Below are 56827 nucleotides of genomic sequence, written 5' to 3' on the forward strand. Positions count from 1 at the left end.
GCGACGCCGCCGGCGTTGCCAGCGAATCGGTCGAGGCCGACGCGGCCGATCTGCGCGCGCTGTACGACTCGCTGCGCCAGCGGCATGGGTTCGCCCTGCCGGTCGAGCGCCTGCGTGTCGCCGTCGACGGCGCTTTCGCGCGCTGGGACGAAGCGCCGCGCGCCGGCAGCGAGGTCGCCTTCATCCCACCGGTCTCGGGAGGCTGAGATGGCACGATTCGCCTTGTCCGAGCATTCCTTCGAGATCGCACCCTTGCGCGCGCAACTGCTCAGCGATCGCGCCGGCGCCTTTGCCAGCTTCGAGGGTTGGGTGCGCGACCACCACGGCGGCCGCGCCGTCGCCGGCCTGCGTTACGAAAGCTATGCCGCACTCGCCCTGGCCGAAGGCGAGCGTGTGCTGGAAGAAGCCATCGAGCGCTTCGCCATCGTCGATGCGCGCTGCGTCCATCGCGTCGGCGACCTGGCGATCGGCGAGCTCGCGGTCTGGGTCGGGGTCAGCGCCCCCCATCGCGAAGCCGCGTTCGCCGCCTGCCGCTACATCATCGACGAGACCAAGTCGCGGGTGCCGATCTGGAAGCATGAGCGTTATGCGGATGGGGATGCGGATTGGCTGCATCCGGAGTCGCCGGCGGCTTAAGGACCGAACCATGCAGAGGACGGAGCAATCCTTGCACAAGACGCTCGTCATCTTCGTCGGGATGGCGGCCGCTGCGCTTGTGCCTGCGATCGGCCTGAATCTGCCTCCGACACTGATCGACGGCACTTCCCTGTCGATGACGAACATCTTATTCATCCCGCTGGCTTACATGTTCGTCTTGCCCATCGCGTTGGTATTCGGGGTTCCGATGGTGGTGCTGTTCGACCGTCTCAATCTGGTCAACGTGTGGACTGCGATGGGATCGGGAGCCTGTGTCGGCGCTATCGCGACGATCGTCATCAGATTGCCCGCTCCACCGTTGCCGAGGGACTTGCTGGTGGATTGCCCGTTGGGGTTGTTGTCGGGAATCGTGTTCTGGCTGGTTTGGCGTTGGAACTACCCGGACAGACTCCCTTCTGGTGATCTCGGCAGCCGATAAAGCCTGCTGTTTCCGGAGCCTAGGACGATGCGATATCGCTCGCTGTGCCTGATTCTCCTGCTCGCCGCCGTCAGGCCGGCGTTTTCGGGCGAGCTGTTGGTCGGCAACAAATCCGCGGATACCGTCTGGCGTCTGTCGCTCGACGATGGCCGTAAGCTCGGCCAATTCGCCACCCGTCAGGCGCCGCACGAAATCGCAGTCAGCCACGACGGCGCCACCGCGCTGGTGGCGAACTACGGCAGCCGCGAAACCCCGGGCCATACCTTGAGCGTGCTCGACCTGCGAAGCGGCAAGCCGCCGCGCATCATCGACCTCGGCCGCCACGGCCGCCCGCATGGCTTGCGTTTCCTGCCCGGCGACCGCGAAGCCTTGGCGACGACCGAGGCCTCGGGTCATCTGCTGCGCATCGATCTGGCCGGGGGCCAGATCGTCGCCGAGATCGCGATGGGCGAGGGGCGCGGCCACATGGTCGCGGTATCCGCCGACGGCAAGGCTGCCTACGTCAGCAAGATCGACCGGGGCACGGTCAGTCGCGTCGATCTGAACCGCAATGCCAAGAGCGCGGAAGTCGAGGCGGGCAAGGGCGCCGAAGGCATCGCGGTACGCCCCGGCAGCGGCGAAGTCTGGGTCGGCAACCGCGAGGCGGGCACCGTGACCGTGCACGACGCGCGCACGCTCGCGATCCGCAAAACCTTGCCGAGCCCGGGCTTTCCGATTCGCGTCGCCTTCACCGCCGACGGCCGCCACGCCCTGGTCAGCAACGCACGCGCGGCGACGGTGTCGGTGTTCGATGCGCGTCGCAAGAAAGCGCTGGCGACGATCGCGCTGTCGCGCGAAGGCGCCGAGTACCGCGACACCTTGCTCGGTCGCGCTGCCTTGCCGATCGGCGTGGTGGCCGACCCGAAGCGGCCGCGGGTCTATGTCGCGATCAGCGGCGGCGACGAGGTCGCGGTGATCGACCGCAAGACCTGGAAGCCGATCGCCTACTGGAAGACCGGGCGCGAGCCCGATGCGCTGGCCTTGTCGCTGCCGGGCGATTGAGCCGATCCGTTGGGCGGCCTCGTTCGGGATAATCCCAGGGCCCGAAAAGGCGGCGGCCCCGCAAGCGTGACTCCGGCGCCCGAATCGGTCGATACCGTTGCTGCCTTCCGGCCCTGGCGGGATTTTCAACTTATCGTCGCGGAGGCGCCAACGGGGCCACCATAGAGAACGAAGGCGCCGCAGCGCTTTCGCGGCTCCGATGGACAGCTGCGGTCGCCGGTGGGGCGGCCCGGTTGTCGACCGGAGAGCCCAGTATTCTGCCTGAAGCCGCCATCGCGGCGCAATCTCGGCCGCCGTGTCCCCCTGACATCGGCCCGGAGAGCCGCATGGCGCCTGGCCCGCGGCTCCGCGTAGGCCGAGCGGACCCGGCGCTAGAATCGACCGATGCGCATAGCCGTCATTTCCGATGTCCATGGCAACCTGGGGGCGCTCGATGCGGTCCTGGCCGATATCGAGCGGCGCGGCGTCGATCTCGCGATCAATCTGGGCGACCTGTTGTCCGGCCCGCTGCGGCCGCGCGAAACTGCCGACCGTCTGATCGCGTTGGGCTGGCCGACCATCGCCGGCAATCACGAACGCCAGGTGCTGACCGATCCGCCCGAACGCATGAGCGCGTCCGACCGTCATGCCGTCGCCGAGATCCGTCCCGACCAGCGCGAGTGGCTGCGCAGCCTGCCGCCGACCTGGCGCTTGAACGAGGAGGTGCTGCTGGTCCATGGCACGCCGCGCAGCGACCTGGAGTGTTTCATCGAGACCGTCGACGAGCACGGCATGCGCCCGGCTCATCACGACGAAGCGGCGCAGCGTGCCGGCGGCACCGATGCGCGTGTGATCCTGTGCGGACACACCCACGTGCCGCGCAGCCTGCGCTTGGCCGATGGGCGTTTGATCGTCAATCCCGGCAGCGTAGGTTTGCAGGCTTACGCAGGCGAGCATCCGCATCCGCACCGGGTCGAGACCGGTTCGCCGCAGGCGCGCTATGCCATCGTCGAGCGGGCCAACGACGAATGGAGCGCGCAGCTGCTCACGGTGGACTACGACTGGGATGCGGAAGCCGAACGGGCTTTGCGCAACGGCCGGCCCGATTGGGCGCGCGCATTGGCGACGGGTTACGTGTAGGCGGATGCGGGCCTGGTTCGGCTCGCAGCGAACGATCCATCCGCCAGCTTCGAGACCGGCGCGGGGCGAATCCGCCCCGCGCCGCGTCGCTTACTTCTGCACCAGGAACTGCGCCATGGGGTAGTTGAAGGTGTGGCACTGTTCGAAGACCAGCCGTTCGCGATTGACCGTGGCGAAAGACTCATGGCGCCCCATGAGCTGGCACGACTGCCATTTCACGTAGGGCATGTCGCCGCCGCGCGGCCGATAGGTGACCGGGATCGACGGCGGGCCGATGTGGCTCTGGAACGAACGCGCCGCATCGGTGCAAGAGATGAAGGTCAGGTTCGCGTTCGCCGCATCCCATCCGCAATTCATCAGCTTGCTCTTGGCATGGCGCAACTCGAAGCGCACGCCCATCACGATCAGCGTCTTGACCGTGTTGTTGTGCGGGCCCGGCGGCAGGTCGAAGAACACCGACGGGATGTCCTGGGTTTCGTTGCACTGGATCCAGGAGCCGCCGTACACGTTGATGTAGCCGCCGCGCGCGAAGCGCAGCAAGGTGCCGCTCTGGTACTCGAACTTGCAGTCGCGGAACCAGAAATTCAGGAACTGATCCTGCTGGCTGTGGGTCGGCGTCATGCCCGAATGCAGGAAGGCGTCGCCCAACACGACATCGTTGGCCAGGTGGCAGCGATTGAAAGCCCACTCGGAGTTGAGGTTGGAATCGGCCGGGCCGTCCAGGCCGATCACCCGGTTCCAGGGGCCGCGCCATTCGACGTCGTCGAAGGCGAAGTCCTGGTTGGTTCCGCCGGCCACCGAGGCCCAGCAATAGATCCAGTTGAGCCCCGGACGCGCGGCGCGGAAGCTGATCTCGCGCACGCGCAACTGGCGCAGGCGGCCGTAGGCGGTCAGCAGATTGTTGGCGAACGCGTCGCCACCGCTCGGGGCGGCGTCGAACAGGATCTCGGAGCTGCGCTTGCCCTGGCCTTCGATGACATAGCCGTTGATCTTGGTCTTGGCGGTGTCCGGGCCCTTGGGCAGCAGCACGTCGGCCTTGGTCACTCGGTAGATGCCGGCCGGGAAATACAGGTGATGGGTCAGCCAGCCGTTGCCGTTCCTGGATGCGAACACCGCATCGCGCGCGCGTTCGATCGCGGCGGTGTCGTCGGTGCTGCCGTTGCCGACCGCGCCGTAGTCCTTGACGTTGATACGGCCCGGGTCGGTCCCGACCAGCGCGGTGGACGCCAACGCGCCATCGCGACGCGGCGCCGGGGCGCCGCCGATGGGTTCGTTCTGGTACATCGAACCGCCGATCGAGGCGGCGGTGGTGGCCGCGGCGGCCGCGCCGGCGCCGGCGATCATGCCGGCCGCGCCGATCAGCTTGCGGCGCGCACGCGAATGGGGGCCGGTATCGGCACTTGCATCGGAACTCGTGGTCTTCTTGCTCATTAGGCATCCTAGGTAAGTGCCCGGATCGGGCATGACGTGACGGTCGCGACCGGCGGTGGGGGCCACACCGGGCACGTACGGTCGCGAACGTCGCGCGCAATCTAGGCGTCGCCTGTCATGGCCGATGCGATGCACGGCGCAGTTTTCCCGGACAACGGCCACAAGGTTTGTAACGATCCGTCTTAGTGAGTCCGCGGTCGCGCTCTGGTGGTGGTCGCCATGACCCTTGCAGCCTTGCTGCGGCAGTGGTGCAGTGATGTTGCGACAGCGGCGTGGATGCGCGGGGACGTCGGGCGAGGGCGGGCCTTGGCGTGGTGTTCGAGCCGCATCGAATGGATGCCGGTCATCCGGTATTTAGCTTGCGTCGAGGCGGCCTGCGAAAGCCGCTCGATAGATCGCGGCGATTGCGCCGCAGCCGCGATATTTTGTGCGCGGCGTCTCTGTTTGTAATTTTGCGCAAAGGCCTCGCCTTGTACTGGCTTTCGCGAACCCGTTACGCCTACAGTGAGCGCCGAACACGCCCTTGCATGCATCCGTTGCCGACGCTCAGCACGCGTCGCTGCCGTTGAGATGCGCGGGCGTAGTATCGACCTGCCGACCTAAGGAAAGGGAGCAACGCAGATGGATTTGCCCGCACGCACAGCGGCCGCTACGGCCGTGCTTCGGCCAGCCGCCGAGATCGAAACCGCCCTGACTTTCGTTGCCGCAAACGCGGCGGCACCGCCATGCCTCGGCTCGAACCGGCGGCCACGCGTCGCCGCCCAGACATAAGTACCGATCAAGCTGCACACGATGCCCGACGGTTCGCTTTCGGATATCGAATCCCCCATGCCGGCGCCGGCGGTCCTCCCTCACCGACCGTGCGTACGGCCTCTCCAAGCTCCATAGAAGGAATGACCATGACAGTTGTCGCAACGGATGCCGACAATGAGGCCGAACGCCGGCCGGCTCGAACCCGTATCGGCTGGAACCTGACTCTGGCCTCGCTGGGCTTGCTGCTCGCCTCGGGCGCGCAGGCGCAGGAAACGGTAAAGCTGTGGCGCACCAACAGCCTCGCGCTGGCGCCGCAGACCACCGAAGCCGCGATGCAGCAGGGCATCAGGAATTATTTCGCCCAGTTCGGCGGTCCGCCGATGAGCATGTACGTCAAAAGCCAGGTCGCACTGAACAGCAAGACCGTCTACAAGTACGCCATCGAGCCCAAGCCGCCGACCCTGACCGATTGGGCCTACAAGGAGCTCAACGACCCGTCGGGCACGCCGACGCAGACTTCGATGGAGGCGATCGTCGCCCGCATCAAGCAGGACTACGACGCCCAGAGCGTCGCTCAGGGCTGCGCGGCGGCCAGCACGGTTACGCCGACGGTCTGGACAACGGATCTCACCTGGTCGACCAGCCCGATCGCGATTCGCGAATCCACGCCTACCGACGTCAAATACATGGTGGCGCCCGGAGGCGGCGGTGCCTGTTATCTCACCAACACCCAGGTCAAGATCGTCAAGGATCGGGCGGCCAGTTGCCCCGGCCGGCTCATGACCTGGAACACCGATCTCAATGCCTGTGGCGCCGGGTCGAGCTTCGACATGGCCTATTACAGTGATCCGCTGCCGAGCAACGAGTGCCCGGTTGGCAATCCCTGTGACCCGACAACCGGGGACAAGTCCGAGCCGGCGCACGATTTCGATCTGGGCTGGATTGCATTCGATCGCCATTACCACTCGCTAACGTCGACTGCCGCTGGCGGATTCGGTTATGGCTGGACGCATTCGCATAATCTGCGGCTGTCGGTCGGCCCCGATCCGACCACGCCTTCCGACCCGACGGTCCGTATCGGTTTCATTGAAGCCGATGGTTCGCAGGTCGCGTTCACACTGGTGGGCGCCGCGTACGAGGCGAACGACCAAAGCGGCGACCGGGTCGTCGCCGACGGCGCGCAGTGGCTGATGCATCGCAGCGACCGGATGCTGCGCTTCGACGCCGCCGGCCGTCTGCTGGAACAGCGTTTCGAGAACGGCTCGGTCCTGAGTTATAGCTACGATGGAATGCGCCGTCTGGCCGCGATCGCCCACAACAGCGGCCGCGGCCTCGTGTTCGAGTACACCGCGGGCGGCGACGACGCGCCCATCACGGCGATTCGTTTGGCCGGCGTTGCGCTCGCGTCTTATGCCTATAACGCCAATGGACAGGTCGAAACCGTGACCTATCCTGGCGGCGAGTCGCGGACCTATCACTATGAAGATACGAGGTTTCCTCTCAATCTGACGGGCGTAACCGTGGAGGGCGGCCAGCGCTACAGTACGTTCAATTACGATGCCAAGAATCGGGTGACCTTGAGCGTCCATTCCGGCAATGCCGACCGCGTGACCCTGACCTATCCTTCGACGGGCGGTTCCATCGTCACCGATCCTCTCGATCGGCAGACCACCTATGGTTTGACCGCGTCGCCGGCGAGCGGTGCGCCGCGCAAGGTCAGCGGCCTGACCGACACCCGCGGCACCATCGGCAGGACTTATTACGACGAGACCACCGACTTCCGCCGCCGCCTCGACACCGTCACCGACCGCAACGGCACCCAGACCAAGCACACGTATGCCGAAGCCAACGACCCGGTCACCGGGCAGCCGGCGCGCACGCATACGGTGAAGGAAGCGGTCGGCCTCGCGCAGGAGCGCACCAGCGCGGAACGCCGCGACCTTGCCAGCAACCGCACGTTGCTGACCCAAGTCGGCAATCGCGAGACCCGTATCGTCCGCAACGCGCGCCTGCAACCGATCACGGTCACCGTGCGCGACACGGTCAGCAACCAGACCCGCACGACCGCGTATGCCTACTGCGAAGCGGCCGACGTAGCCGCGAGCAACAGCACCTGCCCGACCCTGGGGCTGGTCAAGTCGGTCGACGGCCCGCGCACCGACGTCAACGACGTCACGACGTTCCAGTACTACGGCAGCGACGACAGCACCTGCGCAACCCAGCCGGCGCTGTGCACCTACCGCAAGGGCGACCTGCGCAAGGTCGTCGACGCATTGGGTCGCAGCACCGAGACCTTCGGCTACGATCCGCAGGGCCGCCCGCTATCGGTCGTCAACGCCAACGGAATCGTCACGGACTACGAGTACCACCCGCGCGGCTGGCTCACCGCGACCAAGGTGCGCGGCGCCGACAACAGCGTCGAGACCGACGACCGCATCACCCGGGTCGAGTACTGGCCGACCGGCCTGGTCAAGCGCATCACCCCGCCGGGCGGCGCCTACATCACCTACACCTACGACACCGCCCAGCGCCTGACCAGCGTGGCCGACAAGGCCGGCAACAAGATCCAGTACACCCTCGACCTGGCCGGCAACCGCAAGCAGGAAGACACGAAGACCGCCTCCGGCACCTTGAAGCGCACCCTGTCGCGCGTGTTCAACACCCTGGGGCAGTTGCAGACCGCCAAGGACTCGCTGGCCCACGCGACGAGCTTCAGCTACGACAACGACGGCAACCCGGACCTGACCACCGATGCCTTGAGCCGCGTCACCAAACAGGACCACGACCCGCTCAATCGCCTGATCCGCACTCTGCAGGACGTCGGTGGCCTCGCGGTCGAGACCAAGCTCGAGTACAACGCGCTCGACCAGGTCACCAAGGTCACCGACCCCAAGGGCCTGGACACGACCTACGGCTACAACGGCTTCGGCGATCAGGTCCAGTTGACGAGCCCGGACACCGGCATCACCACCTACGGCTACAACAGCGCCGGCCTGCTCGCGAGCAAGCAGGACGCCAACGACGCCAGCCCGCATACCTACACCTACGACGCCCTGAACCGGCCGAAGACGGTGTCGTACAGCGGCGGCGCCGCCGACGTCGAATACGACTACGACACGGTCAATTCGGTCTGCGCCGCCGGCGAGAACTTCGCCCTCGGGCGTGTCACTGCGATGCGCAGCGACGGCACCGAGCTGAAGTATTGCTACGACCGTTGGGGCCAGCTCGTGCGCAAGGTGCAGACCGTCGGCACCCGCAGCTTCACCCTGCGCTACGCCTACACCAGCTCGGGCCAGGTGCGCACCATCACCTACCCGGACAACGCCATCGTCGACTACGTCCGCAACACCCTGGACCAGGTCACCGAAGTCGGCATCAAGCCGGCCGGCGGCGTGCGCACGGTGCTGCTCAACAATGCGGCTTATGAACCGTTCGGCCCGGCCACCGGCTGGACCTACGGCAACGGCCGCAGCCTGGCGCGCACCTACGACCAGGACTACCGCGCCAAGACCATCCTCGACAGCGCCGCCGGCGGCCTGTCGCTGTCGTACGGCTACAACGAAGTCGGCGAACTGACCGAGCTCAAGGACGGCCTGCAAAGCGCGTTCCTGGCCAAGTACGACTACGACACCCTGGGGCGGCTGAAGATCACCCGCGACGGTCCGACCGGCACACCGCTGGAGACCTACGGCTACGACGCCACCGGCAACCGCAGCAGCCTGCTGCACGGCGGCATCACCACCAGCTACACCTATCCGGGCACCAGCCATCGCTTGAGCAACGTCGGCGGCGTTAGCCGCGGCTACGACGCGGTCGGCAACACCACCAGCATCGGCGGCACGGCGAGGGAGTTCGTCTACAACGCCAACGACCGCATGAGCCAGGTCAAACAAGCCGGCGTGGTCAAAGCCAGCTACCGTTACAACGCCAAAGGCGAGCGAGTCTCGCGCGCCGACAACGCGACCGGTGCGATCACCGGTTACACGCTGTACGACGAAGCCGGCCATTGGCTCGGCGACTACGACGCCAACGGCGCGACCAAGCAACAAGCCATCTGGCTGGGAGACGCACCCGTCGGCTTGGTCGTCGGCGCCGGCGTGGCGCAGACCCTGCGTTACGTGCAGCCCGACCACCTGGGCACCCCGCGCGCAGTGATCGACCCGAGCCGCAACCTGGCGGTCTGGAGCTGGGACGCCAAGGGCGAAGCCTTCGGCAACAACCCGCCGAACCAGGACCCCGATCTGGACGGCACCGCGTTCGTGTTCGATATGCGCTTCCCGGGGCAGCGGTATGACGCGACTACAGGGCTGAACTACAACTACTTCCGGGATTACGATGCGGCTACTGGTCGGTATGTGCAGAGTGATCCGATTGGGTTGGAAGGCGGCATAAGCGGCTACTCTTATGTGAACTCCCGCCCATTTGATTTATCAGATCCTTTGGGATTGAGGCCGAAAGATTGTTACATCAGTGCAGATATCGCTGCTGCAAACGCAGTCGCGGAAACGCTTCCGAACTCCATCAGAAATAATTGGGAATATGGCGGCTGGGTATATAAAACTGCAAAAGGCTATTATTCTTATACCGAACCTAAAACAAGCTGGGATAGCGAATACGTCAAAATAGGGGAGCCACCTAAAGGTGTCATTTCGCTTGGAAAATACCACACTCATGCCAGAGAGCCATATCCCGCCAAGCCTATTCGAGAGACATTCTCAGCGGGCGATATAAGAATTCCATATGGCCAATTGGCTTGGGTCGGTACGCCCGCAGGAAAAATATTGAGGTATAGCAGCATGGGGAGGGGCGACACTATAAGGCTGCCCCAGCCGACTCCGAATAACGGCGATGCGTGTGACTGCAGCGCGCCTATAAAGAGTGCTTGGGACGTTGCAATGGAATTCCTGGGTTTTGACTAAAGGAGGGTTTATGAAGAATTTTATTGCATTAATTTTTGCGCTGCTGATTGCGCTTGCCTCATTGCAACCTGCCATGGCTCAGTCGCCGGACAATCTAGTTAAGGCGTCTGGGATGGCTATAGCAGCGTATTCGAAGAATATCGCTGAGCGCCATACGACGCCCGGCGCCGATGGGGATTACATGCGAAATATTAATAACTATGATATAGGGATTAGTCAAAATTCAAACTATATAATATTTATTTTTTTGCCTAGCGATAAGAATATTGCTGGCGGCGGCGGTGAGATTTGGATTTCAAAAAAAAATATGAGAATAGAAAAGACTTCAAATTATTTTTAATCTCGGGTGGCTATCGCATTACTCGCGAGTGTTGCGAAGGCGATGGGCTAGCGAGCCGTCATTAGTTTATGTCGCAAAAAGGCAGGCTCCGAAGTCGGGGTCTTTCTTTTGATCCATAGGCACGGCTGCCCCTGAAGGTGCGTTGGCAAATACCACCAGCACAGCGCTTAGATGGTTGCGGTTGAGGTCAGGGCGCATCCAAGACAACACAAGGCGCGGGCAAACTGACCAAGGGAAAATACACCTACGACATAAGCCAAAACCGGGTCAGAGCACCTTTCCAGCTGGCCCCGGCCGGAAGCCACTCTGACCCGGTTCGCAGAAACATGAGTTCCCAAGCCAGCGGTTTGACCATGTTGTGGTTAGACACAACGGCAGAATCCTGGGGCCTGATGGCAAGCCAATTTCGGGAAACCTGCAGGAAAATCCTCATGCCCATATACCCGTTGAGGATTGGATCAAATGGACCGAATGGAACCGCCCGTAGGCCATATCCGCTTCCCGGAGGCTCGTGAGAATGTTATCAGCGCGCTTCGATCGCTTGCCGACAAAACCTACCAAGAGCAGGAGCGGGGCGTATATCGCAAAGAAGTAAGTCGTTATGACGACCTATCGTTGACGGTAAACTTGCTTTACGACCACCAAGTGCTTCCGAATCCAGCTGACTGCATAGGAGATGTATTGTTTCCGTCTGAGGTGGAGCCATTACTATGTCTCAGTAAGGTTCTTGAGCCGCTTATCGAGGAGCTCGGGGATAGGCCCGATCTGGACTATATGAAGGACCCGCGCTGGACACTGGTTGTTGAGGCCGCGGTAGTTGCTCTAACTGTGTTTGATCAGAACGATACTTCTGTCTAGTAGAAAAACCGGGTCGAAAAACGGGGTCAGAGCACCTTTCCGTCTAGCCCTGCCGGAAGCCACTCTGACCCGGTTCGCAGGATCACCCGCGACGACCCCAGCAACACGCAGATCGAGATCTACGGACACGACAAGACCGGCAACCGCAACAGCCTGCTGCACGGCGGCATCACCACCAGCTACACCTATCCGGGCACCAGCCATCGCTTGAGCAACGTCGGCGGCATCAGCCGCGGCTACGACGCAGTCGGGAACACCACCAGCATCGGCGGCACGGCCCGGGAGTTCGTCTACAACGCCAACGACCGCATGAGCCAGGTCAAGCAAGCCGGCGTGGTGAAGGTCAGCTACCGCTACAACGCCGAGGGCGAGCGAGTCTCGCGCGCCGACAACGCGACCGGTGCGATCACCGGTTACACGCTGTACGACGAAGCCGGCCATTGGCTCGGCGACTACGACGCCAACGGCGCGACCAAGCAGCAGGCGATCTGGCTGGGCGATGCCCCGGTCGGCCTGGTCGTCGGCGCCGGCGTCGCGCAGACCCTACGTTATGTACAACCCGACCATCTAGGCACCCCGCGTGCGGTGATCGACCCGAGCCGCAACCTCGCGGTCTGGACCTGGGACGCCAAGGGAGAAGCCTTCGGCAACAACCCGCCGAACCAGGACCCGGATCAGGACGGCACCGCGTTCGTGTTCGATATGCGGTTCCCGGGGCAGCGCTACGATGTCGCAAGCGGACTGGTGTATAACTACTTCCGCGATTACGACTCAATTTCAGGACGCTACATTCAAAGCGATCCCATTGGCATACGAGGCGGACTGAGCACATTCGCGTATGCGGGCAATGCCCCAATGAGCAACGTAGATCTGTTTGGCTTGGACGCAACAACAGTCCCCACATCAGTCTATCCCGTGCGCGGATTCGTGCCACCATCAAGAACGGAGCTGACACTAGCGCTACAGGCTCTGGTTGCCGGCGGCGCTACGGTTTCGGCCTACACTACGGGCGCTGCACTATTGCTGTACTCCCCTTCGTTGGGGGTCGCCCCATGTGAGGCGATGGGAGCCGGTGCTTGCGCTCGCATGTACAGCGAGAAGAAGGAGCGGGGAGAGGAGTATCAAGCTTATAAGGATATCCAGCGAGCCGGTGTTGCCTACGACCCAGACCCGTGCAGGCATTTAAAGAACCGTATCGAGCACCATAAGACGCTGAATCGATTGCGCTCAGCCTGGGACTCCAAGTGGCCCAGTAGCAAGTTTCCTGGCGGTCGACATATTGGCGACATTGCACGGAGCAATGCGACGATCACCAAACTCGAAAAAGAGTTTAAGGAACTCTGCCCTGAGGAATGTGATGAATGAATAATGAACTCGCCAACCTGCTCGATAAATATCGAATGCACGAGATGTTCGTTGACTTCAATATTAGAAATTTTGATGATCGGGGAGCCGACGGAGAGACGCCACTGCATTTGGCCGCACTTAGTGGTGACATCGACGACCTGAAACTCATGCTTCCGGTAATATCAAATATCGACATCCCGGGCGGTATCGGCCATACGGCGCTTCACTACGCAATCATGTTCGGATATGCGCCAGTCGTTGATGCTCTATTGAAAAACGGAGCCAGCTTGCTCGTGGAGAACGAATACGGCGATCGCCCACTTGATCTGCTGAAGAAAAATCGAGAAGAGGTGGTCGCAGCAATACTTAAGTATCAGCCAGATGCCATCTCTCGTTGAGCCGGTCAACGATGCAAAATCTATGTCCACACGGATGAATTTGGCGCCAAGTACCCTTCATGATAAAGAGGGTGGTTCATTCTCAGAAATTTAAAAACCGGGTCAGAGCACCTTCCGCCTAGCCCCTGTCGGAAGCCACTCTGACCCGGTTCGCAGGTGCTGTGCTTGGGCGTGAAAAACAAGGCTGAAGTGCATGCGGGAACAGCGAAAGGCTAATGCCATTATGGGAACTGCCGTGCGAAATATAAGAAGTGAGGTCATTTCACAAGTATTTCGTAGTTCGGCGCTGGTTCTTATTTTGAGCGCTTCGAGCGGTGCAGCAATGGCTGACAAGGTGGTTGCATCGAGGCCAATGGCAGAGCGCTTAACGAAGGCATCAGCCTATGGTGTGGGCGTAATAAGGTGGGGGGCAATGCCAGAGGCCGTGTCTTTGCCGCGCATTTTTAAGTATCAAGTCGATTTCTCGAAAGGGAAGAAACCCAAGAAGATGCTTATATGCACGGATCAGCCGTACTCGGTCGGCCAGAAGGTCCTGTTTGCATATGGCGACTCGCGTGATGCTCGGTGCGGGAATGGTTACGCTTACATACCTGCAACCAGCTACAACGAGTTTGTTTATCCTGTCTACGATGACGCTATGAACGACAGGTCTTGGGTTCAGCTTAGACCCGCGCATGCAGAGGACCTTGGGTGCGAAAACATTACCTACATCAATCTCTCGCTCAAGGAATCGAAGCAGAAGGGTGATCCCAATATTGATTTCTCTGGAATCCCTGGCGACGGGAAGTACTTTGACCTCAAGGGACTCTCCACTTGCCTCGCCAAAGTCGGAATTAGTCTTAGCTGAACCAGTTGGCGGGCCAGGGCATGAAACAAAAACCTGGTCAGAGCACCTTCCGTCTAGCCCCTGTCGGAAGCCACTCTGACCCGGTTCGCAGATACGCCAAGCGCATGGCACCCGGTGCCCGGAACTGGGGCGGGGAGGTATTGCTTACACGAAGTCCGAAGGCAAGCTCCAGATCGTGGCGCGCTCGAGCACCGACGCGCATGCCTCGCCGAGCGGCATAGCTCCCGCTGGCCGGCGCCGACTCTGCCGGGACCCAAAACAAAACAGCCCCTGACGTCGTCAGGGGCTGTTCGTAATCTGGCGGAGAGAGGGGGATGCGCTGCCTCGCGCCAAAATCCCCTGCTTTCCCCGCAGAACGCAAACCGGACATGTGTCCTGTGTTGTGTCCTTCGATCTTAGACCGGACAGGACGGGGGAGGTGAGTCACCTAGCACGGTCGAGTGGTCCCAGAATGCGCATTGATGTTGGCATTTTAGACTCATGACAGTGGTGCATGTGCCGGGCTGGCGAAGACGACAGCGGAAGAGCGCCGAAGTGGCTTGCTGGGCAGATGGGTCGATGGGCAGATGGGGCGTCTGAGGAAAGAGCCGGCATGCTCACACAGTTGGCCGTCGTACTCGACTTGTTCTCACGCCAGGTCGTAGGCTGAGCCACGCAACACACCGACTTGATGCTGCAAGCGCTGTTGGCTGCGGTGTGGTGTCGCAAACCCGAGCCGGGACTGCTCCTGCACTCGGATCAAGGCAGTCAGTTCACCAGCGAAGACTGGCAAAGTCTCCTGAAGGCCCACGGCATCGTGTGCAGCGTGAGCCGGCGTGGAAACTGTCACGACAATGCGGCCATGGAAAGCTTCTTCCAGTTGCTCAAGCGCGAGCGCATCAATCAACGGATCTACAGCACCCTCGCCGATGCGCGGGGAGATGTGTTCGACTACATCGAGTTGTCCTACACCCCCAAGCGGCGGCACAGTTCCAACGATGGCTTGTCCCCGATAGAGTTTGAAAAAGCGGCATGCACTAAACGGCTGACGAGTGTCTACAAAAATCTGGGTGATTCACTGGCGCGGAGTAGTCGGAGAGTAGGAGCACGGGAGCGACTTTCAGCAGCATGCCAACGGCTCCGTAGACCCAAGATCCCACCGGCATTGTTGATCTACGGAAAGCCAGCCATTAGCCATGGAAGTTGATTACTGGGAGGTCTTGCAGATGTTTGATGCTTTCAACCATTTCTTCTGAAAACTGGAAGAACTTTCCAGGGTCATGGACTCGATAGCAGAGCTCAAAGAACATGCCATAGGCGATCACATAGCAAGGCATGCTGCGCTCCACCATGAAGACATTGAGGATTTTCGCGTATTCCTCGCTCTCTCGCTCAAAGACTTCTTTTATGATCGTGATCGCAAAGAGCTGCTTTTGACTGATATCGATTGACTGCTCTTCGCCGTTAAGGATGTAGCGGAGCGTTCCGTTGCCTGCTTTGATGTAGCTCTGTGCCCCCCGAACCTGTCCCACCGCCTTCTTGAATGCGGTCATCGCAGTTGTTTGCTTGCGGCTGAGCTTCTGCTTTGCGATGCGCTCAATATTGGGACTGTCCTTGGCTTGGATGATGAGCACTCGCTGATCTGTGACGACTAGGACATCACAAATTTCTTCCTTGTCGTTTGTACGTAGCGGTCCGTGATAGATCTGGCTTTGGGGAAAGCACATCGCCAAGCACTTGATGATGTCTTCTTCTTGGAAGTTCCCAGGCTCCTCTCTCTCCAAGGTGGAGATGCTGTATCCCTTACCCCCATGATGTTGGTGGAGCGGATACCGAGCATCTTGGATCGCGAGGCTTTCCCCAAGAGGGTTATGGGCCAGCTTGACTGTCAGCGCTTCTTCGTCGTCCTGTGGGGTTCGCAGGCCGAACCAGCCAGCGACCCCATGCAGCATGCTTTGAGCCTGGACAAAGTTCGAGTCAAGCAGCTTCAACCCATCCAGACGGCTTTTGGTGATTACTGGGACATCAATCTCAGCTTCGTAGATCAGGAATTCTCTTCCATGTTCATCGAAGAAATGGACATTCACAAAGGGGCTTGTCAGTGTGGCTAATAGATGGCGACTCTCTACGTCATCGACCAAGGGCGTGCGGATATTCAAGGGTTCGTCTTCGTCGTCGAAGAACGCGAAGACCAATGCTAGCGTCTCTCGTCCGCCAAGGTCCGCAGGGCACACATAAACCTTGAAGCAGCCACTAACCTTCGCAGCTAGAAGGACTTCCTTCGTCGCTTTGACGATCAAGAAGGGATTACCGCCATCTGGATCAGGAGCTGCCATCATGCCGATGGGGAAGCTCAAGACTTGGTGGTATAGCTGAGGGTGCAGGACGGTTAGCATAGCGCGAGGATAACGCTCTACCCTCTGCTCGTGTAACAGGGGGTTCAGCGATCGAGCCGTGCTGCGAGAGTGGGATGCGCTGCTTGGCGAAGTGCCCAAGGCCATTGAGGTGCTGCAGCGATACGCCAAAGTGCTGTCGGCATTGCAGCGCCGCAAGATCGCCCGGATCATTGGCGAAGTCGTTGAGGGCGCCACCCCCGCCAAGGCCCCTCGTGCCAAAAAGCAGGGCCGCAAGCTCGGTCCAGTGGCCCAGAAATATCAGTTGCCCACTGGCGAGACGTGGCGCGGCCGCGGCCGAACCCCTGTGGCGTTTGCTGCATGGGAGAAGGGCGCTGAAGGCAAGGCTTGGCGCAAAGACAACGCGGGTGAGAAGTTCCCCGCCGCCAATGGTGCAGCCAAGTCCGGCGCCAAGAGCCAGTCGGGCGTGAAGAAAGGGGCTGCCCGGAAGGGCCGTAAGGCCGCAGTTAAGAAGACCCGCCGACCCGCAAAGGGTTGAATGACGGAGCTTCCTTGTAGGCAGGCCCTCTCCATTGTGCACTCATCGAGTGGCTATATCGGCCCTGCCTTGCAGTGGTCCGCGTTCGTGCAGAGAGCGAGTCCAACCCCAATGCGGTGCACGGTTTAGCCCGTGTCTTATCCGCGATGGTTCAATGTGCGTTGAGCACTACTACGAGGGGCGCTATAACCTGTCAACGAAATCGAAGTGTAAAATTATAAATAATTTATTGTGATATTTTCGTAATTTAATAGAAAAAAGTTGTCTCGGATCGCTGCTGGGTGTAGAAAGTGCCTTGAGTAGTATTACTACTAACGAGGTGCTCCGTTGACCGATGACATCGACTTCCTGCACATCCCCCCGAAGCCCAAAAATTGGGGCGAACTCTTCGCGATCACTGGCGGCCTACAGGGCATTCCCATAGAAGAGATTGTCCTAGGTCATCCAATTCATGAGTATGAGTTCGACAGCAAGGACATGCGGCCATGTGGCCGCAAGAACTGCGAGCGTCTCCACGCGCATGGATGGCTCGTTGCGTTGACGAATGGACGTTTCGTCCACATCGGTCAAGACTGCGCGGCGAAGTACACCGATGGCGCCATCGTTTGGAATCAAAAAATCAGTGCTTATCGCGGTAGAGAAGAGGCGCGAATCCGCAAGCTGGCTTTCGTGCAGATCCGGCTTGAGGCGCAGGAAAAGCAATACTGGTTGGACAACACCCCTGCGATCGACCTCGCGGTAGCACTTCACCGCTCCTTTTGTGATCAGGCGAACGGGCCGTTGCTACACGAGATAGAGAAGCGTGCAGAAAGAGGGCAGAGCGCTATTGAGCGCGAAGCTCGACTGAGCGAAGCCGACCGCGAGTTACGTCGTGCTGCCCTTGAGGCAGGACGCACATCAGATGAGCCAAGAGCTTACGTCGCACAGGTCGAAACTCAGACGATCGCGTCTCTCGCCGGTCTGGAATGTTTCCACCCCAAGAACACGCCATCCATCCTCAAGCAAGAACTCCAGCAGCTAGTTACGACGTTGCTGTCATGGCAGCCAGCGGACGACGACAGGGACGCAATTCGCTCCATGCAACGTGCAAAGCGCGATTTGGCCCCCCTCAGCAATCGCTTGAACACATCTTTGGTCGCGGTGGAAAAGTTCTTTACAGAGGCGAACTTCAAAAGCCTTATGAACCTCCCCGTAGTCCGCGCGCAAGGAATCATCTCAATTGAGCGCAGTGGAACAATCGTGACGATTTCCCGGCGGCCACACTGGGGAAGGGCGGCATAATATTTTGAGGGGGTGAACAATGGCGCCAAACGCTCGACCGGGTGGCAAACTGAGTTGGTCCGCACTATTTGAAGTGCAACTGCCATTCTTCGCCGTGGAAAACAATCTTCGTTATCTGTCTCAGCTCTGTCTCCGCCATTTCAAGTGCCTCACCCTTGGTTCGTGATTCGGTGTTTTGGGATATAGCAAACCACGTGTCTTTGTGCTCGATATCTGAGTCAATTTTCCTTATGCAATAGGCGGGCTCGTAAAAATCTGCCCCGTCTTCTTCAGGTTCGGTCGTGGCGCGAACGACGAAGCCATCAATTGTTCGGCTTGTCATGATCTGCCCTCTTTGGAATGTTGTTTTTGCCAGAGTCCGTTGGGTTGTATATCTGATTGAATTTACTTGGATCGATGGTTGATCCTGTTTGGATAAATGCCTCCATTGCATTTTCGGCGCTCTGTAGGTGGCGCAGATATTGATCGTGGTGTTGAGTATTGGGCGCCAAATCCGGGCCGCTTGGGTGCTGCAGATGAAATCGAATTTGCCATTGCAAGGTGGTCATGCCGATATACTGAGATTTAACGGTTTTTCCCCAGGAATCGCACGCTTTTACGATGTCTTCTGTTAGTCCCTCCTTCAAAAACCGGGTCAGAGCACCTTCCGTCTAGCCCCTGTCGGAAGCCACTCTGACCCGGTTCGCAGTGCCCGACATTTGTAAAATTAATGATTGACGATGGTTGGAACTGGGCAACACGAGCCTGTCCGAGTTTTTATCGGCCGGCGATGTCGGCATGCGGCAAACCAAACGCTACGATCGCGACTGCAAAGAGTATTTTTCTTACAAGGACGGCTTGCCGATCAAGTCGGTTTGCCTGGACTAGCTATGGTTTCATGATCCCCATTGCGGACCGGGCGCCCGCGCAAACCTTGAGTGTCTCGACTGGTGTTCAACGCCGTAATTCGGCATCGAGCTCATTCAAGAGTTCGCTGAAGCGTCCGCGACCTTGAGCCGGAGACGGCAGGCGTCGCAGGACGTTACGTACCGCGGGCGATGCGAGGTTCGCCGCCCAGTGCAGTTGTTCTCTACCGACGGTGATGTCGTTCCCGGCTTCGAGTTCGAGGGCGAGTGCTTGATGCGCCGCCGCGCCGAGTACGTGTTTGACCTGGTGCGGGGTGGCGAGAGGGTGCAGATAAGCGGCCGCCGCCGCGTGGCTGGCGGCATGCGCGGCGTTGGCTGCAGCCGCGTCCTTGGCTTCGCGAGCGGCCGCATAGGCGGCCCAGGCGCAGGCGCGCAAGGTTGCTGTGCGCTTGTCGCCAGCAGCAAAGGCGTCCGCTTCCGCTATGGCGTCCCGTGGGCGCTGGTCGTTCGGGCAGGCGGCTTCGAAGATCGGCAGCACGCGCCGGGCGCAGGTCGCTGCGAACAGCGCGACCTGCCTGAGCTCGTCTTCGCCGAGTTGGATTTCGATTTTGCTTTTGCTTTTGCTTTTGTCCTTCACCTAGGAATCCCTCTCCCGTGTGCCTGTATGGGCGAGGCCCGGTCTTGGCTGTCCGAGTCTGGAGTCGGTCGATCAAGAATCTTGATGCATCGAGGCGGATGGAGCGGCAGGGTTCTCTTCATGGCATGGATCCCTCGACGGCGGCCTTGATGCCGCCGCGCGTGCTCCCGCATGGCGCGTAGGCCCACCGAGGTGCCGAGGCCCGGCTTCCCGGCGGCCGGCAACGCGCGTTACCGGCGCCCCAAACGAAACAAGCCCCTGAGGTCGTCAGGGGCTTGTTTCGTAATCTGGCGGAGAGAGGGGGATTCGAACCCCCGAAGCGCGGTTTAGACGCTTACACACTTTCCAGGCGTGCTCCTTCAACCACTCGGACACCTCTCCGGGATCTGTGCGGGCGCTGTCGCGGGCCGTGCAGAGCCGGGAATTCTAGCCGCGGCGGGGCCCGGTAACAAGCCGAGGCTTCGGCCGCCGCCGCACAGGGGGCGCCGAGGCTCGGGCGCGGGGGTGGGGCGTGGCACAATGTGGAGGTTCGTTCACGCTTCGCTCCCGGCTTCCGTCGCGAGCGCCCGGACGGCGTCGTGCGCACCGCGTCCGACCCGTCAGAACGCCTTATCGCAAAGGATCCGATGTCGTATCTCGTCCTCGCCCGCAAGTGGCGCCCGAAGCGTTTCGCCGAGCTGGTCGGGCAGGAACACGTGGTGCGCGCGCTCACCAACGCGCTCGGCACCGGGCGCGTCCATCACGCCTTCTTGTTCACCGGTACCCGCGGCGTCGGCAAGACCACGATCGCGCGCATCTTCGCCAAGTCGCTGAACTGCGAGCGCGGCACCTCGGCCGACCCCTGCGGCGAGTGCAACGCCTGCCTGGACATCGACGCCGGCCGCTACATCGACCTGCTTGAGATCGACGCCGCCAGCAACACCGGCGTCGACGACGTGCGCGAGGTGATCGACAACGCCCAGTACATGCCGAGCCGCGGGCGGGTCAAGGTCTACCTGATCGACGAAGTCCACATGCTGTCGAAGTCGGCGTTCAACGCGCTGCTGAAGACGCTCGAGGAGCCGCCGGGGCACGTCAAGTTCCTGCTCGCCACCACCGACCCGCAGAAATTGCCGGTGACGGTGTTGTCGCGCTGCCTGCAGTTCAACCTCAAGCGCCTGGACGAGCAGCAGATTTCCGGGCAGATGACCCGGATCCTCGCCGCCGAGGGCATCCCGGTCGACGAGGCCGCGATCCGCCAGCTCAGCAAGGCCGCCGACGGCAGCCTGCGCGACGGCCTGTCGCTGCTCGATCAGGCTATCGCCTACAGCGGCGCCGGCACCGATGCGCCCCTGGAAGGGGCGGCGGTCGCGGCGATGCTCGGCACGGTCGACCGGACCCGGGTCGGTGCGGTCCTCGCCGCCCTGGCCGACGGCGACGGTCAGCGCTTGCTCGACGAGGTCGCTACCCTGGCCGAGTTCTCGCCCGACTGGGGCGGGGTGCTGGAAACCCTGGCCGATGCGCTGCACCGGATCCAGGTGCGCCAGCTCGTGCCCGAGGCCGCGGTCGAGGCCGACGGGGTCGATGTCGACACCCTGGCCGAGCAGCTGCGGCCCGAAGTCGTGCAGCTGTGGTACCAGATGAGCGTCAACGGCCGCCGCGATCTGCCGCTGGCGCCGAGCCCGCGGGCGGGTTTCGAGATGAGCGTGCTGCGCATGCTGGCGTTCCGTCCGGCCGGGGCCGGCGGCGATGCCGGCCCGGCACCTTCGTCGGGCGGCCGCAGCGAGCCGGCGCGCAGCGCCAGTGCCAGCGCGGCGGCCCAGGCCGCGGCGGCGATGCGCGAGATGGGCGGTGGGCGCCAAGCGGCGCCGAACCTCGAAGCGAGCAAGGCGCCGGCCTCGGAAGCGCCGGTGCAGGAGACCAAGGCGCGTCCGAATCCGCAGCCGGAGCCCGTCGCGCCACTGATCGCGAAGCCGGAACCCAAGCCGATCATGGCCGCGCCGTCCGAACCGGAGCCGCGCCTGCAGCCAGCCGCGGCAGCGAAGCCTCAAGCGGAAGCCGAGCCACAGGCGCGAGCACCGTTGACCTGGCCGGACGAAGAGCTTTCGCCCAAGCCGAACAATCACCGAGTATCGGACCGAACCGAAGCGCCGGCCCGCGCGGCGGCAGCGGTCGTGGAACGCGCGGCCGCACCCGAACGCGTCGAGCTTCGCCCGGAAGCGCCGGTCGCAGTACCGGCCCAGGCCGCGGCCGAGCCGGTGCGCGACATGGCGCCGCCGACGGCGCCGGTCGATCCGGGCCCAAGCCTGTTCGGCAGCCCCGGCCCCGACAGCGAAACTTCGGTCGTTGCGCCGCGATTGGAGACCGTCTCTGCGCCCGCCGCGCCGCCGGCGCGTCCGTCCGAGCCGATCACGATGCCGGCCCGCGCCGCCTCGTCCTCTGCCTCGGCCGGGGCGATCGCCGACGACGACGCCTGGCATGCGCTGGTCGATGCCAGCGGCCTGCGCGGCCCGGCCCGCATCCTCGCCGAGCACGCCAGCTTTGTGGCTTACGGCGACGGTGTGCTGACCTTGTCCTTGCCTGCCGACGACGATCATCTGCGCGCACCGGCCTTGATCAAGATGGTCGCCGACGCCTTGGCGAGCCGCCTCGGCACGGCGCCGCAGATCCGCTTCGAGGCGGCCAGCGCGGCCGGCGAATCGCTGCATGCGCGCAATCTGCGCGCGCGCGACGAGCGCCAGGCCTCGGCCGAGGAGCGTTTCATGAACGACCCCGACGTGCGCCGTCTGATCGACGTGCACGGCGCCAAGGTGGTGCCGGATTCGATCCGTCCCTACGACGAGGCCTGACCGCAACCCTTGCGCCGCGCGGTTCGCGGCCCAACTACATCACCGACGACATGAGGCTGCGGCAGACTGCGGCCTCGATCCACCGATTACTTTCACGACCAAGAGGCAGGACCATCATGCGCGGCAACATCGCCCAACTCATGCAACAGGCGCAGAAGATGCAGGAAAACGTGCAGCGCGCCCAGGAAGAATTGGCCAAGATCGAAGTCACCGGCAGCGCCGGCGGCGGCATGGTCAGCGTGACCCTGACCGGCCGCATGGATTGCCGCAAGGTGCGCATCGACCCGAGCGTGCTCGCCGATCAGGAAATGGTCGAGGACTTGATCGCCGCGGCGTTCAACGATGCGGTCAACAAGATCAACAGCGAATCGCAGGCGAAGATGTCGGCCGCGACCGCCGGCATGCCGATGCCCCCGGGCATGAAGCTGCCGTTCTGATCGCCGCCGCGGACGCTCATCGATGAACCTGCATATCGGCATCACCACCGCGTTGGTCGCAGCTGCGCTGCTCGGGCTGGATCTGTATGCGACCTGGACGGTCTGGCGCGAGCCCGACCTGACCGGCCTGCAGAAAGGCCTGCAGTCGGCGCTGGTGTGGATGATCCCGCTGCTCGGCGCGATCCTGTGTTTGAACGTCGTGCGCGCGATGAATCGCGAACCGATGGCGCGCAGCAGTTTCCCGACCTCCGAATAGCCCGGCGAGCCGAAGCGACCGCGATGACGACCGTCCGTTCCGTTCCGATGCCGGTGCAGGCATGAGCAGCCGCCTGCTCGAACAACTGATCGACGCCTTCCGGGTGTTGCCGGGCGTCGGTCAGAAGTCGGCCCAGCGCATGGCCTACCACGTGCTCGAACGCGAGCGCAGCGGCGGCCAGCGTTTGTCGGACGCGCTCGCCGAGGCGATCGAGAAGATCGGCCATTGCGTGCGTTGCCGCGATTTCAGCGAGACCGAAGTCTGCGCGACCTGCGCCAGCGGTTCGCGCGATGCGCATCTGCTGTGTGCGGTCGAATCGCCGGCCGACCGCTTGGCGATCGAACAGGCCACCGGTTATCGCGGCCTGTACTTCATCCTGCAGGGCCGCCTGAGCCCACTCGACGGCATCGGCCCGCGCGAGCTCGGCCTGGACACCTTGGCCACGCGCCTGGCCGAGGGCGAGGTGCAGGAACTCATCATCGCCACCAACCCCACCGTCGAAGGCGAGGCCACCGCGCACTACCTCGCCCAGCTTGCGCGTCAGCACCAGGTGCGGCCGAGCCGGCTCGCCCATGGCGTACCGCTCGGCGGCGAACTCGAATACGTCGACCGCGGCACCCTCTCGCATGCCTTCGGCAGCCGCAGCGAAGTGCCGCAGTAGGGCGGGAATTGGGAGTCGGGAATTGGGAATCGGTTGAAGCGAAGCCTGGCGACTTGGTCGATTCGATGGCCTGCGAAGGTGGACGGCGAGAGGCCGGGAAACACGCGACTGCCCAAGTTTCGTCGTCGGCGGCGCGGTACGATTCCCGACTCCCCAATCTTGAATCCCGGCTCTCATGACCGACACCACCATCTTCGGCAAGATCATCCGTCGCGAGATTCCCGCCGACGTCGTCTACGAGGACGACGATCTGATCGCGTTTCGCGACATCGCGCCGCAGGCGCCGGTGCATGTGCTGTTCGTGCCGAAGACACCGATCGCCACGCTCAACGACCTACAGGCCGAGCAGGCCGTGATCGTCGGCCGCCTGGCTCATGCTGCCGCGGCGTTCGCGCAGCGCGAAGGTTTCGCCGAGGACGGCTATCGCCTGGTCATGAACTGCAACGGCGACGGCGGCCAGACCGTGTTCCAGATCCACCTGCACCTGCTCGCCGGCGCCCAACTCGGCCGTTTCGGCACCCCGCGCTGATTCGACGCGGCAGGTACTGCTGCTCACATTAGTGGGTGCCGAGGTCGTTCACCGAGTTTTGCCGGCAGCAAGTCGCCGAGCGCATCGTGTCGCGAACGCCTACGCATTTCCCCCTTTGAAAAAGGGGGGAAGGGGGGATTTGCTTCTGCTTCATCGCGTATGGCACAGCCATCCCATCGCGATCCCAAGTCCCAAAAACCACGTCCCAAAACCAACGAAGGCGCCCACAGGCGCCTTCGTTCGTTACCGCAATCGCGAAACGATTGCGCGGTGCCTTACCACCAGCCCCACCACGGCCACGGCGCCGGGCGTTCGATTACGTCGACGCGCTCGCGCACCGGCCACAGATAGACCACGTCGGCATCGAGCTTCGGGAACCGGTAGTCGTATTCGCCGATGCGGCGCGACTCGTAACCGGAGATGCGGCCGGTGAAGGTCACTTCGCGGTTGCGCTCGAACAGGGCCGGGTCGTAGAAGCCGGCGCGGCAGGCGAGGAAGCGGCCGCCGGTGTCGTCGGTGGCCCAGTACGGCCGGCCGGAATCGCCCAGGCGGGTCGAGATCATCTCGAAACAGGTGCGGTTGGCCTGCGGTTCGACGTTGACGATGCGGCCGCCCCAGCGCACGACGGCGCCGGTGCTGTCCTGGGCCGCGGCGTCGGACGGGGTCAGGGCGGTGAATGCCCCCTGCAACGGTTTGGGCTGCGAGGCGCAGGCGCTGATTAGCGCGACGCCGGCAGCGAGTAAGGCAAGTCGGAGCTTCATCGACGTTCTCCAGTGGGGCCGGGGCGGTGTGCGCGTAGCGCCCGGACCAGTTCATTGCGCAGTTCTCGGGCCTCGCGCCGCCCGGGTTGGCCATCAGCGTACCGCCAATCGCTGAAATGTTGGCTGAGCCGGAGCAGGCTTTCGCCCAAATCCGGGCGGGCCTTGGTCACACGTTCAGCCCAGGCAAGCGCCGGCTCGTGCGCCTCGCGCTCCAGGCCGAGGCGGCGATAGCGGCGCGACAGCCGGTGCCAGGCGCGCAGGACCGGGTCGCGCTCGCGCTCGCCGCGGCTGCTGAGCCAGACCATCCACAGCAGGGTGAGGCTGGCGAACAGCACGAACAGGGCGATCAGTTTGCCGCTATCGAGGTTGTCGACGCCGAACGGCTGCAGCATGCGCTGCTGGCGGGTGGCATCGAAACCGAGCACGAAATCGTTCCAGCCGCGGCGCAGCCAGTCGCTGAGGTTGAACAACGGCGTCGCCCCGGCGATGCCGCCGAACAGCCCGCCGGCGCCGGGGCGGCGGTCGGCGAGGGTGTCGTAGATGCGTTCCGGCGCAACCGCGGCGGTCGGGTCCACCCGCACCCAGCCGCGCCCCTGCAGCCAGACCTCGGCCCAGGCGTGGGCGTCGGAGCGGCGCACCAGCCAGTAGTTGCCGACCGGGTTGAAATAGCCGCCGGCGTAGCCTGTGACCACGCGGGCCGGAATGCCGGCGGCGCGCATCAGGACCACGAACGAAGAACTGAAGTGTTCGCAGAAACCGGCCTTGTGATCGAACAGGAACTCGTCGACCGAGTGCCGGCCGAGCAAGGGCGTGGCCAGGGTGTAGACGAATTCGCGGCGGATCATCGCCAGGGCGCGGTCGACGATGACGGCATCGTTGTTGCCGGCTTCGGCGCGCCAGCGCTGCGCCAGGGCGAGGGTGCGCGGGTTGTAGCCGCTGGGCAGGGACAGAGCGGCGCGGCGCAGGGTTTCGCGCAACTGCGGTTCGTACGACGCCGGCGGCGCCGATTGCAGGCGCCAGCGGCTCAACGAGGTCAGCGCACGGTCGGCGTAGATGCCGTGATCGATCGACAAGCGCGTGCCGGGCGGCGCTTCGCGCGGCAGATCGAGCGAGACGAACTGGCGCGTGTCGGTGGGTTCGACTTCGAGTTCGTAATCCCAACGGGTGCGCCCCGCGCGCATCGGGGCCGCCGGCAGGCCCTGGAACCAGCGCGGCTGGGTCCACTCGCGGCCGTCGAAATTCCACAGCACCGGCCCGCGCCAGTACATCTGCGAGGTCGGCGGCGCCGTGCCGCGAAAGCGTGCGCGCAGCGTCACGGTCTCGTCGTTCATCAGGTCGACCATCTCGCCCGGGCTCATTCGGTCGGACAGGCCGGGGCGGGCGAGGGCGCGCTCGGGCACACCCCATAACGGCGAGCTCAGGCGCGGGAACAACCAGAACACCGCCAGCGCCAGCGGCAATCCGATCGCCACCAGGCGGCCGATCGCGAGCAGGCGTTGCCAATGCGTTTGCGCCGGCTCGACCGCGCGCAGCGGGTCCGGGCGCGATTCGATTTCGGCCAGGCGTTGCAGGGTGGACAAGGCGAACATCGCCGCGGCCAGGCCGAGGGTGAGCGACAGCGGCCCCTGGTCGAGCAGGAAGGTCGCGAACGGACCGAACAGGGCGAAGCCGATCAGGCTGCGCGCGTCGCGCAGGGTATGGGTTTCGGACGGTTTCAGCGCGAACATCGCCGCGAGCAGGGCGCAACCGGTGTCGCGGCCGAGGGCGAAGCCGGTCATGATCAGCACGGTGCCGATCAGCGCCAACAACAGCACCAGGCGCAACGCGCTCGGCAAGGGGCGGCGCCACGACAACACGCCGATGCCGACGCCGGCCGCGGCGATCACCGCGGCGATCTGCAGCGGCAATTGCAGCAGCAACGGCAACAGACAACTGGCGCCGGCCAGCAAGGCCCAACGGCGGGTGACTGGCTCCAGCGCCGGAGCGGCGGGCTTAGCCATGAGGCATCAGCGCCAGTGCGCGCAGGCAGGCGTGGCGATGCGCCGGCCCGGTGCCGGGGCCGAGCGAGGGTTGGTTCGGCAGGCTCAGCCGATAACGGCAGCCGTCGCGTTCGGCCTCGTCGACCCAGCGCGCCAGGCGCGAAATCCTTGCCTCCTGGCCGAGACCGGTCAGACGATGCCATTCCAGTTCGACGTCGGCGCCGAGCGGTTGTTCGTATTCGCGCACCAGCAGGGTGTCGCGCCGTGCCGAATGCTTCCATGCGATGGCGCGCCGGGCATCGCCGAAACGGTAGGCGCGCAAGTGATGGACGTCGTCGCCGCTCGGATGCAATCGCGTCACCGCCTGATCGCCGCCGCCGACCGGCAGCGGCGGGCCATGCGCTTCCGGGGTCGGATAGACCAGCAGCGGCGCTTCCGGCCAGACGTGCGCCCAGGCGCGGGCCAGGCCGAGCGGCCGGGTCGTCGATATGCGCAAGCGCGGCAGGTCGAGCCAACCGCGTCGCTCGGTAGCGATGCGCAGTTCGGCTTCGCCGGCACCCTGCTCGAGATCGAGCACGACCGCGTCGATGCCGAGCGCGCCGTGATCGTCGACGCGCAGGCCGCGGCGCACCCGGTCGGGGGCGGCGCGCGCATGCACACGCACGGCCAGGGGCAGGCCGGCCGGCACCGGTTCGGCGTCGATCGCGACGATGCTCAAACCCGTCAGTTGCAACTGCGCCGCGATCAGGCTGGCGAGCCCGGCGCCGCCGAGCAACAGGGCGAGCAGAAAGGCCGGGTTGTTGTTGTAGTTCAACGCGCCCAGGGTCATGGTCGCGAGCAGGGCGCCGTAGAACAGGCCGAAACCGGTCGGTAGCACGTAGATGCGGCGGCGGTCGAAGCGCGCCGGCAAGGGCTCGGGCCGGCGCGGACGCGTCAGCGACATCATGCGCAGGCGCCATGCGTTCCAGCGCCGTGTCGCGGGCCGGACCGGGCCGTGGTCGAGATCGTCCTGCGCCTGCGTCGCCGCCATCGCTGCGTTCAATCCACCGTCACGGCGTAGAGGATGGACTTGGCGATGTCGGGCGCGGCGTCGGCCTCGGCGACCAGGCGGTGCGAGGCGACCGCGGCGAACAACGCCTGCACGTCCTCGGGCACGACGTGGGCGCGGCCCAGCAGCAGGGCGTAGGCGCGCGAGGCGCGCAGCAGGGCCAGTCCGGCGCGCGGCGACAGGCCTACGCGCACGCCGGGGTGCTTGCGGCTGCGTGCGAGCAGGGCCTGCACATAGTTGATCAGGCTGTCGCTGACGTAGACCGCGTCGACTGCGCGCCGGATCGCCAGCACGTCGTCGGTGCTCAACACCGGCTTGGTCTGGGCGATCAGGTTGCGGCGATCGGCGCCGGCGAGCAGGTCGCGTTCGGCGGCCTCGTCGGGATAGCCGAGTTGCAGGCGCAGCAGGAAGCGATCGAGCTGCGAATCCGGCAAGGGATAGGTGCCCGACAGATCGACCGGGTTCTGGGTGGCGATGACGAAGAACGGGTCGGGCAGCGGATGGGTACGGCCGTCGACGGTGACCTGGTGTTCGGCCATCGCTTCGAGCAATGCGCTCTGGGTGCGCGGCGGTGCGCGATTGATTTCGTCGGCGAGCAGGACCTGGGTGAATACCGGGCCGGGATGGAATTGGAACTGGCGCGATTGCGGGTCGAACACCGACACGCCGACCACGTCGGCCGGCAACAGGTCGGAGGTGAACTGCACGCGCTGGAATTCCAGACCAAGGGTCGCGGCCAGCGCATGGGCGAGCGTGGTCTTGCCGAGTCCGGGCAAATCCTCGATCAGCAGATGGCCGTCGGAGAGCAGGGCGACGAAGGCCAGGCGCACCGCTTGCGCCTTGCCGAGCACGAGGGCATTGACCTGGGCCTGTGCCTGTTCGAGGGCCAGGCGCAGGGCATCGGTTAGGATGGTCGCGTTATGGACAGCCGTCGTGCCTGCTGCTGTGATCTTGCCTGCCGTCATCGTGCGTCTGTCCTGTGTCTGTAGCGTCGTGTCCGCCGTCGACCCTTGCGGTCGCAGGCATCGCACGAGCGCGGATCGCGCCGGAGTGCGGGCGCCGAGCGCGGGTTCGCATCATCGCGTGCGAACCCCGTTTTTGCAGCAGCGGTCTCGAAGGCGTTCGGAGTATCTGGGATCGGCGTCAACAAACCGCGGCGAATAGGATCGGTTCGCCCGTTGCGGCCTCCAGCCCCTTGTTGTGCGAGCGTCGCGAATGAACCGGCGACGCCGCAGCGTGTCCAACCCCATCCAGAGTGTAGCGAGGTCGCGTGCCGATGCGGGATAAGGATGAAGCCCAGCCGATACGGCGCCTGTTCTGGGTGTTGTGGGCGGCGGTGCTGTTGCTCAAGTTCGGCGTGGTCGCCCAATTGCCGCTGTTCGTCGACGAAGCGTTCTACTGGCAGGAAGGCCGACATCCGGCCGCCGCTTATTCCGATCTGCCCGGCCTGACCGCCTGGTTGGCGCGACTCGGCGTCGAACTCGGCGGCGAGCATGCCTGGGCGCTGCGCGCACCGTTCCTGGCGATGTCGGCGCTGGTGCCGTGGTTGTTGGCGCGGATCACCGCGCGCGAATTCGGCGAACGCCAAGGCTGGGTGGCCGGTTGTTTCGGCGTCTTGCTGCCGCTGTCGGGCAGCCTGGGCTTGCTGGCGCTGCCCGACGCGATGATGGCCCTGGCGACCTTGCTGTGCCTGGACGCCGGTGCGCGTCTGCTGCGCGAGGTCGATGCGCGGGCCGCGGTCGAGCTGGCCGCCGGCCTCGCCCTCGGCGCCTTGAGTCACTACCGTTTCATCGCCGTGATCGCGGTCGGGGGCGTGGTCCTGCTGTGCCTGCCCGAAGGCCGCCGCGCCCTGCGCGACGTGCGCGTGGTGATCGCCGCGGCGATCGGCGCTTCGGCCTGGGCGCCTTTGGTCGCCTGGAACATGGACAACGCCGATGCCGGCCTGCGCTTCCAGTTGGTCGACCGGCATCCCTGGTCGTTTCATGCCGAAGGCCTGTGGTTCGTCGCGATCCAGGCCTTGTTGGTCACCCCGCCGTTGCTGATCGCCTTGGCCCTCGCCGGCGCCCGGGGCGCGCGCGCGGCGTCGCCGATCACCCGCTACTTCGCCTTGTTCGGCAGCTTGATCGTGCTCGGCTTCTTCGTCCTGGGTTTCTTCGCCGATACCGAGCGAGTCAGTTTCCACTGGCCGTTGCCGGGCTTCATGGCCTTGTTGCCGTTGCTGCCGGGCGTACTGGCGGGATGGCCGCGATGGGCGCGCCGGCTCACTGCGGCGGTCGCCGGCGTGGCGCTGCTGGCGATACTCGCCTACTACCTGGTCGTTTCGGTGCCCGGCCTGCGCGCGCGCAGCGCCGGCGAGAAGTGGTATCCGTCGAATTTCGCCGGTTGGGGCGAACTCGCCGATGCGGTGCGGCAACGCCAGCGCTCGATGCCGCCGGGCACGCGCATCGTCGCCGACAACTTCAAGGTCGGCGCCGAACTCGGTTTCGCGCTCGGCGATCCGCGCATCGCCGTGCTCGACCACCCGATCAACCACAAGCACGGGCGCGCGCCGCAGCTGAGGTTGTGGGGCTTGCAAAGCGCCGGACGCGCCGAGTGGGGCACCGCGCCGGTGCTGCTCGTGGTCGGCGCCACCGAGGTCGAATACAAGAACCTGTTGCGCCGCTATCACCAACTGTGCGCGATGGTCGGCCCCTTGCCGCCGCCGCAGATGCTCAATGTCGATCACGGCCGCCAGCGTTTCGCCCTGTTCGCGCTCGACGGCGCCAAGCGCGAAGGCGATTGCACGACGCCGGCGATGGCGTGGGTCGATGCACCGTTGCCGGGTCGCAAGGTCGGTCGCGAGTTCGACGTCAGCGGTTGGGCGTTCAAGGACGGCGTCGGCCTGGCGCGCGTGGACATCATGCTCGACGGCCGCGTCGTCGCTCAGGCGAGTTACGGCCGCGAATTGCCCGGCGTGCGCAGTTACTGGCAGGTGTCGAACGATCCGCAGCATCCGCGGGTCGGCTTCGATGCCAAGGTGCGCCTCGACGCCGAACCGCCCGGCCGGCATTGGCTGGGCCTGCGCCTGCACGGGCGCGACGGCAGCGTCGAGGATTGGGCCGAGCAGCCGATCGAGGTGCGCCGCTGAGTCGGCGCCGGTCTTTAGCGGATCCGATGCGCTCGCGAGCCGTGGCCGGCGAGCGCAGCGATCTCAGGGCAGCCGATAGCCCGCTTCGCGCAGCAGGCGCGCGGTGGCGATCAGCGGCAGCCCGATCAGCGCGGTCGGGTCCTGCGATTCGATCGCGTCGAACAGGGCGATGCCGAGGCCTTCGGACTTGAAGCTGCCGGCGCAATCGTAGGGTTGCTCGGCGTCGACGTAGCGCGCGATCTCCTCCGCGCTCAGTTCGCGGAAGCGCACCGTAGTCACGTCGAGCGCGGTCTTCGGTGCCTCGCCGTGGCGCAGCAGGCACAGCCCGGTCAGGAAACGCACCTCGCGGCCGGACATCGCCCCGAGCTGGGCGAGGGCGCCGTCGCGGCCGCCGGGCTTGCCGATCGGACGGCCGTCGAACTCGGCGACCTGGTCCGAGCCGATCACCCAGGCCCCGGGCTGCAGCGCGGCGACCGCGGCGGCCTTGGCCACCGCCAGTCGGCCGGCCAGGGCGAGCGGAGCCTCGCCGGGCTGCGGGGTCTCGTCGGTCTCGGGACGGGCGCTGTCGAAAGGCAGGCCGAGCCGGGTCAGCAGCTCGCGGCGATAGACGGAGGTGGAGGCCAGGATCAGTCGCGCGGACATCGGAGACCCGAAAGAAGGAGAGATTAGGCGGCCCGGATCGAGCCGGGCTGGCGGGCCGGGCAGAGGCGACGGCCGGCCGGTTCAGGCCAGCGGCGCGCGCGCCTGTTCGATCTGGTTCAGCTGCTGATCGATCCGGCTGCGGGCCTCGTCGATCGAGGTCCGCACCTCGGCCAACTGGGCGACGCTGGCCTGGCGGCCGTGGTCGCGCAGCCACAGGCGCTGGCGCAGCATCTCGCGCATGGCATCGGCGACCGGGTCGCGGCCCTCGTCGCCGGCGACCGCTTCGATTTCGGCCCGGGCCAGGCGCAGCCTGGCTTCCAGGGCGTCGGCGGCGTCCAGCAGTTCGCGCACCGCGCGCTCGCGGCGGCTCGGGAAGTAGCGCAGGCCCAGCGAAACCGCCAAGGCCGCCAGTGCGGCCAGGCTCAGCAGCAGGAGGGTCGTCAAGGTCGGGCTCGGTGCACGGGCGGGGCCGGCAGTCTGCACGCCCGGGCCGGCTAACGGCAAATCCCTGCGCCGGCCTGGGGTTACGGTTTGACAGCGGGGGGCTGCGTCTCTAACATTCCGCGGCTTATGTCAGCCGATGTGCCATCTGGGCGGGTGCCCGAAGTTCTGGATGCCTGGCGCCTGGTGGCGGCACGGCGCGGCGTGGAAGGTCGTTTGCCGTTGTCGGCGCTGACCCGGTTGCAGGGCAGTCTGCTCGATACCGAGGGCGAAGTCCGGTTTTCCCTGGATTTCGACACCGACGAACTGCAGGTGCCCTATGTCGAGTTGAAGATCGACACGCAGTTGCCGCTGTTGTGCCAGCGCACCCTGGAGCGTTTCCTGCTGCCGGTGCAGATGGTCCAACGGCTCGGCCTGATCCGCGAAGAGGCGGACGAAGCCGCGCTGCCGCCGGGTTACGAGCCGCTGCTGATGCCCGAAGACGGCATGTTGCGCGCCTCCGAGCTGGTCGAGGACGAACTGATCCTCGCCGTACCGGTGGTGCCGATCGCGCCCGGCAGCGAGTCGGTCGAGCGCGACTGGCCGGCCCCGCAGGAAGAGCTCGACAGCGCGAACCCGTTTTCCTCGCTGTCGGCGCTGAAGAAGAATTGAGCAAGACCCGGTTTTACCCTTAGCACCACCATTCAGATCCACTCCGACCTGCAGGCGAATCGCAAGCCGCTCCTGCTAATCGGGCTTACGCTATCCACCTCAGGTTTCCACCGCTTTTCCGGAGCAAGACCATGGCTGTTCAGAAGTCCCGCGTTTCCCCGTCCCGCCGCGGCCAGCGCCGCGCCCACGACGCGCTGACCAGCAAGCAGCTGGCCACCGACCCGACCACCGGCGAGACCCACATCCGCCACCACGTCACCGCCGACGGTTACTACCGTGGCAAGAAGGTGATCGAGACCAAGACCCGCATCGCCGACGAAGAATAAGCTTCGTCCGCATGCCGCGCCGCGCGCCTGGATGAAGGCGCGCGCTGCCGTCGGCACGCCGACGGTCATCGCGCTATCGTTCTACCGCCAGCCCGTGCTGGCGGTCCTTGCTTCTGAGAAGCCATGCTTCCAAGAGGCCATGCTTCCAAAAAGCACATTAGCTTTTATGAAGCACATTCCGGCGGCCTGCGTTCCATAACGCTATCGCGGCGTTCGGAGCGTCATCGGTCCTCCGGTACGTATACGGCAACGCCGCGGAGTGGTGATGACAGATCGGATTTACGCCCGCATCGCGGGTACCGGCAGCTACCTGCCGGAAAAGGTGCTGACCAATCAGGACCTGGCCAAGCTGGTCGATACCAGCGACGAATGGATCGTCAGCCGCACCGGCATCCGCGAGCGCCATATCGCCGCCGAAGGTGAGACGACCTGCGACCTGGCCTATCACGCTTCCGTGCGCGCGCTCGAAGCTGCCGGCGTATCGGCCCAGGAGATCGACCTGATCGTGGTCGGCACGACCACGCCGGACCTCATCTTCCCGTCCACCGCCTGCCTGTTGCAGCACCGTCTCGGCGCCAACGGCTGCGCGGCGTTCGACGTCAATGCCGCCTGCTCGGGCTTCGTCTATGCGCTGACCATCGCCGACAAGTTCGTGCAGTCGGGCGCGGCCAAGACCGTGCTCGTGGTCGGTTCGGAAACCCTGACCCGGATGCTCGACTGGAACGATCGCGGCACCTGCGTGCTGTTCGGCGACGGCGCCGGCGCGGTGGTGCTGAAGGCCGACAGCGAGACCGGCATCCTCAGCACCCACATGCACGCCGACGGCGGCAAGAAGGAACTGCTGTGGAACCCGGTCGGCGTTTCGGTCGGCTTCAAGCCCGAAGAGCACAACGCCGGCGTCAAGGTGCTGATGACCGGCAACGAAGTGTTCAAGTACGCGGTCAAGGCGCTGGACTCGGTGGTCGAGGAGACCCTCGAAGCCAACGGCCTGGATCGCCACGAGATCGACTGGCTGATTCCGCACCAGGCCAACCTGCGCATCATCGAAGCCACGGCCAAGCGCCTGGACATGCCGATGGATCGCGTGATTGTGACCGTCGACCGTCACGGCAACACTTCCTCGGGTTCGGTGCCGTTGGCGCTGGACGAGGCGGTGCGTTCGGGCAAGGTGCAGCGCGGTCAGCTGCTGCTGCTCGAAGCCTTCGGTGGTGGTTTCACCTGGGGTTCGGCGCTGCTGCGCTACTGAGTCATCGGCGGCGCATTCGCGACCACTGGGCCGGCCACGACTTCGTCGTAGGCCGGCCTTCGTGTTTCCGGGGTTCGGTTTTTTCGTGACCGGCCTGTAGGAGCGGCGTGAGCCGCGACCTCTTTCATGTGGCGACGCAGGCTCATCATTGTCGTGGTCGCGGCTTGCGCCGCTCCTACCCAAGAGCGGCGACGGCGGTTGCCGTAAAGGCTCAGCCGTTGCCGTTGCCCTTGCTGGTGCTGTTGCTGTGCGCGGCTTGACACTCGCGAAGGCAATCGAAGACCCGGAGGGCGGCGCGCAGGGATGCGCGCCGTTTTTCATCGGGACATGGATGTCCCGTATGAAAAATCCCTGCGTATGCACCGCTCGTGCGGGCCTGTGATTCAAAGAAAAGCATTTTTCTTTGGTTAGCTTTCTTTTGTTGCTTTAGACAAAAGAAAGTAACCCGCCGCTTTAGTGGCGGAAGCTCTTATCGTTTGATCTTGCTTCTGAAAATCCCAAGCAAGTTCAGAGCTGTCATACCTGTAGGAGCGACGTGAGTCGCGACCTAGGGACGTGCAGGAGCCGCACCGCCGATACTATTCATCGAAGCGGCGTGCCGTCGCGAGGGTAGGAGCGGCGCGAGCCGCGACCACGTCCTGCCGGCCTACGGCGTTCCCTTGAAGCAAGAGCAGAGCTTCCGTCCGCTAAAGCGGCCGGGTTACTTTCTTTTGCGGAGCCCAAAAGTCCGTCTGGATTCCCTTCGGTCAAAGGTAACCAAAGAAAAGGGCTCTCCTTGCAAGGGCACAGGCCACGAGTGCGATGCGCGCGCCGGGATTTTCCGATAAGACGTCCCTGTCTTATCGGAAAACGCCGCACGTCCTGTGCGGCGCCCTCTGGGTCTCCAGGCGTTCTCGCGAGTTCGCTACTGCGCCAAGCTTTCACGGCAACGGCAACGGCAACGGCAACGGCAACGGCAAAGGCAAAGGCAAAGGCAAAGGCAAAGGCGAAGGCGAAGGCGAAGGCGAAGAACGGTCAAGCCAGGCGTCCCAGGGCGCCCGGTGCGGCCGCGCCGCGTTTCCCTTCGGATCGCGACCTTCTGCGACGCGATGTGACGCCGTACCGCCGAGTACAGACGATCCCGGCGGTTCGCCCGTATCATTCCGCATCCTTACCGATCCGGCAGCACGCGTGACCGATCAGCAGCTTTCTTTCGTCTTCCCGGGCCAGGGCTCGCAATCGCTCGGCATGCTCGCCGAGTTGTCGGAACTGCATGCGCAGGTCCGCGAGACCTTCGCCGAGGCCAGCGAGGGCGCCGGCGTCGATCTTTGGGCCATGAGCCAGGCCGGCCCCGAGGAAATGCTCAACCGCACCGAATACACCCAGCCGGCGCTGTTGGCCGCGGGCGTGGCGGTGTGGCGGGTATGGCAGACGCAGGGCGGAGCGCAGCCGGCGGTGTTGGCCGGGCACAGCCTCGGCGAGTACAGCGCGCTGGTCGCAGCCGGCGCTTTGTCGCTGCACGACGGCGCGCATCTGGTCCGTCTGCGCGGACAATTCATGCAGGACGCCGCACCCGCCGGCACCGGCGCGATGGCGGCCGTGCTCGGCGCCGAAGACGCCTTGGTCGAAGAGATCTGCGCGGCAGTGTCGGGCGCCCAGGTCGTGGTGCCGGCCAATTACAACTCGCCGGGCCAGATCGTCATCGGCGGTCATGCCGACGCGGTCGACAAGGCGCTCACGCGCCTGGCCGAAGCCGGTGTGCGCAAGGCGGTCAAGCTCGCGGTCAGTGTGCCTTCGCATACGCCGCTGATGCGCGAGGCGGCCAACCGTCTCGCCGAGGCGATGACCGGCATCCAGTGGCGGGCGCCGTCGCTGCCGGTGGTGCAGAACGTCGATGCGCAGGTCCACGAAGGCGTCGATGCGATCCGCGACGCCCTGGTGCAGCAGCTGTACCTGCCGGTGCGTTGGACCGGTTGCGTGCAGGCGCTGGCCGCGCGCGGCGTGGTCCGCATCGCCGAATGCGGCCCCGGCAAGGTCCTCGCCGGCCTGGTCAAGCGCATCGACAAGTCCCTCGAGGGTCGCGCCATCGGCACGCCGGCGGATTTCGCGACCGCCCTGGCCGACTGGCGCTGAACCCACGACCGCGTCCCGACTGTCACCGATTCGCGCTACTCAACCTCGACCCCAGCCTGTAGGCTTGGCCGCGCAAAATCGCGGTGCGAGCGCGAGGCGGCGGGGTCGTGCAGCGAGACGGCCGCGGCATCGGATGCGTCGCAACCCACCCGCCAGCACCCCATGAGCCAGCGGCAATACGGAGTGAAGCAAGCATGAGCACGTCCCCGCTTTCGGGCGAGATCGCCCTGGTCACCGGCGCCAGCCGCGGCATCGGTGCGGCCATCGCCGACGAACTGGCCGCCCAGGGCGCCACCGTCGTCGGCACCGCGACCAGCGAAGCCGGCGCCCAGGCCATCGCCGCGCGCCTGGCCGCCAGCGGCGGTCACGGCCGCGTCGTCGATGTCGCCGATGCGGCCTCGATCGAGGCCCTGATCGACGGCGTGTCCAAGGAGGTCGGCGCGATCTCGATCCTGGTCAACAACGCCGGCATCACCCGCGACAACCTGCTGATGCGCATGAAGGACGAGGACTGGCAGGCCATCCTCGACACCAACCTCACCAGCGTGTTCCGCACCAGCAAGGCGGTGATGCGCTCGATGATGAAGGCGCGCAAGGGCCGCATCATCAACATCGCCTCGGTGATCGGCGTGACCGGCAACGCCGGCCAGGCCAACTACGCGGCGGCCAAGGCCGGCATCATCGCGTTCAGCAAGTCGATGGCGCGCGAGATCGGCAGCCGCGGCATCACCGTGAACGTGGTCGCCCCCGGTTTCATCGATACCGACATGACCCGCGAGCTGCCCGAAGAGGCGAAGAAGGGCATGCTCGACCAGATCGCGCTGGGCCGCTTCGGCGAACCGGCCGACATCGCCCGTGCGGTGGCGTTCCTGGCCGGCCCCGGCGCGGCCTACATCACCGGCGAAACACTGCACGTCAATGGCGGCATGTACATGCCCTGAGCCTTTGGCGTAGGCTGTAAGCGATTGAACCCAAAGGAGTTTCGTCGAAAGGCCGGCGGCCCTCGCGAAACCTCCCGATTCCATTAGACTATTCCATCGAAAAACCCCTCACGGGAGGAGCAGCATCCATGAGCAGCATCGAAGAACGCGTCAAGAAAATCGTCGTCGAACAGCTTGGCGTCAAGGAAGAAGAAGTCACCAACAACGCTTCGTTCGTCGACGATCTCGGCGCTGATTCGCTCGACACCGTCGAGCTGGTGATGGCGCTCGAAGAAGAGTTCGAGTGCGAGATTCCGGACGAAGAAGCCGAGAAGATCACCTCGGTGCAGCAGGCGATCGATTACGTCAAGGCGCACGTCAAGTCGTAAGGCGCCTGAGGCATGCCGCCCGTGCTTCGGCGCTTGCGGCATGCGTGCAGTACGCGAATCAGGTGACAACTCGGGGCCGCATTGCGGCCCCGTGCTTTTCAGGCCGGTGGATACGCCGGCGTAGGTCCGAAGACGGATTCCACAGAGGTAGCGTTGCATGTCCAACCGTTCCTTCAACCGCCGTGTGGTCGTCACCGGCCTCGGTCTCGTCTCCCCGCTCGGCAACGACGTCGCCAGCAGCTGGGACGGCATCGTCAACGGCCGCTCGGGCATCGGCCCGATCACTCATTTCGATCCCGCTTTGTTCACCACCCGCATCGCCGGCGAGGTGCGCGACTTCGACATCACCAAATGGGTGGGGCCGAAGGACGCGAAGAAGATGGAAGAGTTCATCCATTACGGGGTCGCCGCGTCGTTCATGGCGCTGGAAGACGCCGGCATCGTCGTCGACGACTCCAACGCCGAGCGCATCGGCGCGCTGATCGGTTCGGGCATCGGCGGCCTGCTCGGCATCGAAGAGCAGACCATCAAGTACCACGAGGGCGGTCCGCGCAAGATCTCGCCGTTCTACGTGCCCAGCACCATCATCAACATGCTGCCCGGCCAGGTCTCGCTGCTGACCGGCATCAAGGGCCCGAATTTCTCTGCCGTGTCGGCCTGCGCGACTTCGAACCATTCGATCGGCATGGCGATGCGCATGATCCAGTACGGCGATGCCGACGTGATTCTCGCCGGCGGCGCCGAGCGCGGTTCCTCGCCGACCTCGGTCGGCGGTTTCTGCTCGATGAAGGCGATGTCGACCCGCAACGACGATCCGATCCATGCCTCGCGGCCGTGGGACAAGGACCGCGACGGCTTCGTCCTCGGCGACGGCGCCGGCATCCTGGTGCTGGAAGAGTACGAACGCGCCAAGGCGCGTGGTGCCCGCATCTATTGCGAACTGGCCGGTTTTGGCGCCAGCTCGGACGCCTTCCACATGACCGCACCGAGCGAGAACGGCGAAGGCCCGGCCCGCTGCATGGCCGCCGCGTTCAAGGACGCCGGCATCAACCCCGACCAGGTCGGTTACCTCAACGCCCACGGCACCTCGACGCCGCTCGGCGACCTGGCCGAGACCTTGGCGATCAAGCGCGCGCTCGGCGACCACGCCTACAAGACCATGGTCAGCTCGACCAAGTCGATGACCGGGCACCTGCTCGGCGCGGCCGGCGGCGCCGAGGCGATCTTCTCGGTGCTCGCCCTGCATCACAACATCATCCCGCCGACGATCAATCTCGACGAGCCGGGCGAGGGGTGCGATCTGGACTACGTGCCGAACACCGCCCGCGACGCCAAGGTCGACATCGCCGTGTCGAACGGTTTCGGCTTCGGCGGCACCAACGGCACCCTGGTGTTCAAGCGCATCTGATTGCGGCGATGCAAGCGAAGGCCCGCGACGACTTCGGTGGTCGCGGGCTTTCTGTTTTTCCGGGAGTCGCGATCGCGATCGCACCGTTCCCATCAGGGCTGCGCCGGACATTCGCCGCGCGTACGATGCCGGCATGACGACCACTGCATCCGCTGCGCCAAATAACGATGCCCGGGTATTCCTCGGCACGCGACGGGTCGATGCGCTCTCGCCGTACGACCGCGGACATGCCTATGGCGACGGCCTGTTCGAAACCCTGCTGGCGCATCGCGGCGAACTGCCGTGGTGGGACGCGCATTGGGCGCGGCTGGCGCGCGGTGCGCAGCGTTTGCGGCTGCCCTTGCCCGATCCGGCGCAGGTCCGTTCGGAAGCCGCGCAACTGCTCGAAGGCCTGGACGCGGTGCTCAAGCTGATCCTGACCCGCGGCGAAGGCGGCCGCGGTTACGCGCCATCGGCGCAGGCCGAGCCGGTCTGGACGATCTCGCGCCATCCGCTGCCGCCCGCGCCGCCGACCGGCGGTTTGACCCTGCGCTGGTGCGATCTGCAACTGTCCGAACAGCCGGCCCTGGCCGGCCTGAAGCACTGCAACCGGCTCGAACAGGTGCTGGCACGCGCCGAATGGGACGATCCGGCGATCGACGAAGGCCTGCTGCGCGATGCCTCCGGCGCGGTGGTCTGCGCTACCGCCGCCAATCTCTTCGTGTTGCAGGGCGATGCCTGGCTGACCCCGCCGGTGGATCGCAGCGGGGTCGCCGGCGTGTGCCGGCAGGCGCTGATGGAACTGGCCGAGGTTCGGGTGCAACGCCTGAACGCCGATGACGTGCTGGGCGCCGACGCGGTTTTCCTGTGCAACGCCGCGCGCGGTATCCTGCCCGTGGCGCGGCTCGGCGAGCGGCATTGGGCGCCGCATCCGGCCGTGGCCGGGCTGCGGCACCGGCTCGGCGCGACGCATCCCGCCTTCGTTCCGTCCCAGGGCTGAGCCGCCGCACCCGCGGCCGCGCGGTCGTGGCGGCGCGCGGCGGGTCGGATCGAACAACGGAGGTTTCGTGGCTGAAAAGAAACGCAAGCGCGGCTGCGGTTGCCTGATCGTGATCCTGCTGCTGTTGGCCTCCCTGGCCGCGGCCGGCGCCTGGCTGTGGCAGCGCTACGACGGCTTCGCCGCCTCGCCGATGAGCGGGCTGGAGAAAGGCGAAAGCCTGGTCGTCGAACGCGGCGATTCCTTGCCCGCGGTGGTGCGCAAGCTGCGCCAGGCCGGTGTCGTCGAGGGCCAGCAACTCGAATGGCGTTTGCTGGCCAAGCAGCTCGGCGCGGCCGGGCGCCTGCAGGTCGGCGAATACGCGCTGGAGCCTGGCACCACGCCGCGCGATCTGTTGATCGCGATGCGCGACGGCAAGGTCATCAGCCATCGTTTCACCATCGTCGAAGGTTGGAACATGCGCGACGTGCGCGCCGCGCTGGCGCGTGCCGCCTTGCTCAAGCAGGACGCCGCGCAACTCGACGATGCCGCCCTGATGAAAGCGATCGGCCACCCCGGCCAGCATCCGGAAGGGCGCTTCCTGCCCGAGACCTACCTCTACACCGGCGGCGACAGCGATCTCGACGTGCTCAAGCGCGCCTACGAGGCGATGGACCGCGCCGTCGCCGCAGCCTGGAAGGGCCGCGACAAGGACAGCGTGCTGAAGACGCCGGCCGAGCTGCTGATCATGGCCTCGATCGTCGAGAAGGAAACCGGGATCGCCTCGGAACGGCCGCAGATCGCCGGGCTGTTCGAGCGCCGGCTCAAGCTCGGCATGAAACTGGAGACCGACCCGACCGTGATCTACGGCATCGGCCCGAGCTACGACGGCAACATCCGCAAGCGCGATCTGCTGACCGACACGCCCTACAACACCTATACCCGCGCCGGTCTGCCGCCGACCCCGATCGCGATGCCGGGCGTCGGCGCGCTCAAGGCCAGCGCGAACCCGGCGCCGGGCAATGCGCTGTTCTTCGTCGCGTCCGGCGACGGCAGCGGCGGCAGCCTGTTCGCGGCGACCTACGCCGAGCACCAGGCCAACGTGCGTCTGTACCTGCAGCGTTATCGCCAGCAACGCCGCAGCGACCAGCCCGAGGAAGGCAAGGCCGTGCTCGAGGAAGCGCGCCAGGAAGAGGCCGGGCAGGCGACGCCGCCGGCCCCGGGGAGCGCGCGATGAGCCTGCCCACGCACGCGCGTTTCGTCACCCTCGAGGGCGGCGAGGGCGCCGGCAAGTCGACCGTGCTCGCGGCCCTGCGCGGCGCCTTCGAGGCCGCCGGCATCGAGGCGGTATACACGCGCGAACCCGGCGGCACCCCGCTGGCCGAACAGATCCGCGGGCTGATGCTCGATACCCATCACGAACCCGCGGCGCCGGCGACCGAGTTGTTGCTCGCCTTCGCCGCGCGCGCCCAGCATGTCGCGACCGCGATCCTGCCGGCGCTCGAACGCGGCGCCTGGGTGGTCAGCGATCGCTTCACCGATGCCAGCTATGCCTACCAGGGCGCCGGACGCGGGCTCGACCCGGCGTTCATCGCCGAGCTGGAGCGGCGCGTGGTCGGCATTCGTCCGGCCCTGACTCTGCTGCTCGACGTGCCGGTCGAGATCGGTCTGCAGCGCGTACGCGGACGCGGCGCGGCCGACCGCATCGAGAGCGAGCGCAACGATTTCTTCGAGCGCGTGCGCCAGGCCTATCGCGAGCGCGCCGCCGCCGAGCCGGAGCGCTTCGGCTTGATCGACGCCAGCCAGCCCGCCGACACGGTCGCCGCACAGGCGGTGGAGCGTCTGCGCCGCACCATCGCGGCGGCGCCGGCGTTCGAGGCGGCACGATGAGCGTCGCCACCTTCGCCCCCTGGCAGCGCCGCATCTACGACCAGGCCAAGGCCTCGATCGACGCCGGGCGCCTGGGGCATGGACTGTTGTTTTGCGGCCCGGCCCAACTCGGCAAGCGCGCCGTCGCCGAACGCCTCGCGCACGGCTTGCTGTGCCGCGAACGCGATGCCGACGGCGAGCCCTGCGGCACCTGCCGCAGTTGCCTGTTGCTGGCGGCCGGCACTCATCCCGACTACCAGTTCGTCAGCTTCATCCCGAACAAGGAAGGCACCCGGCTGCGCACCGAGATCGTCATCGAGCAGATCCGCAATCTGTCCGAGCGCCTCGCGCTGACCCCGCAGTACGGCGGCGCCCAGATCATCCTGCTCGACCCCGCCGACGCCATCAACACCGCTGCCTGCAACGCCTTGCTGAAGACCTTGGAAGAGCCGGTGCCGGGGCGTTATCTGTGGCTGGTCAGTTCGCATCCGGCGCGTTTGCCGGCGACCATCCGCAGTCGCTGCCAGCGCCTGGAGTTCCGCCTGCCGCCGCAGGACGAATCGTTGGCCTGGTTGAAGGCGCAGGGGCACGGCGAGGCGGCCGCACGCGAAGCCTTCGATGCCGCGCGCGGCCATCCCGGCCTGGCCCATGAGTGGCTGACCGGCGACGGGCTCAAGTTGCGCCGCGAAGTCGCCGCCGATCTGGCCAAGCTCGGCCGCGGCGAGACCTCGGCGCAGGAAGTCGCGCAACGCTGGGTCGGCGACGAACAGGCGGTGTTGCGTCTGCGACACGCGTCCGACATCGCGCTTGCCGAGGCCGCCAACGGCTTGACCGACCCCGCCCGCGCGCGCAGTCTTGCGGCTTGGTTCGATCGCGCCAACCGCACCCGCGACCTGTTGCGGACCACGGTCCGCGCCGATCTGGCCGTGATCGAATTGTTGATGGCGTGGCGCAACGACGAAGCCCGTCGCGCCGCAGGAGGAAGCAAGGCATGAATGCAACGGCAGGCGCAGCGCGACAGGGCATCCTGTCGTTGACGATCAAGGACAAGGCGGCGCTGTACAGCGCCTACATGCCGTTCCTGAAGTTCGGCGGCATCTTCGTCGCCACGCCCAAGCGTTATTTCCTCGGCGACGAAGTGTTCCTGTTGTTGACCCTGCCCGAATCCAGCGAACGCATGCCGGTCGCCGGCAAAGTGGTGTGGGTGACCCCGACCGGCGCCCAGGGCCATCGCGCCGCCGGCATCGGCATCCAGTTCGCCGAGACCGCCGAGGGCGATGCGGTCAAGGGCAAGATCGAGGCATTGTTGGCGGGTACGCTCAATTCGGAGCGGCCGACGCATACGATGTAATCGGGGCGATCGTTTTGCATCAGCTTGATGAGTAGCGAGTGCTCGGACTCCACCCCCTGTAGGAGCGGCGTGAGCCGCGACTGCGGGACGCGCCGAGTCCGCAACGCTTTGGTGATCGATCGAAGGAGGGCGCCGTCGCAGGGGTAGGAGCGGCGCGAGCCGCGACCGCGGCGCATCAATCTCGCATCAATGCCGGCCGTGGCCCGTCAGGGTAGGAGTGGCGCAAGCCGGGACCAAGGGGCGCGCGGAGTCCGCAACGCCTTAGTGGTCGATCGAAGGAGTGCACCGTCGCCGGGTAGGAGCGGCGCGAGCCGCGACCGCGCTGCGATGGGCTTGTGACGCATCGGTCAAGCAAGCTCAAGATCAGGATCAAACGCTAAGAGCTTCCGCCACTAAAGCGGCGGGTTACTTTCTTTTGTCATAAGCAACAAAAGAAAGGTAACCAAAGAAAAATGCTTCTCTTTGAATCACAGGCCCGCACGCGCGCCGCAGACGCGGGGATTTTTCATACGGGACATCCCTGTCCCGATGAAAAACGGCCCGCATCCCTGCGGGCCGCCCTCCGGGTCTTCGTTTGCCTTCGCTAGCGCCAAGCTGCGCACAGCCACAGCAAAATCTTGGCAACGGCAACGGCAACGGCAACGGCGGGACGCAGAAACGAAGAAGCCGCGCGGTGCGCGGCTTCTTCGTTTCTAGGATCGCTTGCGCTTACTTGCGCAACAGCGGCGAATCCCAACCGGGGCGGGGCGCGAAACGGTCGCCGTAGCGGGCCTGCAATTGCTTGAGGCGCGCGAGCACGGCGTCGGGGCCGTTTTCGCGAACGTACTGGATCGGGCCGCCGCGGAACGGGGCGAAGCCGGTGCCGAAGATGACGCCGGCGTCGAGCAGGTCGCCGTCGCTGACCACGCCGTCGTGCAGGCAGGCCACGGCTTCGTTGATCAAGGGCAGGATCAGGCGGTCTTCGAGATCGTTCGGCGCTTTGTAGTCTTTCGACAGCTCCGGCTTCTGGGCGCGGCCGTTCTCCCACTTGTACAGGCCCTGGCCGTCCTTCTTGCCGCGCTTGCCCGGCTCGACGTTGCTCAGGGCCGGCGGCACGCTCAGGCCGAGGAAGGGCGCGAGTTCGGCGCCGACGCCGGCGGCGACGTCCAGGCCGACGGTGTCGATCAGTTCGATCGGGCCCATCGGCATGCCGAACTTGACCGCGGCCTTGTCGATCGTCGGGCCCGGGATACCTTCGGCGAAGGCGGTGCCGGCTTCGAGCATGTACGGGAACAGCACGCGGTTGACCAGGAAGCCGGGCGTGCCGGCGACCGGCACCGGCAGTTTGTCGATGGCCTTGCAGAACGCGGCCAGGCGTTGTTCGGTCCCCGGCGCCATGCGGTCGTGGCGGATGATCTCCACCAACGGCATCAAGGCGACCGGGTTGAAGTAGTGCAGGCCGCCGAACTGGGCCGGGCGGCGGATGTGTTCGCGCAGTTCGTCGAGCGGAATCGACGAGGTGTTGGTGGTCAGCAGCGCATCGGGTTTCATGCGCGGTTCGACCTGGTCGTACAACTCGCGCTTGGCTTCGGGCTTCTCGATGATCGCCTCGATCACGAGGTCGGCGAGGTCGGCGCCTTCCCCGCCCAGGTCGCCCTTGAGGCGCGCGGCCACGGCCGGGCGCTTGGCCTCGTCCTTGACCTTCTTGGCGAACAGCTCCTGGGCGCGTTCGAGCGCGCCGTCGATGAAGCGTTGTTCGCGATCGGACAGCGTGACCTCGAAGCCCTTGTAGGCCGACCACGCCGCGATGTCGCCGCCCATCACGCCGGCGCCGACCACGTGCACGTGCTTGATGCCGTGCTCCTTGCCGCCCTGGCCCTTGAGCCGTTCCTGCAGGAAGAACACGCGGATCAGGTTGCGCGCGGTCGGGGTGGAGGACAGCTTGACCACGGACTTGCGTTCGGCGGCGAGCTTGGCCTGTACGCCGCCGCCGGTCCGCTCCCAGGTCGAGATCAGGGCGTAGGGCGCCGGGTAGTGCTCCTTGCGCGCTTTGCGGGCGACCTGCTTGACCAGCATCGGCGCGAGGATCTTGCGCGCCGGCCAGGTGTTGCTGGCCCAGCCCATGAAGCGTTGTTTGAACGGACGTTCGGCGCCGCGCAGGGCGATGCCGGCGGCGGTGTCGACCAGCACCGCGGGCTCGGCGATCTTATCGACCAGGCCGATCGCGCGCGCGGCCGAGGCCGACAGGGTGCGGCCGGTCAGCATCATGTCGAACGCGGCCGGTGCGCCGACCAGCGGCGGCAGGCGCACGCTGCCGCCCCAGCCCGGGTAGATGCCGAGCTTCACTTCGGGCAGGCCGATGCGGGTCGAGGCGTCGCTGCTGGCGACGCGGTAACGGCAAGCCAGGGCGATCTCGGTGCCGCCGCCCATGCAGAAGCCGTGGATGGCCGCGACCGTAGGGCAGGGCAGTTCCGCCAGGCGCTGGAACACCTGCTGGCCGCGACGGATGGCGTCGCCGACCGTGCCTTTCTCGTCGAAGCTCTGGAATTCCTTGATGTCGGCACCGGCGACGAAGCCGCTGCTCTTGGCCGAGCGCAGCACCAGGCCCTTGGGTGGGTCCAGGGCGAGGCGCTCCAGCAGGCCGTCGAGTTCGATCAGCACTTCCTGGGCGAAGGTGTTGACCGGCGATCCTTCGCGGTCGAACGAGAGCACCAGTACGCCGTCCTCGCGCAATTCGGTGTGCCAATGGCGGGCGCGGAGCCCGTCAAAAGCGGGGAGTCCGTCGAGGGCTGCAGTCATGCCGCACCATCCGTTCAGGTATGGGAAGCCGCTATCATCCCGATCTTGTTTCACTGCCGTCAAATCGCCCGTGTCGACAGGCCCCCGGGCCCTCATGTGACACTTGGCGGTTGCGGGCGACCGCCGGCGGCCCCATTAATGCCGCGATTGAACTTTTCCCCCGACAGGGTTGTCCCATTGTTCGGCTATTGCCGAGCTGACAGGAGTGCCGGCGCGGCATGGCCGAGAATGAGTTGGACCAGGAGCTGGTCAGGCGTGTCCAGCGTGGCGACAGCGCAGCGTTCGATGCCTTGGTGCGCAAGTACCAGCATCGGATCACCGCGCTGATCGGGCGCTACATCCCCGACTGGAGCGAATGCCAGGACGTGGCCCAGGAAACCTTCATCCGCGCTTACCGCGCGATGGCGAATTTCCGCGGCGACGCCCAGTTCTATACGTGGTTGCACCGGATCGCCGTGAATACCGCCAAAAACTATCTGGTTGCCCAGAACCGCAGGCCGCCCACCGACGACATCGACGCCGGCGACGCCGAGCAGTTCGATACGGGCATCCGCCTGCGCGACACCGATACCCCGGAGCACGAGCTGCTGCGCCAGGAGATCGAGCGCACGGTAATGCGGGTGGTGGATTCGTTGCCGGAAGAATTGCGGGCCGCCATCACCTTGCGCGAGGTGGACGGTCTGAGCTACGAGGAAATCGCGCAGAAGATGGCTTGCCCGATCGGCACCGTGCGTTCGCGGATTTTCCGCGCCCGCGAGGCCATCGACACCGAGCTTCGGCCTTTGCTGGACAATCAAGACACCCGGGAGCGCGCCCACTGATGACGTCTACTACTCTCCATGGCGATGATCGCGAGAACCTGAGCGCGCTGTTCGACGGCGAGCTCGATGGCGACGCCGCGCGCTTCGCGCTGAAGCGGCTCGGTCACGATGTGCAGTGGCGCGACACCTGCGGCCGCTGGCAGCTGTGCGGCGACGTGCTGCGCGGCAAGGTCAGCGGCGCTGCCGGGCACGATTTCGCCGGGCGCGTGGCCGCGGCGGTCGCCGCCGAAGCGGCGATGCTGCGTTCACAGGAAGCCTCGCTGGCGGGCAAGGCCGAGGTCGGTATCACCCCGCGTCGGGCTGGCGGCTCGCGTCGCGGCTGGATCGGCGGCGCCCTGGCGGCTTCGGTCGCAGTGGCGGCCTTGTTCGTGGCGCGTCCGTTCTCCGACGATTCGACCGGCGTTGCGGCCGACCCGGCCCAGGTCGCGGCGCAGAGCGCTCCGGCCAGCCAGGCACCGACGCCCGTTCCGGCACCGGCCGAGCAGGCACTGGCAGCCCTGGCTGCGGCGCCGGTCCGGTCCGACCCCGCCCAGCCCGAGGCCGCGCTGACCTCCGGCGACGCCTCGGCGCTGGCCGGTGCGGTCGCGGTGGCCGAAATCCCGCGCCGTCTGGCCGAACGCCGTTCGCGCGGCCAAAGCCAGCGTGCCGCCCTGCGCGCCTCCGAGCGTGCGGCCGAGGCACCGGTGCAAGTCGTCGCGGTCGCCAGCGCCTCCCCGCTGCCGGCCGATGCCGTCCACGCCAACCCGTTCCGGCCGCAGCCGAGCGAATCGCCCGCGGCGCGCCCGTGGCCGCGCGCGGTCCTGCCCAATTATTCTGGCGGCAGCAGCTATACCGCCGGTTACGGCAGCGTCGGCAACGGCGGCAGCGCCTCGCAATCGTTCTACCCCTTCGAGCCCGCAACCCAGGCCGAAGAGGCCAGGGCACGGTCGCAAGCCACGCAACGGCCGCAGCCGCAGCCCTGATCCCTCCTTGCCTGCCGCGGCCGCCGGCCGGGCAGTCCCCCTTCGTCGAATGCGCGGCTCCGCCGCGCCAGGCGACCTGTTGTCTTTTTTCCGGAAAATCCACGTCGTTTCGAGGCCGCTCCCCATGATCCGTCCCCTGATGAACAGCCTTCCGAAGAGCACCGCAGCCGGCAGCCGCCCGCTGCATTCCCTGGCCCTGGTCGGCGCGATCATCGCCGCGCTGCCGGTGGCCTGCACGGCGCAGGCGCCGACCACCCCGATCGCGCCGCCGCCGTCGGCGACACCCGCGGCTCCCCTGGTCGCCGGTCTGCCCGATTTCACCAATCTGGTGCAGCGGGTCGGCCCGGCGGTGGTCAACATCAGTGCCGAGGTCACCCCCAAGCGGGTGGCGCGTAATAACGGCATGCCGGACGAGGAGCAGATTCCCGAGTTCTTCCGCCGCTTCTTCGGCCCGGAAGGCATGCCGGGCATGCCCGGGCCGGGCCAGCAGGGCCCGCGCCAGCCGCGCGGCGGCGGTCGTTCGATCGGCAGCGGCTTCCTGATTTCGCAGGACGGCTATGTGCTGACCAACCATCACGTCGTCGACGGCGCCGACACGGTCACGGTCAAGCTGACCGACCGTCGCGAGCTCAAGGCCAAGGTGATCGGCAGCGATGAGCAGTCCGACGTGGCCTTGCTCAAGATCGACGCCAAGGGCCTGCCGTTCCTGCGCGCCGCCGGCGCCGGCCAGACCAAGGCCGGGCAGTGGGTGGTCGCGATCGGTTCGCCGTTCGGCCTGGACCATTCGGTTACCGCCGGCATCGTCAGCGCGGTCGGGCGCAGCAACCCCTATGCCGACCAGCGCTACGTGCCCTTCATCCAGACCGACGTCGCGATCAACCAGGGCAACTCGGGCGGCCCGCTGCTCAACACCAGCGGCGAAGTGGTCGGCATCAATTCGCAGATCTTCTCGAACTCCGGCGGCTACATGGGCGTGAGCTTCGCGATCCCGATCGACGTGGCGATGAATTCGGCCGAGCAGCTGCGTGCGACCGGCAAGGTCAGCCGCGGCCAGCTGGGCGTGGTCGTGCAGGTGCTCACCAACGAAGGCGCCAAGGGATTCGGTCTGCCCGACAGTAACGGCGCCCTGGTGTCGCAGGTGTTGCCGGGCGGCCCGGCCGACAAGGCCGGTATCCAGCCCGGCGACGTGATCCGTTCGGTCAATGGCACCCAGATCCGCGAGTCCAGCGACCTGCCGCCCTTGATCGGCAATCTTGCCCCGGGCTCGCGCGCCAAGCTGGGGGTGTTCCGCGACGGCAAGAATGTCGAACTCAATGTCGCCGTCAGCGAGCTCGATGCCGATGCCTCTGCCGGCCTCAGCGGCGACAAGCCGGCCCGACCGGGCGACTCGGCCGCCCCGCGCAGCAACGGCAACCCGCTCGGCCTGGTCACCCAGGAGGTCGATGCGGCGACCCGCCAGCGTCTCGGCATCAAGGCCGGCGAGGGCGTAGTGATCCGCGATCCGGGCGACGCCGCCGGCGAAGCCGGGGTGCGTCCTGGCGATGTCGTCCTCTCGGTCGGCCGAGTCCAGGTCGGCAGCGCCGCGGCCCTGGATCGCGCTCTGGCCGGCACCAAGCCGGGCCAGACGGTAATGCTGCTGATTCGCCGCGGCGCCGCGACCCAGTTCATTGCGGTCCAGGTCAGCGAGGAAAAATAAGCCTCGGCCCGCGTTCCAGCCCGAGGTGCCTGCCGGCGTCGCCGGGCTGTAACCGTGCCGGGCCAGCCGATGAGCGCCCGCCTGTCTACGGCGGACTCCGCATTGGTTTGGGCCGGCTGCACGGTCCCGGTGTGCCTCCGGCGGGCTTTCTGAGCGGCGTCCGCCGGGGCAGCGCGGGAACTGCCGTCAGTGCCGGGGCCTATGCGATAATCTCCCGTTAATTTTCCTGGAACCGGCGAGCTCCGCGTCGCCCCGCATGCAACACATCAGAAACTTCTCGATCATCGCCCACGTCGACCATGGCAAGTCGACGCTCGCCGACCGCATCATCCAGCTGTGCGGAGGTCTCGAAGCGCGCGAGATGGAAGCGCAGGTGCTCGATTCCAATCCGATCGAGCGCGAACGCGGCATCACCATCAAGGCCCAGTCCGTGTCCTTGCCCTACAAGGCCAAGGACGGGCAGGTCTACCAGCTCAATTTCATCGACACCCCCGGGCACGTCGACTTCAGCTATGAGGTCAGCCGTTCGCTGGCCGCCTGCGAAGGCGCCCTGCTGGTCGTCGACGCGGCCCAGGGCGTGGAAGCGCAGTCGGTGGCCAACTGCTACACCGCGGTGGAGCAGGGCCTGGAAGTCGTGCCGGTGCTCAACAAGATCGACCTGCCGACCGCCGATATCGAGCGCGCCAAGGCCGAAATCGAAGCGGTGATCGGCATCGACGCCGAGGACGCGGTCGCGATCAGCGCCAAGACCGGCCTCAACGTCGACCTGGTGCTGGAGGCGATCGTCAAGCGCATCCCGCCGCCGAAGCCGCGCGATACCGACAAGTTGCAGGCGTTGATCATCGACTCGTGGTTCGACAACTACCTCGGCGTGGTCTCGCTGGTGCGGGTCATGCAGGGCGAGATCGTCCCGGGCAGCAAGATCCTGGTCATGTCGACCGGCCGCACCCACCTGGTCGACAAGGTCGGCGTGTTCACGCCCAAGCGCAAAGACCTGGCCAAGCTCGGCGCCGGCGAAGTGGGCTGGATCAACGCCAGCATCAAGGACGTCCACGGCGCGCCGGTCGGCGACACCCTGACCCTGGCCAGCGACCCCGCGCCCAAGCCGCTGCCGGGCTTCCAGGAAATGCAGCCGCGCGTGTTCGCCGGCCTGTTCCCGGTCGATGCCGAGGACTATCCGGCGTTGCGCGAAGCCCTGGAAAAGCTGCGCCTCAACGACGCCGCCCTGCGTTTCGAGCCGGAAAGCTCCGAGGCCATGGGCTTCGGCTTCCGCTGCGGCTTCCTCGGCATGCTGCACATGGAGATCGTGCAGGAGCGCCTGGAGCGCGAATACGATCTCAACCTGATCAGTACCGCGCCGACGGTGATCTACGAAGTGCTCAAGACCGACGGCACCGTGATCCCGATGGACAACCCGGCCAAGCTGCCGCAGTTGAACCTGGTGCAGGAAATCCGCGAGCCGGTGATCCGCGCCAACATCCTCACGCCGCCCGATTACATCGGCAACGTGATCAAGCTGTGCGAGGAAAAGCGCGGCGTGCAGATCGGCATCACCTACATGGCCAGCCAGGTGCAGATCAGCTACGAGCTGCCGATGGCCGAAGTGGTGCTGGACTTCTTCGACAAGCTCAAGTCGGTCTCGCGCGGCTATGCCTCGCTGGACTATCACTTCCTGCGTTTCCAGGATGGCCCGTTCGTGCGCGTGGACACGTTGATCAACGGCGACAAGGTCGATGCGCTGTCGATCATCGTCCACCGCAGCCATGCCGACCGGCGCGGCCGCGACTTGTGCGAGAAGATGAAGGAGCTGATCCCGCGGCAGATGTTCGACGTCGCGATCCAGGCCGCGATCGGCTCGCAGATCATCGCCCGCAGCACGGTCAAGGCCATGCGCAAGAACGTTTTGGCCAAATGTTATGGTGGCGACATCAGCCGCAAGAAGAAGCTCCTCGAAAAGCAGAAAGAGGGCAAGAAGCGGATGAAGCAGGTCGGTCGGGTGGAGATTCCGCAGGAAGCCTTCCTCGCGGTGCTCTCCACCGGCGACAAGTAAGCGAACGGCGGAAATAGGGATGGGAGGTTGAGGAACCGCGGCTGCGCCCGATCCGGCGCAAGGCGGTTGCGATGATCGCCCAGGAGTTTCCGTAACATCATCGGACGGCGAGGGTAGGCAGGGGGTGGGGCAGGCGCAACGCAATCGAGCCGTCATGGCCGGTCGCGCACGACGTTCGGCCCGCTGGCTGCGTTTCTCGGCTCCGGCTCACAACACCGCAAGGAAACGGCAATGCGTTGGTTCGAAATCGCACTGGTGTCGCTGACGATATTCACCGGCGTCGTCTGGCTGCTCGACAAGCTGGTCCTGGCCAAGCGCCGCGCCGCGCGCGAGGGCCTGCTCGACGACGGCAAGGAGCCTATCGTCGTCGACTATTCGAAGGCGTTCTTCCCGGTGCTGTTCGTGGTGCTGATCCTGCGCAGCTTCATCGCCGAGCCGTTCCGGATCCCCTCGAACTCGATGATGCCGACCCTGTTGACCGGCGACTTCATCCTGGTCAACAAGTTCACCTACGGCCTGCGCCTGCCGATCACCAATCGCAAGATCCTGGCGATGGGCGAGCCGGCGCGCGGCGACGTGGTCGTGTTCCGCCCGCCGCACCATCCCGAGCAGGACTGGATCAAGCGCGTCATCGGCCTGCCGGGCGACAAGATCAGCTACCGCGACGGCCGCCTGACCGTGAACGGCGAGCCGATCCTCTACGCCCCGATCGGGACCTACCAGGGCCGCGGCAACGGCACCGAGATGACCGGCGCCCAGGAGCTGCGCGAGCAGGTCGGCAACCACGTCCATCGCATCCTGCTGCGCGCCGAGTCGCCGCTGCTGGACCAGGGCGAGGGCGAGTGGGTCGTGCCGCAGGGCGAGTATTTTGTGATGGGCGACAATCGCGACAATAGCGAGGACAGCCGATACTGGGGCTTCCTGCCGGAACAGAACCTGCGCGGCAAGGCGTTCCTGATCTGGATGAACTTCGATGGGGGCGTGGATTTCTCGCGCATCGGCAGCAGCATTCCGTAACGGCGCTACGCCGTTGCGGATGGGGACGAGGTTTGCGAGTGCATCGGGCACGCGCTAACCCGGCACATTGATCAATTGGGGATCGAAGGTATGAAGCGTAACCAGAGCGGCATCACCCTGATCGGGTTCATTCTCCTGCTGGCCGTGGTCGGCGTATTCGCTTACATGGGCATGAAGCTGGTGCCGATGTACTCGGAGTTCTATTCGGTCAAGCGTTCGTTGGCGGACCTGGCGAAGGAGCCGGGTGCCGGGAAGATGGACAGCGCCAAGGCCCGTAGTCTGTTCTTCCGCCGCATGGACATGAGTTATGTCGAGAGCGTGAAGCCGGCCGACTTCAAGATCGTGCGCAACGACCAGGGCATGGAAATCACCGTGGACTACGAAGTGCGCCGTCCGCTGATCGCCAATCTCGACGTCGTCGGTCACTTCAATGCGGTGCAGCAGTTGCGCACGAAAGACGGTGACTGATTCGTTCACGCATCGTTTCGCGAACCCGGGATTGCTGGAGCAGGCCCTGACGCATCGAAGCGCCGGGGCCCCGCATAACGAGCGTCTAGAGTTCCTCGGCGATGCATTGGTAAACCTGATGGTGGCGGAAGCGCTGTACCAGCGCTGGCCGCAGGCCGACGAGGGGGCGCTGACCCGAGCCCGCGCCGAGTTGGTGCGCGAGTCGGCGCTGGCGCCGATCGCGCGCACGCTCGAACTCGGCGCGAAACTGACCCTCGGCCCCGGCGAAATGAAGTCCGGCGGACACCGCCGCGACTCGATCCTCGCCGATGCCCTCGAAGCAGTGGTCGCGGCGATCTACCTGGATGCAGGCTTCGAGGCCTGCCGCACCCAGGTCCTGCCCTGGTTCGCCGCGGCGATGGAAGCCCTGCCGCCGCCGCACAAGGTCGGTAAGGACGCCAAGACCCGCCTGCAGGAATGGCTGCAGGGGCGGCAGAAGCCGCTGCCGGTGTACACCCTGATCGCCGAAAGCGGCGAAGACCACGCCAAGACCTTCCAGGTCAGCTGTGTATTGACCCAGCCGCCGCTCAGCGCGGTGGGCGAAGCCGGCTCGCGCCGCGCCGCCGAGCAGATCGCCGCCGAGGACGTGCTGCGCCAACTCAAGGCGGATTGAGGGCTTGAGGCGGGAATCAGGAATGGGGAATCGGGAATCGTAGAAGCCGGAGCTGTCGGCTTCGGGGCGACCGCTACCGCTTGCGATGCAATGCTCGCCGATTCCCGATTCCCGATTCCCGATTCCCAAGCTTTCCGGCCCGATTTGCTGTTCCCGCCGCCCAGGCGGACAATTCCCCCATGACTTCCTCTTCGCATCGCGCCGGCCACGTCGCCGTCATCGGCCGTCCCAACGTCGGCAAATCCACCCTCGTCAACGCCCTGGTCGGGGCCAAGGTCAGCATCGTCTCGCCGCGCCCGCAGACCACGCGCCATCGCCTGCTCGGCATCGCCACCTTTCCCGAAGGCCAGCTGCTGCTGGTCGACACCCCCGGTATCCACCGCGAACAAAAGCGGGCGATGAACCGGATGATGAACCGCGCCGCCCGCGGCGCCCTCGAAGGCGTCGATGCGGCCCTGCTGGTCGTGCGCGCCGGGCAGTGGGACGACGAGGACACCCTCGCGTTCGACGCCCTGCGCGGCGCCGGCCTGCCGGTGGTGCTGGTCGTCAACCAGGTCGACCGCATCACCGACAAGACCGTGCTGCTGCCGTATCTGGCGAAAGTCAGCGAAGGCCGCGATTTCGCCAGCGTGCATCCGATCTCCGCGCTTAAGGGCAAGGGTCTGGACGCCCTGGTCAAGACGGTGCTGTCGCTGCTGCCCGAGCAGGAAGCGCTGTACGGCGAAGACGAGATCACCGACAAGAGCCAGCGCTTTCTCGCCGGCGAAATGGTCCGCGAACAGCTCATGCGCCAGCTCGGCGAAGAGCTGCCGTACGCGACCACGGTCGAGATCGAGCGTTTCGTCGTCGACGGCGAATTGCTGCGCATCGGCGCGGTGATCTGGGTCGAACGCGAAGGCCAGAAAGCGATCGTGATCGGCAAGGCCGGTTCGCGCCTGCGCGAGATCGGCGCCAAGTCGCGCGTGCAGATGGAGCGCCTGTTCGGTTCCAAGGTGTTCCTGGAAACCTGGGTGCGCGTGCGCGAAGGCTGGTCCGACAACGAAGCAGCCTTGCGCCAGTTGGGATACGAATAAGGGACGGGAATCGGGAATGGGGAATCGGGATTCGTAAGGGCGGGATTTCTGTTGCTCGATTTACGCTGCTTGATCAGTCCCGAAGTTTGCGGGCGTCCGCTTTTGCTTTCTGCTCCAATTCCGATTCCCGACTCCCCATTTTCGATTCCCGAATCGTATGCACCTCGTCGCCGAATCCGCCTATGTGCTGCACACGCGCCCCTGGCGCGAGACCAGCCTGTTGGTCGAGGTACTCAGCGAGCATCACGGGCGCATCGGTCTGGTCGCACGCGGGGTGCAGGGACCGAAACGGCAGGTGCTGCGCGCGGCCTTGCAGCCGTTCCAGCACATCCGCCTGGATGCCTTGGCGCGCGGCGAACTGGCCCGGCTGATCTCGGCCGAAGCCCTCGACGCGGCCCCGCGCTTCGACGGCGAAGTCGCGCTGGCCGGTTTCTACATCAACGAACTGCTGCTGCGCCTGCTGCAGCGCAACGACCCGTTCCCGGAGCTGTACGAGCTGTACGGCCGCACCCGCGCGCGTCTGCAGGACGAGGGACTGGCCTGGACCTTGCGCTGTTTCGAGCGCGATCTGCTCGATGCGCTCGGCTCGGGCTTCGATTGGAGCGTCGACGCCGAGGGCGTCGCGATCGACCCCGCCGCGCGCTATCGCCTCGACCCCGAGCAGGGGCCGCGGCGCATGCTCAGCGATCGCGGCCACGGCGAGCGCAGCGCAGCGGCGACTGGACGGGCCTTGCTCGCGCTCGCTGACGACAGCGCGCCGGAGGCGGCCGATCTGCCGGGCCTGCGTCAGGCCATGCGTTCGGTGCTCGCGCACCATCTGGGGCCACGCGGCTTGAAGTCCTGGGAGTTGTTGGCCGATCTGGCGCGGGTGGCGCCGAAGCGCGAGATCCGGCGCGACGACGACGGCAGCTGAGCGTATCGGTTTGGCCGGAACAGGCGGCTGCGCATATGCAGTGGCTCGCCCCATCTGCCGCTGGAACCAGCCGCAAACCCGAAGCGAAGGATTCAGCCCAGCATCGGCTGGGCGATGGTGTCCTGCGCGGCCTGATCGAAACGCGTCAGCAGCAAGGACGAATCCGGTCGCGCCTGCAGCTCCTGCACTGCCTGCGCCAGGCGTGCGGCGCCGACGAAGCCGCAGCTCGCACGCAGCTTGTGCAGCTCGCCGCGCAAGGCGTCGAGGTTGCCCAGTTCGGCTGCGCTGGAGATCGAGCGCCGTGCGTTCGGCAGTTCCTGGGTGAACAGCTCGCGCAGGGTCGCGATATGGGCGCGATTGCCGTTGAGTGCGCGCGCGGCGACCTCGTCGTCCCAGATCGGCGCATCGGCGTCGTCGATCGACGACAGCGCGATCGCGACATCGTGCTCGGGCAGGCCGAGCAAGCGACGGACCGCGGCGCGCACCGCGGACGCGGGCAATGGTTTGACCAGCACTTCGGCGAAGCCCGAGGCGATCAGCCGGTCGCGGACTTCGGTTTCGCCGGTTGCGGTATGAGCGACCGCGAGCGTGCTCGGATGACGCTCGCGCAGACGCTTGAGCAGATCGATGCCGCTGCCGTCGGGCAGGTGGGCATCGAACAGCCAGAGTTGGTAGTCCTCGGCATTGCCGAGCGCCATC

At 65.4% G+C, this 56827-nt stretch carries 53 protein-coding genes, 1 tRNA gene, 1 other RNA gene and 2 pseudogenes (2 of these 57 only partly in view); 42 read left to right on the forward strand and 15 right to left on the reverse strand.

Annotated features, from left to right (window positions below):
• The 4 genes in view from moaD to LC490_RS22330 are tightly spaced (at most 31 nt apart) and all read left to right on the forward strand, a layout consistent with a single transcriptional unit that may run on beyond the window.
• Positions 1-206, forward strand: the 3' portion of a protein-coding gene (gene moaD, locus LC490_RS22315; RefSeq protein ID WP_031373540.1) for a molybdopterin converting factor subunit 1. The gene continues 37 nt to the left of window position 1, outside the view; 206 of the gene's 243 nt are visible here — the last part of the coding sequence; its start codon lies beyond the left edge, outside the window; its stop codon occupies positions 204-206.
• A gap of 1 nt (position 207) precedes the next feature.
• Positions 208-636 (forward strand): molybdenum cofactor biosynthesis protein MoaE, encoded by a 429-nt coding sequence (locus tag LC490_RS22320; protein WP_031373539.1) that lies wholly within the window; start codon positions 208-210, stop codon positions 634-636.
• A gap of 31 nt (positions 637-667) precedes the next feature.
• Positions 668-1075, forward strand: coding sequence for a hypothetical protein (locus tag LC490_RS22325; protein ID WP_223621663.1), 408 nt, complete (start codon positions 668-670; stop codon positions 1073-1075).
• A 27-nt stretch (positions 1076-1102) separates the two neighbouring features.
• Positions 1103-2116 (forward strand): gluconolaconase, encoded by a 1014-nt coding sequence (locus LC490_RS22330; protein ID WP_223621664.1) that lies wholly within the window; start codon positions 1103-1105, stop codon positions 2114-2116.
• Positions 2117-2172: 56 nt separating this feature from the next.
• Here the strand turns inward: LC490_RS22330 and ffs are convergent.
• Positions 2173-2269: signal recognition particle sRNA small type (gene ffs / locus LC490_RS22335), an RNA gene on the reverse strand.
• Positions 2270-2500: 231 nt separating this feature from the next.
• On the opposite strand from ffs, the gene LC490_RS22340 reads away from it, so the two are divergent.
• Positions 2501-3235: a metallophosphoesterase family protein gene (locus LC490_RS22340; RefSeq protein WP_223621665.1), complete on the forward strand. Its 735-nt coding sequence runs from the start codon at positions 2501-2503 to the stop codon at positions 3233-3235.
• Positions 3236-3325: 90 nt separating this feature from the next.
• Here LC490_RS22340 and LC490_RS22345 read toward each other — a convergent pair whose 3' ends face one another.
• Positions 3326-4666: a glycoside hydrolase family 55 protein gene (locus LC490_RS22345; protein ID WP_223621666.1), complete on the reverse strand. Its 1341-nt coding sequence runs from the start codon at positions 4664-4666 to the stop codon at positions 3326-3328.
• An 899-nt stretch (positions 4667-5565) separates the two neighbouring features.
• Here LC490_RS22345 and LC490_RS22350 point away from each other — a divergent pair.
• The 7 genes and pseudogenes from LC490_RS22350 to LC490_RS22380 all read left to right on the forward strand — a co-directional run.
• Positions 5566-10338, forward strand: a complete 4773-nt coding sequence (locus LC490_RS22350) for an RHS repeat-associated core domain-containing protein (protein ID WP_223621667.1) — start codon at positions 5566-5568, stop codon at positions 10336-10338.
• Positions 10339-10348: 10 nt separating this feature from the next.
• Positions 10349-10678: a hypothetical protein gene (locus LC490_RS22355; protein ID WP_223621668.1), complete on the forward strand. Its 330-nt coding sequence runs from the start codon at positions 10349-10351 to the stop codon at positions 10676-10678.
• Between the two features lie 462 nt (positions 10679-11140).
• Positions 11141-11536 carry a hypothetical protein gene (locus tag LC490_RS22360; protein WP_223621669.1) on the forward strand — a complete coding sequence of 132 codons (396 nt, stop codon included), beginning with the start codon at positions 11141-11143 and terminating at the stop codon, positions 11534-11536.
• Between the two features lie 207 nt (positions 11537-11743).
• A complete protein-coding gene (locus LC490_RS24620; protein WP_343223036.1) occupies positions 11744-12901 on the forward strand; it encodes an RHS repeat-associated core domain-containing protein in 1158 nt (385 codons plus the stop codon).
• Positions 12898-13281: an ankyrin repeat domain-containing protein gene (locus LC490_RS22370; protein ID WP_223621670.1), complete on the forward strand. Its 384-nt coding sequence runs from the start codon at positions 12898-12900 to the stop codon at positions 13279-13281. Before LC490_RS24620 ends, LC490_RS22370 begins: the two co-directional genes overlap by 4 nt.
• A gap of 322 nt (positions 13282-13603) precedes the next feature.
• Entirely contained in the window at positions 13604-14128 is a 525-nt protein-coding gene (locus LC490_RS22375; protein ID WP_223621671.1) for a hypothetical protein, read from the forward strand.
• Between the two features lie 604 nt (positions 14129-14732).
• A pseudogene (locus tag LC490_RS22380) lies at positions 14733-15134 on the forward strand (IS3 family transposase); the annotation flags it as partial.
• 163 nt (positions 15135-15297) lie between these two features.
• Here LC490_RS22380 and LC490_RS22385 read toward each other — a convergent pair.
• Positions 15298-16464, reverse strand: a complete 1167-nt coding sequence (locus LC490_RS22385) for a hypothetical protein (RefSeq protein ID WP_223621672.1) — start codon at positions 16462-16464, stop codon at positions 15298-15300.
• A gap of 241 nt (positions 16465-16705) precedes the next feature.
• Between LC490_RS22385 and LC490_RS24625 the strand changes: the two are divergent.
• Positions 16706-16828: pseudogene (locus LC490_RS24625) on the forward strand (H-NS family nucleoid-associated regulatory protein); the annotation flags it as partial.
• A 498-nt stretch (positions 16829-17326) separates the two neighbouring features.
• Positions 17327-18280, forward strand: coding sequence for a hypothetical protein (locus tag LC490_RS22400; RefSeq protein ID WP_223621673.1), 954 nt, complete (start codon positions 17327-17329; stop codon positions 18278-18280).
• Positions 18281-18344: 64 nt separating this feature from the next.
• Here the strand turns inward: LC490_RS22400 and LC490_RS22405 are convergent, their stop codons facing one another.
• Positions 18345-18602: a hypothetical protein gene (locus tag LC490_RS22405; RefSeq protein ID WP_223621674.1), complete on the reverse strand. Its 258-nt coding sequence runs from the start codon at positions 18600-18602 to the stop codon at positions 18345-18347.
• Positions 18583-18828, reverse strand: a complete 246-nt coding sequence (locus LC490_RS22410; RefSeq protein ID WP_223621675.1) for a hypothetical protein — start codon at positions 18826-18828, stop codon at positions 18583-18585. The genes LC490_RS22405 and LC490_RS22410 overlap by 20 nt, the downstream gene beginning before the upstream one ends.
• Positions 18829-19003: 175 nt before the next feature.
• On the opposite strand from LC490_RS22410, the gene LC490_RS22415 reads away from it, so the two are divergent.
• A complete protein-coding gene (locus tag LC490_RS22415) occupies positions 19004-19147 on the forward strand; it encodes a hypothetical protein (RefSeq protein WP_223621676.1) in 144 nt (47 codons plus the stop codon).
• Between the two features lie 66 nt (positions 19148-19213).
• On the opposite strand, the gene LC490_RS22420 is transcribed toward LC490_RS22415, so the two are convergent.
• Both LC490_RS22420 and LC490_RS22425 read right to left on the reverse strand, forming a co-directional pair.
• Positions 19214-19762, reverse strand: coding sequence for a putative immunity protein (locus tag LC490_RS22420; RefSeq protein WP_223621677.1), 549 nt, complete (start codon positions 19760-19762; stop codon positions 19214-19216).
• A 288-nt stretch (positions 19763-20050) separates the two neighbouring features.
• A tRNA-Ser gene (locus LC490_RS22425) sits at positions 20051-20143 on the reverse strand.
• 245 nt (positions 20144-20388) lie between these two features.
• Here LC490_RS22425 and dnaX point away from each other — a divergent pair.
• From dnaX to LC490_RS22450, 5 genes are all read left to right on the forward strand, one after another.
• A complete protein-coding gene (gene dnaX, locus LC490_RS22430) occupies positions 20389-22590 on the forward strand; it encodes a DNA polymerase III subunit gamma/tau (RefSeq protein ID WP_223621678.1) in 2202 nt (733 codons plus the stop codon).
• Between the two features lie 116 nt (positions 22591-22706).
• Positions 22707-23027, forward strand: a complete 321-nt coding sequence (locus tag LC490_RS22435; protein WP_031373708.1) for a YbaB/EbfC family nucleoid-associated protein — start codon at positions 22707-22709, stop codon at positions 23025-23027.
• A gap of 22 nt (positions 23028-23049) precedes the next feature.
• Complete coding sequence (locus tag LC490_RS22440) at positions 23050-23283, forward strand: hypothetical protein (protein WP_031373707.1); 234 nt, start codon at positions 23050-23052, stop codon at positions 23281-23283.
• A gap of 61 nt (positions 23284-23344) precedes the next feature.
• Positions 23345-23944 (forward strand): recombination mediator RecR, encoded by a 600-nt coding sequence (recR, locus tag LC490_RS22445; RefSeq protein ID WP_031373706.1) that lies wholly within the window; start codon positions 23345-23347, stop codon positions 23942-23944.
• 175 nt (positions 23945-24119) lie between these two features.
• Entirely contained in the window at positions 24120-24473 is a 354-nt protein-coding gene (locus LC490_RS22450; protein WP_223621679.1) for a histidine triad nucleotide-binding protein, read from the forward strand.
• Between the two features lie 275 nt (positions 24474-24748).
• Here the strand turns inward: LC490_RS22450 and LC490_RS22455 are convergent, their stop codons facing one another.
• The 4 genes from LC490_RS22455 to LC490_RS22470 form a co-directional block, all read right to left on the reverse strand.
• Complete coding sequence (locus tag LC490_RS22455) at positions 24749-25234, reverse strand: Slp family lipoprotein (protein WP_031373704.1); 486 nt, start codon at positions 25232-25234, stop codon at positions 24749-24751.
• Positions 25231-27234, reverse strand: a complete 2004-nt coding sequence (locus LC490_RS22460) for a DUF3488 and transglutaminase-like domain-containing protein (RefSeq protein ID WP_223621680.1) — start codon at positions 27232-27234, stop codon at positions 25231-25233. Before LC490_RS22460 ends, LC490_RS22455 begins: the two co-directional genes overlap by 4 nt.
• Positions 27227-28159: a DUF58 domain-containing protein gene (locus LC490_RS22465; protein ID WP_031373702.1), complete on the reverse strand. Its 933-nt coding sequence runs from the start codon at positions 28157-28159 to the stop codon at positions 27227-27229. Before LC490_RS22465 ends, LC490_RS22460 begins: the two co-directional genes overlap by 8 nt.
• A 92-nt stretch (positions 28160-28251) precedes the next feature.
• Positions 28252-29226: a MoxR family ATPase gene (locus LC490_RS22470; protein WP_223621681.1), complete on the reverse strand. Its 975-nt coding sequence runs from the start codon at positions 29224-29226 to the stop codon at positions 28252-28254.
• 311 nt (positions 29227-29537) lie between these two features.
• Between LC490_RS22470 and LC490_RS22475 the strand changes: the two genes are divergently transcribed.
• Positions 29538-31388, forward strand: a complete 1851-nt coding sequence (locus LC490_RS22475) for a glycosyltransferase family 39 protein (protein ID WP_031373700.1) — start codon at positions 29538-29540, stop codon at positions 31386-31388.
• A gap of 63 nt (positions 31389-31451) precedes the next feature.
• On the opposite strand, the gene LC490_RS22480 is transcribed toward LC490_RS22475, so the two are convergent.
• A complete protein-coding gene (locus tag LC490_RS22480; protein ID WP_223621682.1) occupies positions 31452-32030 on the reverse strand; it encodes a Maf family nucleotide pyrophosphatase in 579 nt (192 codons plus the stop codon).
• Positions 32031-32111: 81 nt separating this feature from the next.
• Entirely contained in the window at positions 32112-32474 is a 363-nt protein-coding gene (locus LC490_RS22485) for a hypothetical protein (protein WP_152566378.1), read from the reverse strand.
• A 126-nt stretch (positions 32475-32600) separates the two neighbouring features.
• Between LC490_RS22485 and LC490_RS22490 the strand changes: the two genes are divergently transcribed.
• The 12 genes from LC490_RS22490 (at position 32601) to LC490_RS22545 (ending at position 43698) form a co-directional block, all read left to right on the forward strand.
• Positions 32601-33122 (forward strand): YceD family protein, encoded by a 522-nt coding sequence (locus LC490_RS22490; RefSeq protein ID WP_031373697.1) that lies wholly within the window; start codon positions 32601-32603, stop codon positions 33120-33122.
• A 131-nt stretch (positions 33123-33253) separates the two neighbouring features.
• Entirely contained in the window at positions 33254-33448 is a 195-nt protein-coding gene (gene rpmF, locus LC490_RS22495) for a 50S ribosomal protein L32 (RefSeq protein WP_031373696.1), read from the forward strand.
• Between the two features lie 265 nt (positions 33449-33713).
• Positions 33714-34694 carry a beta-ketoacyl-ACP synthase III gene (locus LC490_RS22500; RefSeq protein ID WP_223621683.1) on the forward strand — a complete coding sequence of 327 codons (981 nt, stop codon included), beginning with the start codon at positions 33714-33716 and terminating at the stop codon, positions 34692-34694.
• Positions 34695-35864: 1170 nt separating this feature from the next.
• Entirely contained in the window at positions 35865-36806 is a 942-nt protein-coding gene (gene fabD, locus LC490_RS22505) for an ACP S-malonyltransferase (RefSeq protein WP_223621684.1), read from the forward strand.
• Between the two features lie 194 nt (positions 36807-37000).
• Positions 37001-37747, forward strand: a complete 747-nt coding sequence (gene fabG / locus LC490_RS22510; protein WP_223621685.1) for a 3-oxoacyl-ACP reductase FabG — start codon at positions 37001-37003, stop codon at positions 37745-37747.
• A 128-nt stretch (positions 37748-37875) separates the two neighbouring features.
• Positions 37876-38115 carry an acyl carrier protein gene (gene acpP / locus LC490_RS22515; RefSeq protein WP_031373652.1) on the forward strand — a complete coding sequence of 80 codons (240 nt, stop codon included), beginning with the start codon at positions 37876-37878 and terminating at the stop codon, positions 38113-38115.
• Positions 38116-38272: 157 nt separating this feature from the next.
• Entirely contained in the window at positions 38273-39523 is a 1251-nt protein-coding gene (gene fabF, locus LC490_RS22520) for a beta-ketoacyl-ACP synthase II (protein ID WP_031373653.1), read from the forward strand.
• A 133-nt stretch (positions 39524-39656) separates the two neighbouring features.
• A complete protein-coding gene (gene pabC, locus LC490_RS22525; RefSeq protein WP_223621686.1) occupies positions 39657-40502 on the forward strand; it encodes an aminodeoxychorismate lyase in 846 nt (281 codons plus the stop codon).
• Between the two features lie 67 nt (positions 40503-40569).
• Entirely contained in the window at positions 40570-41715 is a 1146-nt protein-coding gene (gene mltG, locus LC490_RS22530; RefSeq protein ID WP_223621687.1) for an endolytic transglycosylase MltG, read from the forward strand.
• Positions 41712-42368 carry a dTMP kinase gene (gene tmk, locus LC490_RS22535; protein WP_031373656.1) on the forward strand — a complete coding sequence of 219 codons (657 nt, stop codon included), beginning with the start codon at positions 41712-41714 and terminating at the stop codon, positions 42366-42368. The genes mltG and tmk overlap by 4 nt, the downstream gene beginning before the upstream one ends.
• Positions 42365-43342 (forward strand): DNA polymerase III subunit delta', encoded by a 978-nt coding sequence (locus LC490_RS22540; RefSeq protein WP_223621688.1) that lies wholly within the window; start codon positions 42365-42367, stop codon positions 43340-43342. Before tmk ends, LC490_RS22540 begins: the two co-directional genes overlap by 4 nt.
• On the forward strand, positions 43339-43698 hold the full coding sequence (locus LC490_RS22545; protein ID WP_031373658.1) for a PilZ domain-containing protein: 360 nt from the start codon (positions 43339-43341) through the stop codon (positions 43696-43698). The genes LC490_RS22540 and LC490_RS22545 overlap by 4 nt, the downstream gene beginning before the upstream one ends.
• 708 nt (positions 43699-44406) lie before the next feature.
• Here LC490_RS22545 and LC490_RS22550 read toward each other — a convergent pair.
• Complete coding sequence (locus LC490_RS22550; protein ID WP_223621689.1) at positions 44407-46476, reverse strand: 3-hydroxyacyl-CoA dehydrogenase NAD-binding domain-containing protein; 2070 nt, start codon at positions 46474-46476, stop codon at positions 44407-44409.
• A gap of 218 nt (positions 46477-46694) precedes the next feature.
• Here LC490_RS22550 and rpoE point away from each other — a divergent pair, with 218 nt between their 5' ends.
• The 9 genes from rpoE to recO all read left to right on the forward strand — a co-directional run bounded on the left by rpoE (position 46695) and on the right by recO (position 56128).
• Positions 46695-47297, forward strand: a complete 603-nt coding sequence (gene rpoE / locus LC490_RS22555; RefSeq protein ID WP_031373660.1) for an RNA polymerase sigma factor RpoE — start codon at positions 46695-46697, stop codon at positions 47295-47297.
• Positions 47297-48259: a sigma-E factor negative regulatory protein gene (locus tag LC490_RS22560; RefSeq protein ID WP_223621690.1), complete on the forward strand. Its 963-nt coding sequence runs from the start codon at positions 47297-47299 to the stop codon at positions 48257-48259. Before rpoE ends, LC490_RS22560 begins: the two co-directional genes overlap by 1 nt.
• A 124-nt stretch (positions 48260-48383) precedes the next feature.
• Positions 48384-49955: a Do family serine endopeptidase gene (locus tag LC490_RS22565; RefSeq protein ID WP_223621691.1), complete on the forward strand. Its 1572-nt coding sequence runs from the start codon at positions 48384-48386 to the stop codon at positions 49953-49955.
• A 256-nt stretch (positions 49956-50211) separates the two neighbouring features.
• A complete protein-coding gene (gene lepA, locus LC490_RS22570; RefSeq protein WP_031373663.1) occupies positions 50212-52005 on the forward strand; it encodes a translation elongation factor 4 in 1794 nt (597 codons plus the stop codon).
• A 231-nt stretch (positions 52006-52236) separates the two neighbouring features.
• Positions 52237-53022 carry a signal peptidase I gene (gene lepB, locus LC490_RS22575; protein WP_031373664.1) on the forward strand — a complete coding sequence of 262 codons (786 nt, stop codon included), beginning with the start codon at positions 52237-52239 and terminating at the stop codon, positions 53020-53022.
• A gap of 90 nt (positions 53023-53112) precedes the next feature.
• Positions 53113-53490, forward strand: coding sequence for a DUF4845 domain-containing protein (locus tag LC490_RS22580; RefSeq protein ID WP_223621692.1), 378 nt, complete (start codon positions 53113-53115; stop codon positions 53488-53490).
• Positions 53483-54142 carry a ribonuclease III gene (gene rnc / locus LC490_RS22585; RefSeq protein ID WP_031373666.1) on the forward strand — a complete coding sequence of 220 codons (660 nt, stop codon included), beginning with the start codon at positions 53483-53485 and terminating at the stop codon, positions 54140-54142. The genes LC490_RS22580 and rnc overlap by 8 nt, the downstream gene beginning before the upstream one ends.
• A 179-nt stretch (positions 54143-54321) precedes the next feature.
• Positions 54322-55215, forward strand: coding sequence for a GTPase Era (gene era / locus LC490_RS22590; RefSeq protein WP_031373667.1), 894 nt, complete (start codon positions 54322-54324; stop codon positions 55213-55215).
• A 157-nt stretch (positions 55216-55372) separates the two neighbouring features.
• Entirely contained in the window at positions 55373-56128 is a 756-nt protein-coding gene (recO, locus tag LC490_RS22595) for a DNA repair protein RecO (RefSeq protein ID WP_036149542.1), read from the forward strand.
• Between the two features lie 92 nt (positions 56129-56220).
• Here the strand turns inward: recO and LC490_RS22600 are convergent, their stop codons facing one another.
• Positions 56221-56827, reverse strand: partial view of a response regulator gene (locus tag LC490_RS22600; RefSeq protein ID WP_036149544.1) — the 3' portion only. 125 nt of this gene lie beyond the right edge of the window; 607 of the gene's 732 nt are visible here — the last part of the coding sequence; its start codon lies beyond the right edge, outside the window — the gene reads right to left on this strand; it ends in the stop codon at positions 56221-56223.

It is taken from the genome of Lysobacter sp. ESA13C, assembly GCF_019970005.1.
GTDB lineage: Bacteria > Pseudomonadota > Gammaproteobacteria > Xanthomonadales > Xanthomonadaceae > Lysobacter > Lysobacter antibioticus_B.

Coding starts and splice junctions, on each gene's coding strand:
- LC490_RS22320 (WP_031373539.1), top strand. CDS start 208: ATGGCACGATTCGCCTTGTCCGAGCATTCCTTCGAGATCGCACCCTTG.
- LC490_RS22330 (WP_223621664.1), top strand. CDS start 1,103: ATGCGATATCGCTCGCTGTGCCTGATTCTCCTGCTCGCCGCCGTCAGG.
- LC490_RS22340 (WP_223621665.1), top strand. CDS start 2,501: ATGCGCATAGCCGTCATTTCCGATGTCCATGGCAACCTGGGGGCGCTC.
- LC490_RS22345 (WP_223621666.1), bottom strand. CDS start 4,666: ATGAGCAAGAAGACCACGAGTTCCGATGCAAGTGCCGATACCGGCCCC.
- LC490_RS22350 (WP_223621667.1), top strand. CDS start 5,566: ATGACAGTTGTCGCAACGGATGCCGACAATGAGGCCGAACGCCGGCCG.
- LC490_RS22355 (WP_223621668.1), top strand. CDS start 10,349: ATGAAGAATTTTATTGCATTAATTTTTGCGCTGCTGATTGCGCTTGCC.
- LC490_RS22360 (WP_223621669.1), top strand. CDS start 11,141: ATGGACCGAATGGAACCGCCCGTAGGCCATATCCGCTTCCCGGAGGCT.
- LC490_RS22370 (WP_223621670.1), top strand. CDS start 12,898: ATGAATAATGAACTCGCCAACCTGCTCGATAAATATCGAATGCACGAG.
- LC490_RS22375 (WP_223621671.1), top strand. CDS start 13,604: ATGGCTGACAAGGTGGTTGCATCGAGGCCAATGGCAGAGCGCTTAACG.
- LC490_RS22405 (WP_223621674.1), bottom strand. CDS start 18,602: ATGACAAGCCGAACAATTGATGGCTTCGTCGTTCGCGCCACGACCGAA.
- LC490_RS22410 (WP_223621675.1), bottom strand. CDS start 18,828: ATGACCACCTTGCAATGGCAAATTCGATTTCATCTGCAGCACCCAAGC.
- dnaX (WP_223621678.1), top strand. CDS start 20,389: ATGTCGTATCTCGTCCTCGCCCGCAAGTGGCGCCCGAAGCGTTTCGCC.
- LC490_RS22435 (WP_031373708.1), top strand. CDS start 22,707: ATGCGCGGCAACATCGCCCAACTCATGCAACAGGCGCAGAAGATGCAG.
- LC490_RS22440 (WP_031373707.1), top strand. CDS start 23,050: ATGAACCTGCATATCGGCATCACCACCGCGTTGGTCGCAGCTGCGCTG.
- recR (WP_031373706.1), top strand. CDS start 23,345: ATGAGCAGCCGCCTGCTCGAACAACTGATCGACGCCTTCCGGGTGTTG.
- LC490_RS22450 (WP_223621679.1), top strand. CDS start 24,120: ATGACCGACACCACCATCTTCGGCAAGATCATCCGTCGCGAGATTCCC.
- LC490_RS22455 (WP_031373704.1), bottom strand. CDS start 25,234: ATGAAGCTCCGACTTGCCTTACTCGCTGCCGGCGTCGCGCTAATCAGC.
- LC490_RS22460 (WP_223621680.1), bottom strand. CDS start 27,234: ATGGCTAAGCCCGCCGCTCCGGCGCTGGAGCCAGTCACCCGCCGTTGG.
- LC490_RS22465 (WP_031373702.1), bottom strand. CDS start 28,159: ATGATGTCGCTGACGCGTCCGCGCCGGCCCGAGCCCTTGCCGGCGCGC.
- LC490_RS22470 (WP_223621681.1), bottom strand. CDS start 29,226: ATGACGGCAGGCAAGATCACAGCAGCAGGCACGACGGCTGTCCATAAC.
- LC490_RS22475 (WP_031373700.1), top strand. CDS start 29,538: ATGCGGGATAAGGATGAAGCCCAGCCGATACGGCGCCTGTTCTGGGTG.
- LC490_RS22480 (WP_223621682.1), bottom strand. CDS start 32,030: ATGTCCGCGCGACTGATCCTGGCCTCCACCTCCGTCTATCGCCGCGAG.
- LC490_RS22490 (WP_031373697.1), top strand. CDS start 32,601: ATGTCAGCCGATGTGCCATCTGGGCGGGTGCCCGAAGTTCTGGATGCC.
- rpmF (WP_031373696.1), top strand. CDS start 33,254: ATGGCTGTTCAGAAGTCCCGCGTTTCCCCGTCCCGCCGCGGCCAGCGC.
- LC490_RS22500 (WP_223621683.1), top strand. CDS start 33,714: ATGACAGATCGGATTTACGCCCGCATCGCGGGTACCGGCAGCTACCTG.
- fabG (WP_223621685.1), top strand. CDS start 37,001: ATGAGCACGTCCCCGCTTTCGGGCGAGATCGCCCTGGTCACCGGCGCC.
- acpP (WP_031373652.1), top strand. CDS start 37,876: ATGAGCAGCATCGAAGAACGCGTCAAGAAAATCGTCGTCGAACAGCTT.
- fabF (WP_031373653.1), top strand. CDS start 38,273: ATGTCCAACCGTTCCTTCAACCGCCGTGTGGTCGTCACCGGCCTCGGT.
- pabC (WP_223621686.1), top strand. CDS start 39,657: ATGACGACCACTGCATCCGCTGCGCCAAATAACGATGCCCGGGTATTC.
- tmk (WP_031373656.1), top strand. CDS start 41,712: ATGAGCCTGCCCACGCACGCGCGTTTCGTCACCCTCGAGGGCGGCGAG.
- LC490_RS22540 (WP_223621688.1), top strand. CDS start 42,365: ATGAGCGTCGCCACCTTCGCCCCCTGGCAGCGCCGCATCTACGACCAG.
- LC490_RS22545 (WP_031373658.1), top strand. CDS start 43,339: ATGAATGCAACGGCAGGCGCAGCGCGACAGGGCATCCTGTCGTTGACG.
- LC490_RS22550 (WP_223621689.1), bottom strand. CDS start 46,476: ATGACTGCAGCCCTCGACGGACTCCCCGCTTTTGACGGGCTCCGCGCC.
- rpoE (WP_031373660.1), top strand. CDS start 46,695: ATGGCCGAGAATGAGTTGGACCAGGAGCTGGTCAGGCGTGTCCAGCGT.
- LC490_RS22560 (WP_223621690.1), top strand. CDS start 47,297: ATGACGTCTACTACTCTCCATGGCGATGATCGCGAGAACCTGAGCGCG.
- LC490_RS22565 (WP_223621691.1), top strand. CDS start 48,384: ATGATCCGTCCCCTGATGAACAGCCTTCCGAAGAGCACCGCAGCCGGC.
- lepA (WP_031373663.1), top strand. CDS start 50,212: ATGCAACACATCAGAAACTTCTCGATCATCGCCCACGTCGACCATGGC.
- lepB (WP_031373664.1), top strand. CDS start 52,237: ATGCGTTGGTTCGAAATCGCACTGGTGTCGCTGACGATATTCACCGGC.
- LC490_RS22580 (WP_223621692.1), top strand. CDS start 53,113: ATGAAGCGTAACCAGAGCGGCATCACCCTGATCGGGTTCATTCTCCTG.
- era (WP_031373667.1), top strand. CDS start 54,322: ATGACTTCCTCTTCGCATCGCGCCGGCCACGTCGCCGTCATCGGCCGT.
- recO (WP_036149542.1), top strand. CDS start 55,373: ATGCACCTCGTCGCCGAATCCGCCTATGTGCTGCACACGCGCCCCTGG.